The organism is Anaeromassilibacillus sp. 1001302B_160321_C8 (genome assembly GCF_015554745.1).
In the GTDB taxonomy this organism is placed as follows: Bacteria; Bacillota; Clostridia; order Oscillospirales; family Acutalibacteraceae; genus Anaeromassilibacillus; species Anaeromassilibacillus stercoravium.
The window spans coordinates 57,672-115,342 of record NZ_JADNJD010000009.1 but is presented as its reverse complement, the minus strand read 5'-3'; the positions used below and the strand labels follow the sequence as shown (position 1 = coordinate 115,342).

Genomic DNA, 57,671 nt, shown 5'->3' with positions numbered 1-57,671 from the left:
AATTCTTTGGAAATTGTGAAGGAAAGAACCGCAAAACTTATTTCAAATGATATGGCAAAAAAAGAAACAAACTTTGTCTCTTTTTCAGAAACGGATACAGATGGCAATTTTAAAGAAGCGTATGGTTATTTTGAGCCTGATTCGAATGTTTCCTCCGAGCAAATTAATGGAGAAATCTGTGTTTCAGGAAACCATGATTTTATGGTTATTGAGGAAATGACCGGAGGCATTAAATATCGGTGTAAAAAATGTGGACTAGAGGATATTGACACCCTCTTATCTGGAGACTTTAAGAAGAAATATAATGGTAGCTATATTGATAATGCTTCATTTAGATGGCATAGTGCTGACATGTCCGGATCTTCAATTTCTAAACTACATATATCGTTTGGTGATTGTCCAATAATCAACATTGAGTGGCATGGTGAGACTTTAACCTATAGGAATACCATTAATGGAAGCAGAGATGGCGGTAGAGCTTATCCGTCAGGTTTTTTTGATACAAAAACCATTGTTTTATCAAATCAGCAAATAATGGAATTGCGCGAATTATTAAATACAATCTCCTTCTTCCACTGGACAACAGAAAATCAGATATTTGATAGATTGGGTGCGTGTGGCTTCTGTTTGCACAATACTTTTAAATGCTCTTTTAGTAATGGTAGAGAATTTATTTGCTACAGTTGTGGAGGATTTGAAGAGTTTCATCAGCTATCATCGTTGCTAAAGAGTTTTTGTATCACAGAAAACAATGACAAGGTTAATGATGATAACACCATTTCTTGTTGCGGTAAGTATTACTCTACTAAAGATAATTTCTGCTCTGAATGTGGAAGAAAACTTTCTAAAACAAGTGATGTTGGCAGTACCGCTGACGACAATGAGATCACTTGTTCACCGGGCATTGACTTCTTGACTCAAGAAAAACTTAAATCTATCAAATTTGAAGGGTTTGGTTTTTGGGTTGAGTCAATACATCAGGTCGAAAAATTATTGACTTATATGACGAAAGCAGTTGAGATTGCTAGAGTTCAAGGATATACAATTGGGGCTGTTCGCGTTGATGGTGGAGTACACGAATTAGATACAGGATATGAGTCCTTTTCTGGAAAGATTTATTTGTCCTTTGAAGAAGCAAGAAACCAGTTGCCCGTTGATTTTGCTGAGGAAGAAGCGAAACTCGATGGTCAGTGGTTGAACACTATGAATTTTGAGCTCTTTACAGTTGACCTAGCTAAAGACGGAAATAACTATTCCATAATGTTTAGTCGTGGAGAACTTAAGGTACCCGAAGCCCTTTGGAAAACCTATGAGGCTGTTGACTGGAATAATATAATATAAATTCAAAGAGCATCAGGATTTGATTTTCCTGGTGCTCTTTGAATTTATATATTCGATTTAAATGCTAACCATTTGGCGGCGTAGCTATCGAGTGAGAACTTGGTACCATACTCATTCTCGACAAAGTGGTCCTTGACCTGATACCAGCCGCGCAGGTACTCGCGCATTTCTGGGTCTGGGGAAATGGGTTCCACCCACACTTGAGTCTGGGAGCTTACCTCAGACTGAGTCAAAGCATCTGATTGCGGAATGGTGCCTTCTGCAAACCGTGGTGCAATATCATGGATCTCACCTGCAGCATCAAACGGAATACGTTCTCCGGTCGCTGCAATGAACTCCTGCGCAGATGAGCTGATCAAGAGCCAACCGTATTTATCTGACCATACCGGTTTGCCGTTTGAAACACGGAGCTGGTCATAGGGCAGTGGGAGAGTGTTCTCTGTATCCTGGCTACCTCCCCTTCCGAGAAGATAGTCTGTGGTTACGCCGTAGAGGTCTGCCATCTTTGCGAGGTTATCGATCGTCGGCGATTTACGCCCGGCCTCCCAGGAACTGAGTGTAGGTTGAGAGACGCCCAGCATCTTTGCAGCTACGGTCAGCTTTAAGTTATTCTTTTTTCTGGCCTCCCTGAATTGCCTTGACATCTACTCACCACCTTTTTGAAATTCTGCTTCTTATTCTTCAGACTGAGATTTAATATACTTGCCGGTCTTCACACGAGCATCTGCAGGTTTTACTGCATCAGCCGGAATGAGCCATGTGTTACCGACCTTCTTGACACCGGGGATTCGTCCCTCGGAGCAAAGGATCGCAACACGCCGATGTGACAGATTCCATTTTTCGCCGGCTTCGATTGTTGAGATGTAATCCACTGCAAATACTCCTTTCATTGATCACTAATAAATATTATATTCATTTAGAGGAATAATATCAAGTCCTTTTCGTGAATTCACTATTTGGTTCACTCTGATTTGCGGTCTCAGCCTGGGTTAAATATAATGCTAATTATGTTTAAGCCACGATATCAATTGCTTTTGAACGGGCTCGGAGTTAAACATAATTAACAACGTTTTCCACAGAACTCAGTTAAACATAATATTTTTTGTTGTATCTGCCGCCTCCTATTCGTGTAATACAAGTAGGAGGCGATATTATTATGAATGAGTTCTATGAATACCTGCGCAGTATTGGTAAATCCGAAAACACCGCGAAGAACTACTGCGATAAGGTGCGTATATTTAATCGATGGTGTGAGGACAGCTTCGGCACAATACCACTCACACTATACCGGGCAAATGTGCTCGACTATATCTCTTATATGAGAACCATTAAGGGATACAACCCGAAATCGGTAAACAACCATCTCTCTTCCCTTCGAGCATATAATGAGTTCTTAATCAGCTCCGGATGTCAAACTGAGATGGCTGTGCTAAAGAATGACTTTATGAAGGTGCAGGTTCAGTATTATGATGAGTTAGAAGAAGCTGAGCAGGCTGCCATTCCGGATGACGTTCCTGTTGGAAAGTAGGTGGTGATATGCGACTTTATGTTACCGCAAAAACAGAAATGACCGATTTAGTCATTGACTATATTGAAGTCAAACTGCAAAGCGGAGAAACTGTTTCTTTGAACTGGGACGAAAGCAACTACGGCATCAACGACGGTCTTTTTACAGCAACCTATAAGGGTGTGTATTTTGATGAGGAGTATGCCAACGGTCGCATTAACGAGCTCAGAAACATGCAGATTACCGAAGTGGGCATTTACAGCGAGAGCGAGGAGCCAACAACAATCGCAATCGTTCACGTTACCGTTGAGGATAACGACTTTGAACGTTTGGATTTCATAGGCTTGCTCTACCAGGAGGGAGATTTTAAGTTTACCGTTCCTTTGGGCGATGAACACGAAATCAAATATCCGGATGAGCCTATTGACTGTACACGCCTTGGATTCTTCGATGAAGTATTAGGGCGGCGATGAAAAGCACAGACCCTACGGCACAGGCGTTTTGGAAACAAATTGCCCCGGACGGAAAAGAACCGCCGGTCGAAAGGGTAATTGCTTCTATCTCCCTGATGGTTCAAGAGAATAAGCTATGTAGTTGAGGTGCAATCGCACCTCACTTTTTATTTTTATCAAAACCAACCATTAGTAATGATAGGTTACCGCAGATAGGTGTTATAAAAAAGCGACACCTATATAGAAATTGAGTGTTTTTTGTTGTTGTCAAGTTGAAAAAGCTAATATTTTGTAGTATAATGTGTAATGAAAACCTGTATCACTATGAGTTTTATGCTTTAGAAAAGGAGAAATTGCGTATGCAAGTGAGTTATATGAAACTTCAAAAGCTTATGATTGAAAATCAAATGAAACGAAATGATTTGATGAGAGCTGCCGAGATTAGTGGAACAACAGCCACCAAGATAAATAAGAATGAACCGGTATCGCTTGAAGTACTTATGCGTATATGTAAGGTGTTTCATTGTGATATTGGTGACATATGTGAAGTTATTTTAGATGATTAGTAAGATAGTTCAAATAAATGGAGGTAACCGTAATGGCAAAGGCTGCTAAACCAAAGAAAGAAATATCAATGGAAGAAGCTCTGTGGAAAAGTGCTGATAAGCTAAGAGGTTCTGTTGAGCCTGCTGAATATAAGCACGTGGTATTGAGCTTATTTTTCCTGAAATTTGCAAGTGATAAATTTGAGGAATGTCGAACAAAAATTATTACGACGCACGGCGAGAAGTACGCAGATATGAAACCATTTTATGCTCAGGAAAATGTTTTCTATCTTCCCGAAGAAAGCCGCTGGTCTTATATTATGGAAAACGCAAAGCAAGATGATATTGCGTTGAAAATAGACACAGCACTTTACACTATTGAGAAAAATAATCCGGCTCTTAAAGGTGCATTGCCCGATAACTATTATTCTCGTCTTCATATAGACACAGCAAAGCTCGCTTCTTTGCTTGATGAAATCAACCGCATAAACACAGACGATAAAGAGAACGACATCATAGGTCGTGTATATGAATATTTCCTTAGCAAATTTGCACTTGCGGAAGGTAAAGGTAAGGGCGAGTTCTACACTCCGAAATGTATCGTAAACCTAATTGCCGAAATGCTTGAGCCGTATGACGGTATCCTTTATGACCCTTGTTGCGGTTCGGGAGGTATGTTTGTTCAGTCTATCAAGTTCGTGGAAGCTCATAGCGGAAACAAGAAAAAGATTTCTATTTATGGGCAGGAGTACACTAATACCACATTCAAACTTGCAAAAATGAATTTGGCTATCCGTGGCATTGCTGCAAATCTCGGAGAGATGGCTGCAAATACATTTACAAATGACCAGCACAAAGACCTTAAAGCCGATTATATTATGGCAAATCCTCCTTTCAATCAGAAAGAATGGCGAGGAAATGATGAACTCATTGACGACCCTCGTTGGAATGGATATGAAGTACCTCCTACAAGTAATGCAAACTACGGTTGGATTTTGAACATAGTGTCAAAGCTGTCACAGAACGGAGTAGCAGGTTTTCTGCTTGCAAATGGTGCTTTGTCTGATGACGGGACAGAGTTGAAAATCAGACAACAGCTCATTGAGAATAATCTCGTTGAAGCAATCATCATACTTCCGAGAAACCTTTTCTATACGACTGACATAAGCGTTACTCTTTGGATTTTGAACAAGAACAAAAAAGCTCGTGTTGTGGAACAGAACGGTCAGCTTAAACGCTATCGCAATCGTGAAAAGGAAATCCTCTTTATGGATTTGCGTCAAATGGGCAGTCCTTATGAAAAGAAGTATATTGAACTTACAGAGGAAGATAGAGCAAAAGTCACGACTGTATATCACGCTTGGCAACAAGAAGGATATGAAGAAACTTATCAGAATGTACCGGAGTTTTGCTATTCTGCTTCTTTTGAAGAAGTTAAGGAAAAGGGATTCACTCTTGTTCCGAGCAGATATATTGAGTTCGTCAACCGTGATGAAAACATTGATTTCGACACGAAAATGAAAACTTTACAGAGTGAACTCAAGGAACTGCTTGTTGCTGAAGAAAAATCAAAGGCTGATTTGCTTTCTGTATTTAAGGAGCTGGGTTATGAAATCGAATTATGATGTTTTGGGAAATCATATCCGACTGATTGATACTCGCAATAAAGATAGCATTACGGATAAAGTCTTAGGAATCAACATAGACAAATTCTTTATGCCGTCGGTGGCGAATGTTATCGGCACGGATTTAAGCAAATATAAATTGATAACAAAAGGCAAGTTTGCGTGTAATCCTATGCACGTAGGTCGTGATGAACGACTCCCTGTTGCATTATATACTGACGACCAGCCAGCTATTGTTTCTCCCGCATACTTTATGTTTGAGATAAAAGATGCAACAGTACTCAATGCTGAGTTCTTGATGATGTGGTTTCGCAGACCTGAATTTGACAGAATTTGTTGGTTACATACAGACGGAAGCGTTCGTGGCGGCATCACTTGGGACGATTTATGTCGAATGGAAATCCCCGTGCCCCCAATAGATAAGCAAATTGAGATAGTTAAAAGTTATCAATCCATTACCGATAGAATTGCTCTCAAGAAGCAGATAAATGATAATTTAGCGGCTTGATGTCATCATTTTTGCAAGCAATATATCTTTGAGGTTTGCAAGCTGTTCAATCTCTGTTCGGTTTTCACGAATAGTTAAGAAAACTTTGCCAATCAATGCGTTAAGTTCTGTTAAATCGTCATCGCAAGGAACAATGACAGGGAGTTTTCTGAGATTTTCCTGATTGATTTTTAACTGAACTGCTCCGGTTACGGCGTTTCGTACAACGGTTTTCTTCAAAATAAGGTAAACCATTTCCGTTGAATACCCGTTTTTCCCTTGAAAGATATGAGCGTGATTGTTTACCCAAAACTTTCCCCAAACATATTGCATAGTTGGATAACCATTATCATCCATAACCGTTCCATCTTCGCCAAGTAAGCCGTAAATGCCATCAAAGATGTAGTCATCAACATAGTCCATAAGCGATGCTGCACCAAAGTAAGGATAAATACGTTCCATTCCGCTACGGTCTAAGCTCGACATTGGTCTACGCATACTGTCGAACAAGTCAATCAGGCTATCTACGGTTGTTTCAATGCCATTAGAAACGATTTTATCCTGAAGAACCGCTTGTGCTGTTGCTTCTAAATTATCATTTACCGTTGAGATAAATAACTCCTACCAACGGCAGGAGTTAAACAAAAGGAACTGCCGTTGATTGTCGTTCTCTTAAATAATTAAAGGAGAAAGACAATGAAACAGAATTTAATCACAGATGTTGTTCAGGCTATGTTGCCTTACCTGAACAATGCACAATCAGAAAAACTACAAGAAGTGTTGGAACACACACTATTCGACTATGAGGTAACAAAAAATAAAAATGACGAGGTAGTCTCAGAGCAGAACCTAGTTGAGTCCTTCCTCTCTGCGAAGAAGATTGAAGGCTGCTCTGAGAAAACCTTAAAATACTACGAAGCAACAATACATTCAATGCTCGATGGTATTGGGAAAGAAATTAAGTATATTGTGACTGATGATATTCGCTGTTACCTCACGGAATATCAGGCTAAAAAGAATTCAAGCAAGGTTACAATAGACAATATCAGAAGGATACTATCAAGTTTCTTCTCTTGGCTTGAAGACGAGGACTATATACTGAAAAGTCCGGTTAGACGCATACATAAGGTTAAAACCGGAACAAACATAAAAGAAACTTATTCTGATGAAGCACTTGAACTTATGCGTGACAGTTGTACAGAACTAAGAGACTTGGCAATGATAGATATGCTTGCTTCAACGGGTATGCGTGTCGGAGAAATGGTGCTGCTGAACCGTGAAGATATAGATTTCAACGAAAGAGAATGTGTCGTGTTCGGTAAGGGCGATAAAGAAAGAATAGTTTACTTTGACGCAAGGACGAAAATCCATTTACAGAACTATCTGCACAGCCGAAAAGACGACAACCCGGCACTCTTTGTATCACTTCAATCTCCGTACAATCGAATGAATATCGGAGGAATTGAAGTAAGACTTAGACAGCTTGGGAAACGCTTGGGATTAAATAAAGTTCACCCTCATAAATTCAGGCGAACCCTTGCAACGATGGCAATAGACAAAGGAATGCCCATAGAGCAGCTTCAGCAACTCTTAGGGCATAGAAGAATAGATACGACCTTGCAATATGCAATGGTAAAACAGAGTAATGTTAAAATAGCACACAGAAAATACATTGGCTGAGGTGGTTAGAATGAGAACTGATTACAAGGTATTAGGAAATTACATTCGTCTTGTAGATGAACGAAATAGGGAGTTATCTGTTACAAATCTACTTGGTGTAAGTATTGGCAAGAAATTTATCCCGTCAATTGCTAACATCGTAGGTACAGATTTATCAAGTTATAAGATAGTCAGAACGGGACAATTTGCATACGGCCCCGTTACTTCACGAAATGGCGAAAAAGTATCCATCGCTTATTTAGATGGTGATGACTGTATTATTTCAAGTTCATATACCGTTTTTGAAGTATCAAATAAAGAAGAACTTGACCCCGAATATCTTATGCTTTGGTTCAGCAGACCTGAGTTTGATAGATATGCAAGGTATAAGTCACACGGCAGCGTAAGGGAGATATTTGATTGGAACGAACTTTGTATGGTAGAACTTCCTGTTCCTAATATTAGCGAGCAAAAGAATATCGTTAAAGCCTATAAAACCATCACAGACAGGATTGCTCTGAAACAGAAGATAAATGATAATTTAGTGGCGGTTGGCACAGCTTCTATCCAAAAGAATGTCGGCAGAGGTGCATTGATAAATCTGACCGAGGCAGAAATGGATAGACTGACTTTGCCTGATGATTTTGAAATTCAAACCGTATCTGAATTTTGTAGAGAAACAAAATCCGGCTCTACTCCATCTCGCACCAACAACGAATATTGGGAGAACGGAACTATTTCTTGGGTAAAATCAGGCGAAGTCCATAATAATATTACGCTTCAAACGGAAGAATACATCACTCCATTAGGGTTGAGTGAGAGTTCCACAAAGCTGCTTCCAAAGGACACAGTTTTAATGGCAATGTATGGCGTAACCGCTGGCGAAGTTGGTTATCTCGCAATTGAAGCAACGACCAACCAAGCTATTTGTGGTATGATTTGCAATTCGAAAGCTGATGCGGCATACTTGTACTTCTCACTAATTCAGAGCCAAGCGGCAATAAGCAGACTTTCTAATGGTGGAGCCCAAGATAACCTCAGTAAGAACTTCATTGATAACATAAAAATTGTTGTTCCTCCGTCTGAGTTTATTGAAAAACTGAATCTTGCTGCAATAGTTGAGCAAATGACCTTAAACACAAAGGAAATTGCTCTACTTGAAGAACTGCAAGCCACAGCTTTGGCTCAGTTATCAAGCCGCTAAATTATCATTTAGCAGATAGTCGCATTGGAAGCGACCTGAAAAAATAGATTTTATATATAATAACCATAACGAAAGAGAGGTTGAGAAAATGAGTTTATTTCTTTGCCCAGAATGTGGGACAAAAATATCAGATAAAGCTTTAACTTGTCCTCATTGTGGATATATGAGTGCAGACCATTCTCTCCCAATAAGCGTACAAGACACCTATGAAGTTGTTCCTGTGTTTAATTACGATGTCGAAGAATGGAATCCGAATAGAGGTCAGCTTAGTGTTATGGCTATTGAAGACAACAGAAACCTTGTTCAATACTTTGGCAACTGGCAGACTATTCAGCTAAAAATGCCGGCAATCGCACAAGTGATAAAAGGTATGGCAAAGAAAGATGAAATTCTTGTAGCCAAAATGGACTCATACATTAAGAAGTTGATAGACAAAGGAGTTTATCGCTTTACGATTGATAAGCAGGGAGAAATACTTCCGACTATTAGAGATACAGAGGGTATTGTTAAACAAGTTCGTCTTGAAGAAATGACTCTCACACCGGAATTAACAAACACTTTGAACAATCTTACGACACACGCAGCAATGGCGCAGATACTTGATGAAATCGAGTATGTGGGCGATGCTATTAGAGGATTACATATAGAACTTCAGAATGACCGAATTGCTTTGGCAGAAAGTTCAAGGGACAAACTGCTATTGGCTGCTAAAATTCAGGACACAAAACTGAGGGAGATAGCTATATTAAACGCTGTGTCTTCGGCAACAGAAGCAAAACGAGTTTTAATGAGGAACTTCACAGAGAACCTTCAGTACATTGAAGAACATACAGATAAGACAGATTTGCAGTTATTCTTGGAGGGAAAGAAAGGTAAAGATATTCCTCAGAAAGTATCCGACGCATTTCAGGCATTAGTATCAATCACGAATACTGTTCAGGCTGAATGTGAGGGATATGCCTTGTTGGGCGAATACGAATCAAGCAAGGAAAGTTTACTGCAATTCAAAGAGTTCATAACAAGCAATAAACTTGATAATAGAGATACGCTGTTGCTGCTTAATGAGAATACTCCACAGAAGAAATTAACTGTCGTAGACGAGTTTATGAAAATATCAGAAAGAATAACTTCTTTCGATGCAAGCAGAGCATTGACCGGACAAAATGTTTTGATGATAACGGAGGACAGCGAAGATGGGAAATAAAAAAGAACAGGATGTAATTGTTGAGGATAAGTCGGTTACAAAAGTATGTAAAAAATGTGGCGACCCTCTAAGAAGTAAAAGCAAACACAAGTATTGTGAAAACTGTCGTAGACAACGTGCAAAGACAAAACGTGAGATTTTAGGCACAGTTGGTGCTTTAGGACTAACTGTTGCTTCGCTTGTGCCGGGAATAAAGCATTTCACCAAGAAGTAATACGAATAAAGGAGCGAACACAATGACAAACTTTAACGAACACGCATTAGAAATGTCGATAATGGAACTATTCAAAGATGAGGGGTACACCTATTTGAGTGGCGACCAAATTCACAGAGAAAGGACAGAGGTTCTGCTTACGGACGACCTGAAGCAATATCTCTATAATCGCTATGCGAAAGACGGCATAACACCGAGTGAGGTGGATAGTGTCATTCTAATGCTGCGTAATATTTCCGGTACGATTTATGAAGCCAACAAAGCTGTATTCAAGTTGCTCTGCGATGGCTTTATTCTTAACCGTGAGGACAGAACTCAGAAAGACCTCTATATTGAACTTATTGACTTCGACGCTCCCGAAAACAATACTTTCAAGGTGGTTAATCAGTTTGAAATTGAAGGCATAAACAATCAGTTGCGTATTCCTGATGGCATTGTGTTCGTAAATGGCATTCCGGTTGTTGTGCTTGAATTTAAGAGTGCTGTAAAAGAAAACACAACGATTATGGACGCATATAAGCAGCTTACAATTCGTTACCGCAGAGATATTCCTGAGCTTTTCAAGTACAATGCTTTCATTGTTATCAGCGATGGAGCAAACAATAAGTATGGTTCTCTTTTTAGCCCATATGATTTCTTCTATGCGTGGAGAAAAATCAATGCTGACGATAAAGAATTGGACGGTATCAACTCCCTTGTAACAATGATTAAGGGACTTTTCAGAAAAGACCGTTTACTTGAAGTTATCAAAGACTTCATCTACTTCCCTGATAACTCAGACAAAGACCTTAAGATAGTATGTCGTTATCCACAATTCTTTGCAGCAAGCAAACTGTATGAGAATATCAAGGCTCATCTTCGTCCTGAAGGAGACGGTAAAGGTGGTACATACTTTGGTGCAACCGGATGTGGAAAGAGCTATACTATGCTGTTCCTTACTCGTATGTTGATGAAAAGCACATACTTTTCTTCCCCTACCATTTTGATAATTACAGATAGAACTGACCTTGACGACCAACTTTCTAAGCAGTTTGTCGGCTCTAAAAAATACATTGGCGATGAAACAGTTGTCAGCATTGACTCCCGTGAAAAACTTCGTCAGGAGCTTCAGGGCAGAACAAGCGGTGGTGTATATCTTACAACTATTCAGAAGTTCACAGAGGATTTACAGCTCCTTACAGACAGAACAAATGTAATTTGTATTTCTGATGAAGCACACAGGAGTCAAATCAATCTTGACCAAAAGGTAAAAATCACAGAGTCAGGTGTTGAGAGAACCTACGGTTTTGCAAAATATCTGCATGACTCACTTCCTAATGCTACTTATGTAGGATTTACTGGTACTCCGGTTGACGGAACGATTGAGGTTTTTGGTGGGGTTGTAGACGCATACACAATGACAGAAGCGGTGCGTGACGGAATTACTGTAAATCTCGTTTATGATGGTCGTGCTGCTAAGGTTATGCTTGACCAAGAAAAAGTAAAACAAATAGAAGAATATTATGCTCAATGTGAGCGTGAAGGTGCAAACGAACATCAGATTGAAGAAAGTCAAAAGGCAGTTGCTAATATGGAAATCATTATTGGCGACCCTGACAGACTCCGTGCTGTGGCGGAAGATTTTATAAAACACTACGAAAATCGTGTCGCCGAGGGTGCTACGGTTGCAGGCAAGGCAATGTTCGTATGCTCCAACCGTTACATAGCTTATGACCTATACAAGATTATTAAAGAACTCAGACCTGAATGGACAGAAAAGAAAATCTGTGATGACGGTGTTATTCTAAACGATAAAGACAAGAAAGTGTTGAAACCAATGGAAAAAATCAAGTTGGTTATGACACGCAATAAAGATGATGAACCGGAACTATTTGAAATGCTTGGGTCAAAAGATGACCGTAAGGAATTTGACCGTCAGTTCAAAAATCCTAAGTCCAATTTCAAGATTGCCATTGTTGTTGATATGTGGCTGACCGGATTTGATGTTCCTGAGCTTGACACAATTTATATCGACAAGCCTATTCAGCAGCATACACTTATTCAAACGATTTCTCGTGTTAATCGTGTATGTGAGGGCAAGGACAAAGGTTTGATTGTTGATTACATCGGTATTAAAAAGAATATGAATATGGCTCTCAAAAAATACACCAACTTTGAAAGTGAAGAATTTGAGGGCGTGGAACAATCTATTACCATTGTTAAAGACCAATTAGAAGTTCTTGGTCAGATGTTCCATAACTTTAACAGCGCTGATTTCTTCAACGGATCTCCTACGGGGCAACTCGCTTGCTTAAATCGTGCTGTTGAGTATGTTCAGCTTTCAGAAGAATTAGAAAGAAGATTTATGGCTGCTGTCAAGAGAATGAAGCAAGCGTTTAATCTTTGCAGTTCGAGTGAGAAGTTTTCCGATAAAGATAAAGATTATATCCATTTTTACTGTGCTGTACGTTCCATCCTTTTCAAACTTACAAAGGGTGATGCTCCTGATATTGAACAGATGAACGCTCGTGTTCGTCAAATGCTCGAGGGGGCTATTCAGTCTGACGGTATAGAGGAACTGTTTGAAACTGGAAAGCACATCTCTGTCGATATTTTTAGCGATGAATATATGGACAAGATAAATGCCATTCAGTTGCCGAACACAAAAATCAAAATCTTACAAAGGCTTCTCTCACAAGCAATTGATGAATTTAAGAAAGTCAACAAGATTATGGGTGTTGAGTTTGCTGACAGATTGAAAAGGGTTGTGGATGAATATAACAACCGTCGTCGTGATGAAGCATATGCAAACGAGGTTCTTGATGATGTTGCTGAACAGCTTGCACAATTACTTTCAGAACTCAAAGCAGAGAAAAACTCATTTAAGAAAATGGGAATCGACTACGAGGAGAAAGCTTTCTATGATATTTTGAAAGCGGTATCCAAGAAATATGAGTTCGAGTACCCTGACGATAAGATGATTGAGCTTTCAAAGAGAATTAAAACTATCGTTGATGACAAATCACGATATACTGATTGGTCTACCCGTGAAGATATAAAAGCAAATTTGCAAGTTGACCTTATTCTCTTGCTTGATGAGTTTGATTATCCTCCAGTAACGATTGATGATGTTTACAAGGAAGTTCTTGAACAGGCTGAGAATTTCAAAAAATATGCAAAGTGATTCATAGATTTAGGAGATAAGAAAATGGAATTAGGTTGGATTGACTTTTCAAAATCAGAACGAAGCAAAGTGTTGAGCGTTTTAGACCTGCTTTCTGAGAGCGGGACTTTAGATGAACTGGGCATTGCTGCTGTTAGAGATGGTTTTTCCAACCTTTTCTTTCCCGGTACCTCTACAATCCAAACAAGAGCAAAATATTTCTTTGCTGTTCCATACGCTTTGAAGCAATTAGAAAAAAGTAACGAAATAAATCCCAATAAAATACTTAAAACTTTGGATTCGATTGAGCGAAATTGTGCGGAAATTTTGTACCGCCAAAACCGGAATGAAAGCGGACTTATCGGCAAAAATTCGTTACAAGCCGGTAATTGGGTAAAACGAACACCGGCAAGTATTTATTGGGCTGGTCTTAAACGATATGGGATTTTTATCGGGGGAAATCTTTCTTTATCCGAATATATACGAGTATCTTGTGCTATGAAGGCACGGAAAACCACACTGAAAAAACTCGGCAACAGAAATGATAACGCTGAAGAAAACGAATGTGACGATAAAAATGCTGGTATCTTATTTAGTATGCAGTTTTGGAAAATGCCGCTGTATAGAGATAATTGGCTTGAAGACTTTTCAATGAAGTTGAGCAGTGGAGAAGCAACATTTTTGAAAGAGCAAATTATTTCATCTTGTAAAGGGACAATGCTTGCTTATGTTCTCGAAAATAACATTGCCGAATTTGTTGATTGCAACTCTTTTCAAGACATCAGCAATATTATTGAAAAGTTCCCGGATGATGTTCAGGAAATATATTGGCTCGCTTTTGCCTTTTCTGATTTCATATACGCAATACGCACCATTTACAACATAGTGGTATCGGATGGAAAAAACGAAGAAGCAAATCAGGAATTAGAACGATTGCAACCAATGTTTTCTGAATTAGCAAACATAGACATCGACTATATTCTTCAAACACTTGATGTGTTAAATAATCCGTTGCTTCGCAAGTTTTTGAAGCAATGCCAAGAATATATGATTGCTGGAAATGTGGAAGAATTGAAGAAGTGTATTACTTCACGAGAAGTACAGTTAAAAGGTACTAACAGGGCAAAAACGAAACATCCGGGCGAATTTAATATTGATGAGTGGTTAGGTGGAAAAGAACTGGATTATCGTTTTTATAATGCAAGGACAATAGTCAGAGATATTATGGAAAGTGAGGACAAGACCAATGCTTAATCCAAATAATGACAGATTAGATTACGGTCAGGTTCTTGCACCACCTGACGGTTACACACTTGATTTTGCAATAGGCACAACCTATTCATTAGATTTAGATGCTCTTGTAGGTACTTGTATTGCTCTTGGTCTTGCAGAAGAAACTGATAGTGAGTTAATGAAGAATCCTATTTGTTTGCTGGAGGGATTACGAGCAACCGGAGATAAAGTTGCACTCTTTTGTGAGGGTGGTCAGATTCATACACCAAATAACATAACATCGCTTTATATTTTGCTGGAAAAAATTGTATTTCAGATAAGCACTGCTAAGAGAAAAGGAATTGCAAAATATCCGTCATTCCATCCGAAATTTTGGCTTATAAGATATATTGACGAAAACAAGACCCCATTATATCGAGTTGTCATTTTGAGCAGAAACCTTACTTTTGACAGAAGTTGGGATGTAACCATTTCAATGGAAGGTAGAGTGAATGGTCGAAAGACACTTAAAACAACTCCTGTAAGTGATTTTCTGTCATATCTCATAAGCACGTTACCTTCTGATGAAAATGCAAAAGCAAAGTTAAAAAAGATTAGAGCAATTATTCGAGAGTTGCCTTATGTTCACTTTGAACTAAACTCAAAGGAATTTGACGACTTTGAGTTTTTACCAACGGGCATTAAAAGTGGCAATAGTGGATTTCATACAACTGCGGACAAAGCTTTTGCCCCACTATTTGAGGACAGTTTTCACGAGATATTGGTAATGTCCCCTTTCTTGTCCAACTCGGTAATTAAAGATTTTATTGATAGAAACAAGTATATCAATCATACGGATTATATGCTCTTTACAAGGGCAATGTCACTCGGAAAACTTAATCCTTCGGATTGTGCAGATTTTAGAATATTCACGATGAAAGATGCTGTGGTCGATGGGGAGTCAACTATTTCAGAAGAAGCGCAGCAGAGTCAAAAACAAGATATTCACGCAAAAATATATATGGTTCGTAAATACTCAGATACGTATTTGTATTTGGGGTCGCTTAATGCTTCTCATAATGCGATTAAAGGCAATGTGGAATTCACTATAATGCTCAAATCAAAGAATAGATATTTAAATATGAAGAAATTATCAGAATCACTTTTTAATGGTTCTGAAGATAACCCGTCAAATCCTTTTCAGGAAGTAAAGATGACAGACAACCTTCTTGTTGATGAAGAACAGGAAAAGCAAAATATTCTTGATAGCTATATTAAAGAAATCAACAGAATGAAACCATGGGCAAAAGTGGTTTGTAATGGGGATAATTATGATATAAACATCAATTTTGCAAAATTTGAAATCAGTGAATATGTGGTTACGATATCTCCGCTTCTCTCAAATAAAACAGAAGTAATAAGTGAAAATATACTATTCAAATCATTAGCATTAACACAACTCTCTGAGTTTTACAAGATAGCCGTTAGTGACGGAAAAAGTACTGTGCAGAGAATAATCATAGTTCCAACGGAGGGAATGCCGGAAGAAAGAGAAAAGGCTGTTGTTTCCAATATTGTGAAAGATAAAGAATGTTTTTATCGTTATATTGCATTTCTTCTTGGCGACAATTATGTGATGGGTGCGTTGGAAGCAGCAAATGAAGCAGAAATCTTGGGAGGAAAGAATACTCACAAAACAATTCAGACACCGGCTCTTTACGAGAAAATGCTTCAAACAGCAGCGACTGCACCTGACCGTTTCAAGGAAATTGATTATTTGATAAAGGCTATTTCCACAGACGGTGTGATTCCTGAACAGTTCGAGGAATTATATAATGTGTTCAAAAAGGCGGTGAAACTTTAATGGCTGATATTAATGTTATGAGTCAGATTGAAAAAATAGAAAACACAGTAATGTCAGGGTTAAAGGATTTCCAGAAAGCAACCGTAACTCGCATTGATCAGCTTTATAGAGCTGGCCAAATGCGAGTGTTAGTTTCCGATGAAGTTGGACTTGGGAAAACGTTGATTGCTCGTGGTACAATAGCAAAACTTGCAAAAATGCAAAAAGAAGCCGGAGATAATCTTGTGAAGGTTGTTTATATCTGTTCCAATGCTTCTATTGCAGAACAGAATCTAAATAAACTAAGAATAACAAGTGAATTAAGAACCGAGCATACTGGGTCATCACGACTGTCTATGCAGCACCTTAATATTTTCAAACAAGAGAATGACTCAGACTTATTAAGTCGATATATTCAGCTGATTCCACTTACTCCGGACACTTCGTTTAGAATGACGAATGGTGCAGGAACTTATTCTGAACGTGCATTGATGTTTGCAATCCTCAGAAGATTGCCGGAGTTGTCTCCATATACAAAAGCCTTAGAGTTTGCAATGAAAGATGGAGCAAGCAGTGGTTGGGATGGCTGGGCAAAATCTTGGTATGAAACAGAAGTTGTAGAATGTGACAAACTTTCCGGAGGAAAGTATCTGTCTTATATGCTTGATAAATTGTCTGTGGAACTAAGAGAAACGGTAGAAGAAAATGTTACATACTTAGACTTGATAATAGGTATGTGCAAAAATATTGAAAAGTATGGTTATAAAAAACAGAACAACACTTATGTCATTGGAAAATTAAGAGTCCTTTTTGCTAAAATCAGTTTAGATAAACTTGAACCCGACCTTGTCATTATGGACGAGTTTCAGCGTTTTAAGTATTTGATTAATTCTGACCCTGAATCTGAAACAGGAATGTTAGCAAATAAGTTCTTTAATTCAGATAAAGTTAGAATGTTATTACTGTCTGCTACACCGTATAAGATGTACTCTACCCTTGAAGAAATTGATGAAGCACAGGTAGACGAACATTATTCCGAATTCTTTGATGTTATGAACTTTCTTAACATTACAGAAAAAGAAAAAAACAAGTTTAAGTCGGTGTGGAGCAATTATTCTGTCCACTTAAAAGAATTGACAGATGGGGATACAACCATCCTTGCAGCCAAAAAGGCAGCAGAAGACGCTATGTATCAGCATATATGCCGAACGGAACGTGTTTCTGCAACGGAAAATGCAGATATTATTGATGATAAAGATGTTAATGTTCCACTAAGTGTAATGGAACAAGATATAAAATCCTATTTGCAGGCACAGAAACTTCTTGAAGAAGTTGGAGCTTCTTTTAATGTTCCGGTAGACTATATTAAATCGACTCCTTATCTTATGTCATTTATGCGAGATTACCAACTTAAAAGATACTTGGAGAAATATTTCAAAGAGCGACCTGAGGAAATAAATAAAATCAATAAAGATAGCTTTTGGCTAAAGAGAAGAACCATTGATAAGTATGACAAAATTCCTAATAACAACGCACGACTTGATAGGGTTATGGCTCATACATTCAAGGATAATGCTGAATTGTTACTATGGGTTCCTCCTTCAAAGCCTTATTATGCTCCACAAGGTGTTTTCAAAAATGTTCCTGCTTTTTCAAAGACACTTATCTTCTCGTCTTGGGAGATGGTTCCTCGAATGATAGCCGGATTGCTGTCTTATGAAGCAGAACGAAAAACTGTGGGTAAATTAGCAAAATCCAATGAAGCAAAAGAAGCTCATTACTTTTATACCGGAGAAAGGCGTTATCCATCAGCGAGACTCAATTTTTCAGTAAGTAATGGAACACCAAATGCAATGACTTTATTTTGCTTAATGTATCCATCGCAGTTTTTAACAAGATGTTATGACCCTATTGAATATCTTAATGCAGGTGCGAGTTTAAAAGAAATAGAAAAAGATATAAAGAGCAAGATTGCTGAGAAATTAGATAAATATACTGCTCCGACATCGGGAACGCAGGATAAACGATGGTATTATCTTGCACCTCTGTTATTGGACGGTGCGGGATATGTTACAACTTGGCTGAATAGTGGTGAAGCTCTTGCTTCGTTTGATGAAGAAGAAGAGAAATCCAAGCGACAAAAGGGATTTTTAACCCATCTTCAGACATTACGGGAGTTGTATTTGGAAACAAACTACGGAAAGATTTGTACGCTTGGGAAAAAACCTGATGATTTGTTAGATGTTCTTGCAGATATGGCAATAGCTTCTCCTGCAATAACTATAAACAGAACCTATCAATCTTACTGCAAACGAGGAACTACTTTTCCAAGTTATTTGCCAAGTCAGATTGCAAAAATCTTTATAAACCGTATGAATACAGCCGAGTCTACAGCCACAGTCGAGCTTGCTTGTGGTAAAAAAAGCGAGGACGCACATTGGGAAAATCTGCTTACCTATTGCAAGCAGGGAAACATTCAGGCTATGTTTGATGAATATGCTCATTTAATTACAAACGGTTTAGACGCAGACAATAATTTGGTTGATAACTTACACTATACAATAGCAAGTTCTATGGATGTGAGAACCACAATTTACACTATTGATACATTCAATGCGTTTAAGGCAAGAGCAAATGGAACAAAGGAAAAACCAACTGCTATTCGTTCTCACTTTGCAGTTGCCTTTACTAAAGGAGATGGAAAAGAAAAGGACGCAGACAGAAAAAAGAGCGTTAGAAATTCTTTCAATTCTCCATTTAGACCATTTGTTTTAGCATCTACTTCCATAGGGCAAGAAGGATTGGATTTCCACAATTATTGCCGAAGAATTGTGCATTGGAATCTGCCATCAAATCCGATTGACTTAGAACAGCGAGAAGGGCGTATCAATCGCTTTGAGTGTTTGGCTATTCGTCAGAACATCTCGAAACGATATGGAGATATTAATTTTAAGGAAAATGTTTGGAAAGAAATGTTCGATGTTGCAGCCAAAGAGGAAAATGGTGGAAAAGGTTCTGACTTAATTCCGTTTTGGGGATTAACTGAGCGTGAAGATATGGTAAAGATAGAGCGTATTGTACCAATGTATCCGTTTAGTCGTGATGGATTGGCGTACGAAAGACTTATTAAAATTCTTTCCTTGTATCGTTTAACTTTGGGACAAGCGCGACAAGAAGAACTGCTTGAATACATATTCCAAAATTGTGAAGATGTGGATGATATGAAAAAGTTGTTTATAAATCTGAGTCCATATTATAAAAATGCGGATAACGAAAGATAAGGTGAACGGAATGGTTGAATTATCAGGTGTTAATATAAAACATAAGAGTTTTGGTGTCGGCAAGGTCATTGAACAAACAGACACATATCTTAAAATCGAATTTCCGGTAGGAACAAAGCAGTTTCAGTTTCCTGAAGCTTTTGAAAAGTTCTTACAATGCGAAAATTCAAATATACAGAATATAGTGCTTGAAGAATTGGCGATAAAAAAGGAAAAAGAAGCGGAAATCAAAAGACAAAAGCAAGAAGAACAAGCTCGTTTAATAAAAACTCAAACGATTGTTAAACCATCTGGCACAAGACAGAAAACATATCCGAAAGAAAACATTGCTTTTAAGTGTAACTATTGTAATGGTGGCTTGGCTGAAAACGGAATCGGATATATATGTGCTTGTAGTGATGAAATGATAGATTATAACATTGAGGTCGCTCAGCATAATTGGTGCTGTGATGATGACTCTCCTTGTAAGCAGTATTATGACGGAATTATTACAAGAAAAGAATTGGATAGCATTTCAGAAGAAGATGGATTCGTTTGCTATGAAAGTCAAATGCTTAGAAACTGGACAGCGTTTGCCGGATTTGCATTGACAAAAGAAAATCATCAAAGACCTATGAAGTTGAATAAGGTTCAGGTAAACAGTTTAGCTATTCTTACGACAAGAGAACCTCACGATTCTGAAAAAGATAGATTTGTATTTGGGGTATTCCTTGTTGATGAAGCCTATGAAGGCGACAATCGTGATGAGGGTTATGTAACAACCTCATCAAAATACAAATTAAGTCTTACAAAAGATGAAGCAAAAAAGGTGTTGTTTTGGAATTACTATCATAATGAAAATGCTCCTGAAAAGGCAGCTTGGGGTCAAGGATTGCACAGATACATAACCGATGAACAAGCAGCAAGCATTTTGAAAGATATTGTATCTGTTAAAAAAGGAAAAAAAGATGAAGCTCTTGCTCAGGAATTTTTGGAACGTTTCTGTGAAATAAACAGTATAGATATTTCTGACCTTCCGATTATGGAGGGTGCATTGCAGAGAAAGTAAGGTGTGTGCTGAATGAAGGATATTGATAAATTTAGAGGTTGCCTAATAGGTGGTGCTGCTGGAGATGCATTGGGATATGCTGTTGAATTTCTTGATGAAGAAACCATCTTTAGTCGTTATGGAGAAAATGGAATAACTGAATACGACCTTGTTAATGGAGTTGCAGAGATTTCAGACGATACACAAATGACTTTGTTTACTGCTAATGGGTTATTACTTGGTACAACAAGAGGAATGACACGTGGAATAATGGGGTCATATCCGAGTTATATTGCCTTCTGTTATAAGGATTGGCTTCGTACTCAGTGTGAAAAGTATCCCTTAAATGAAGAATACCCTTACTCTTGGTTAATCAATATTCCTGAATTATATAATCGCAGAGCGCCCGGAAACACTTGTCTTACCGCTATTGAAAACGGTGCAAACGGAACAATAGACGAGCCAATAAACCGAAGTAAAGGTTGTGGTGGCGTTATGAGGGTTGCACCTATTGGTTTGTATTTTGAAACCAAAAGGCGAACCATTGATGAAATTGATATGATTGGTGCTGAAACAGCAGCTATAACACACGGTCACGAATTAGGCTATATACCAGCAGCCGGATTGGTACATATCGTTCAGTCGCTTTCTCATAATGAAGATATTTCTTTGTTGGATGCTGTGTTAGATATGAAAGAAGCACTTCGTAGACAATTTACTAACAGAAAACACTTATCGGAACAAATTGATTTAATAGATAAAGCTATTGCATTATCAAAAGAGGACATTGATGATTTGGAAGCAATCAGAGAACTTGGGCAAGGTTGGGTTGCTGAAGAAACGCTTGCGATTGCTATTTATTGTTCCTTAAAATACTCCGATGATTTTGATAAAGCAATTATCGCTTCTGTTAACCATAGTGGTGATAGTGATTCTACAGGCGCTGTAACTGGAAATATATTAGGTGCATACCTTGGGCTGAAAAGTATCCCCAAAAAATACTTAGATAATCTTGAATTGAAAGATGTTATTTTGGAGATTGCCGATGACCTTTACAATGATTGCAAGATTTCAGAGTACGGGTCATATCACGATGAGATATGGGAACAAAAATATATTTACAAAACATATAAGCGAACAAAATGAGATGTGTTTTTGCAAAAAAGATGCTATATCATAACAGCCAAGGAAAATTGAACAAACAAGTAACCGTTTAGAAAGGTTGCTATTGGAAATTATATTTTCAAGAGGTAGACTATGGAAACAAAACCAAGAATTTTATATTTGTTGAGGATATTGGAACAGTACACTGATGAAGAACACCCTCTTACGACCAAACAGCTCATTGATAAATTGCAAGACGAATATGGTATTTCGGCTCATAGAACTACTCTTACAAAAGACATTGTTGCTTTGCAGGAGTATGGAGTTGACATTGTAACAGTTCATTCTACCCAATGCAAATATTTTATTGGTAGTAGAAAATTTGAGTTGCCGGAATTAAAATTGCTTATTGATGCCGTTGAGTCGTCACGATTTATCACGGCGAAGAAAAGTGAAAGTTTGATAAGAAAAATCCACACTCTGACAAGTCAGGGACAAGTGTCCAAACTTAGACGAAACAATTATGTTGTAGATAGAATTAAGCCAGACAATGAGCAGATTTATTACATAGTAGATACCATCAACGATGCAATTAACGAAGGAAAGCAGATTTCATTCCAATATTATGATTATTCCGGGCTTAAGAAAAAGGTTTTGAAAAATAAAGGGGAAATTTACAAACTTAGTCCTTATAAATTGATTTGGAGTGGCGATTACTATTATGTGATTGGTTATTCTGAAAAGAAAGGTAAAGTTATCAATTTTAGAGTTGACCGTATTGCCGTTGCGCCAACTATATTGTCCGAAAATGCAATTCCTGTGCCGAAAGATTTTGACCTTGAAAATTTTACAAAAGAAGTGTTCTTTATGTTTTCCGGGGATGAGGTTGAAGTTGACCTTCAATGTGATAATAGCTTAATGAAAACAATGATAGACCGTTTTGGTGAAAATGTAAAAACACTTGCTTATGATATGACTTCTTTCCGATTGATAACGGAAGTATCAGTAAGTCCAACATTCTTTGGATGGGTATTTGGTTTTGATGGAAAGGTTAAAATACTCGGTCCAAAAAATGTAAAAGAACAGTATTACAAAATGATAAGTGAGGCTATGAATAGTCTGAATAATGCCAGATAATTCCTTCATTTTATCAAAGGAACTGAAGAAAGAATTATGTTCTGAAAAGTGAGGTGCGATTGAATGGACGAAAAAGAAATCAGAAAAAGACTTGCCGGTCGTGCCGCAGAGTATATGATATTTAGGGACGATGAAGAAGAAAACGCCGAGACGACGGCAGAAGTATCTTCACCGAGTAATGTTATTGTATTCCCGGATTTTGAAAAGCTGAAAAGCGAAGTAGAAAAAATGCGTACAGAGCTGTCAATGCTTTTGCTGGAGCGTGACGAGCTTCAATTCGTTATCTGTAAGAATATTGAGACAGAATATATGCTGAAACTCGGCAGTATTGAGTATAAGGCGTATGAAGCTCAATGTGCCGCTCTGCGACTGAAAAGAAAAATTGAATTGATTCAGGCAAAGAAAAACAGACAGGAAAAGGTCATTATTTCTGCCATTGAGGAAACTCTCGATAATGAATTTGCCGAGTATCAAAAACAACTCAATGAGCAGATTGATAAGATGAATGACGCCCTTAAACGAAGCAAGGCGGAAATTCTGTCAGACGAAGATAACAAGGAACTCAAGAAGCTCTATCGTAAAATAGTAAAGGCATTACACCCTGATATTAACCCTGATGTTTCCGAAGCACAGGTTCAATTATTTGATAATGCGGTTTCAGCTTATAAAAACGGTGATTTGGGGACATTGAGGATTATCTGCGAAATGGTTGGAAACAATCCGTTGCCTGAAAAATATAAGGACGCTATGACACAGCTTGTCGAAGAACGAGAGCGTTTACAGGGATTGCTGAAATCTATAAAAGAGAGTATTGATAATATCAAATCAGAATATCCGTACACGATGAAGGATATTCTTGATGATACAGAGAAAACCGAGCAGAAAAAGCAAGAACTTGAAAGTATTCTTGAACAGTATAACGAGCTTATCTCCATTTATAATGCGAAAATCGAAGAAATGTTGAGGTGAAATTATGGGCGATTTGGTTAAATCCGGCGGTAGCGGACTTGTAGGGCTGTTACACGGCAAAGGCGGAGAGATTTCCATACCAAAACCCTTTGAAAAAGACATATTTCTTTTTGATACCTATGTAGCCGGAACAACCCATATCGAAGGTATCGAAGAATTAGAGCCACATCTGAATAACGATGACAGACTTGAATTTTTCAGAGAACCCGATAACCGATATGATAAGCAAGCAATTGTCATTAAGACTGTTGACGGAGTTAAAATCGGTTATGTGCCGAAGCAGGATAATGTAATATTTGCTCGCCTGATGGACGCCGGGAAGCTTCTTTTCGGTAAGATTACCTCAAAGGAAAAGAAAGGCTCTTGGGTCAAGATTTATATTAAGGTTTTCCTGCACGAATAAGGAGATATGTAATGGATAGAATTCTGATAAATGACTTGCTTAAGATACCGGATTGCGATATTGGCAAAACCAGACTCAAGTTGAATGTTTTTAATGGAAATACAGACCCTTTAGAGGAATACAAAAGAGACCCTGATAAAATAAACATTGAGTGGTTTTTGTGGCACAATCAAAGAAGATATTTCCATACGGGACAGATTGCGATTTGTCTGCTTTACCTCTATGATGATAAATGGTTGCTGACAACAATTAAGAGAATTACAAAAGAGATAGATGTCGTAGATGATGTCGGGTTTGAAGCTGAGGAAATTGAAGAATATCGAAAGTATTATGGCAGATTAGTTTTGAAGTATCACAATACGAAGCGTGGTATGGGAAGAACTTATGAGTCAATGATGGAGGAACTGGAAGTAATAGAAATTCTTTCTACTGCTTATGATGGTGACGAATTTCCGGGTTATGAGAACATAAGATTGAGTTTTTCACAACTGGAAACGATTATTCGGAATAAACGCAGCGGTTGGCTTGATGCTTTGAGAAATCAAAAAGCAGTTTATCTTATAACTGATACCAGCAACGGAAAAATGTATGTTGGTTCGGCAACTGCTCAGTATGGAATGTTGCTTCAAAGGTGGACTAACTATATAGACAATGGACACGGTGGGAATATCGAGTTGAAACATTTAGTTGACACTAAGGGATTTGACTATGTCAAAGAAAATTTCCAGTATTCGGTTTTAGAAAACTATAATGCACGAATGGATGACAACTATATATTAGGTCGTGAAAAGTGGTGGAAAGATACTCTTTGCACAAGACAATTCGGATATAATAAGAACTGATAAAAATTAGACCGTCAGATCTCATTCGAGACTTGACGGTCTATATTTTTTTACTGTATTTAAGAAAATCGTTTTGGTGTTCCTGTTTGCGAAGTTGATAGCCTTGTGCAATCAGCGTATCTACTTTCAGAGCAATCAGGTTTATGTCGGAACTCATTGCACGTGCAATCTGCTGAATGTCATAGCCGTTTTCAATGTATTCCAAAATAGTGTCGTCCGGAAGCGAAGCCTGAGAAGCAAAGATGTTTGCTTCATACTCCATACGGTTCTCCCGCATTTCAAAGATATTGAACTCTTTGAACCCGCCGACAGCAACCGCTTCTTTCCTGTGGAGAACATCGTGTCCGATTTCGTGCCATAGCACTATCTGTTCCACGACCGGGTGCATACCGTTTTTAAGAAAAACAAAGCGGTTCTTCAGAATAACCTTGTATGCTCCACGCTGCTTGTCAAAATTCCGGTAGATGATATTGATACCAAGCTCTTTTGCGACCTTATATGGGTCACGAGTGCCGCAGCGGTCAATGAGCTTGTTGACGATTTTCACAATCTCAGCCGTAGTGTAATACCCCAATCCGGCTCACCTCCCATATTATAGTATATCGGATATTTACCCTATAATAAATTATAAACTATTATGTGTCCCATATATTGGACTTAGTTTACTTTGAGGATTACTCGTCTTTGCGGTATTTCTTCGGGGTGTATTTTTTATTGTTCTTCTTTGCAATAAGATATGCTTCCTGAATAGCGTCAACCATTTCACGCATATCCTCGTCAGCCATTTCGCCGCCGGCAAACAGACCGGTAACTTCTGCAAGCAACTCCTGAGCCTGTCTTGCCCCTCTGCGTCCGTATTTATCCTCTACATCGGCGATGAAAGCGTCATCCTCAGACAGCAGATAATTCACATTTACATTTAATGCTTCTGCCAGCTTCTTGTATCTTTCCGTTCCTCTCGGACGGGATTTATCATTTTCATAAGAACAAATTACACGTCGGGTTACGCCTATTTTTTCAGCCAATTCATCCTGATTAAGACCGAGTTTAGTCCTCTCAGCTTTGACTTTTTCACCGAATGTCATCTTTGATTTCACTCCTTAAAAGAATATTTACAGTTTAACTTCTCATTTACTCTTGACAAGTACACTTAAACTGCGTATAATAAGAAACAGGAAGTTGAACTACTCATAGTTTACACTAAACTTCCCAAAATGTCAAGGGGGGTTCAAAAAATGTTACGAAGCATACTTCATTGTGATATGAACAACTTCTATGCCAGCGTCGAATGTATGCTCGACCCCGCATTAAAGAAATATCCGATTGCTGTCTGCGGCTCTGTTGAGGAACGACACGGTATCGTGCTTGCTAAGAACTACAAAGCAAAGGCTTTTGATGTGAAAACCGGGGACGCAGTATGGCAGGCTAAACAGAAGTGCAAGGACTTGGTTGTAGTACCGCCCCATTATGAGGAGTATATCAAATACTCAAAGCTTGCGAGAAGCGTTTATGAGCGATATACCGACCAAGTTGAATCGTATGGTATGGACGAATGTTGGCTGGATATTAGCGGGACAGAGAGCCTTTTCGGTTCGCCGGAAAAGGTGGCAAATGAAATTCGTGAAACGATGAAGTTTGAACTCGGCTTGACGATTTCTGTGGGTGTTTCCTTTAATAAGATATTTGCGAAGCTCGGCTCGGATATGAAGAAACCGGATGCAGTAACCGTAATACCAAAGGACACATTCAAAGAAAAGATTTGGGGACTTCCTGCCGCTGACCTGCTCGGTGTAGGACGGGCAACCCAGCGAGTGCTTGACAGCTATTGTATTCGTACCATCGGGGATTTAGCGAATACCGACCCTGATTTCTTACGCAGAAGATTAGGAAAGAACGGAGTAGTTTTATGGAACTATGCCAACGGCAACGACCTTTCCCTTGTTGCCAAGAAAGACTTCGTTTCCCCTATAAAAAGCGTAGGACACGGTATAACAACAGTAGCAGACTTAGAGAAACCGGAGCAGGTGTGGCCCGTGTTTCTCGAATTAACCCAAGACATCGGACACAAGCTCCGTGTTCACGGACTAAGTGCAGAAGGTGTCGCAATACATATTAGAGACAACACACTCAATACAAGGCAATGGCAGACGAAGATTGCACTTCCTACACAGTCTCCGATGATTATTGCAAAGAGCGCTTTTCAGTTGTTTGAAAAGAGATATGGGTGGAACAACCCTATGCCAAGACACTTGATGAACTGCGATACAAAGAGGAACAAATCGCAAAAGACAAGAGCGATGGCATTAAGGCAGAAGCTCGTTACACAACGGTCAATGACATATATGAGCTTTGGAAGGATTTGAAGCGAGGACTGAAAAACAACACCTTTGAAAACTACAAGTATATGTATGAGACCTTTGTCCGTCATCAGATAGGCTCAAAGACTGTATCTTCTCTGAGAAAAACAGATATAAAGAGGTTCTATAATTACCTTGCAGACGAACGCCATCTAAAGCCAGCGACCATTGATAATATTCATACGGTTCTCCATCAGATTTTGGATATGGCGGTCGATGATGACTACATCAGGAATAACCCGTCAAACAATGTGCTTAAAGAGTTGAAACAGTCCCATTGTTTTCAGACCGAGAAGCGTAGAGCCTTAACAAAGCCGGAGCAGGAGTTGTTTCTTGACTATCTGAAAAACTCTCCTACATCAAAGTATTGGTATCCGGTGTTTGCGGTTATGATTGGTACGGGACTTCGTGTTGGAGAGGTTACAGGGTTAAGATGGTGCGATATTGATTTGGAAGAAGGTATCATTGATGTGAACCACACGCTGGTTTACTATGACCACCGTACTGAGGGCAGTAAGCGTGGCTGTTACTTCAATGTTAATACGACCAAAACCCCGGCAGGAAGAAGAAAAGTGCCTATGCTCGGTTTCGTCAAAGAAGCATTCTTAATGGAAAAGGAAAGGCAGGAACTGCTCGACCTTCACTGCGAAGCGACTGTCGATGGATATACCGATTTTATCTTCATCAACCGTTTTGGTCAGCCGCAACATCAGGCAACCCTGAACAAAGCAATCCGCCGCATTATCCGTGACTGCAACGACGAGCAGTTATTGAAAGATGAAAACGCAGAAGTATTGCTCCCGCATTTTAGCTGTCATTCTTTAAGGCACACTTTCACAACAAGAATGTGCGAAGCAGGGGTAAATGTTAAGGTCATTCAGGACACGCTCGGTCATAAAGATATTTCAACTACGCTTAACATCTATACCGATGTAACGAAGGAACTGAGGAAGTCCGAATTTGAAGGTCTTGACTCCTACTTCAAAAATGAGTATAATAAAGTGTCAGTTTGACAGATTAAATTGATACGGACTTCATAGTTGGTGGATTAGAGCATTTACATCATTTACATCAATTTTTACACAAAGCCCCCACGAAACTAATCGAAAATAAAGTAAAGTAGGATTTTGAAAAAATCTGATTTGCGACTTATTTTGAACTATGTTGGGTTATAGCAAGAATTGAAACGATGTCCTAAATCGTCCCCACGATGAAGCCGCGCGACTAAAACGAAAATTTAGGAGTTTCTACAGCGCGGATTTGCCTTTCCAGGCGATCCGCGCGTAATTTTATGATAAAGGAGAGGACATCCATGAGAAGCGATCTGATGAAAGAAGGTTCCACCCGCGCGCCGCACCGTTCCCTTTTGCGTGCGCTGGGCTTGACCGATGATGAAATGAAGCGGCCCTTTGTGGCGGTTGTCAGTGCTGCGAGCGATTACATTCCGGGCCACAGGCATCTAAAGGATATTTCGGAGGCTGTGAAGGCGGGCATCCGCAACGCGGGCGGCGTCCCGTTTGAGTTTGAGACCATCGGTGTGTGCGACGGCCTCTCCATGAACCACAAGGGCATGAAATACTCCCTTTGCTCCCGCGAGCTGATTGCGGATTCCATCGAAGTGATGCTGACCGCGCACCCGCTGGATGCGGCGGTCTTTATCCCGAACTGCGATAAGATCGTGCCCGGAATGATGCTGGCGGCCTGCCGCATGAATTTGCCCAGCATCTTTGTCAGCGGCGGCCCGATGCTCCCCGGCGAGCACAACGGGACGAAGTTTGGCCTCTCGGAAATGTTTGAGGCGGTGGGCAGCTATGCCTCCGGGAAGATCGACGCGGACGAGCTTTTGGCATTGGAAAAATCCGCGTGCCCGACCTGCGGCTCCTGCTCCGGCATGTATACGGCCAACTCCATGAACTGCCTGACAGAGGCCATCGGCATGGCACTGCCCGGCAACGGCAGCATCCCGGCGGTCTATTCCGCGCGCATCGCGCTGGCAAAGCGGGCCGGTATGCAGGTGATGAAGCTGTTGGAACAGGATCTGCGCCCGCGCGACATCCTGACCCCGGAGGCGTTTGAAAACGCCCTGCGCGGGGAGATGGCGCTGGGCTGCTCCACCAACTCGGTGCTGCACCTCACGGCCATTGCACATGAGGCGGGCGTGCCGCTGGACATCGACAAGATCGACGAGCTGGGCCGTACGACCCCGCAGATCTGCAAACTCAACCCTGCCAGCCAGGTGTTTATCACGGATCTGAACCAGGTGGGCGGCATCCCGGCGGTGATGAAGGAGCTCTCCCGCAAGGGACTGATCCATCTGGATGCGCAGACCGTCTGCGGCACGGTGCGCGACCGTGTGGAGGCGGCGCCGGATGCGGACGGCGAGATCATCCGCAAGATCGAGAACCCGTTCCGCCCGGACGGGGGCATCGCGGTGCTCAAGGGCAACATCTGCCCGGAGGGCGCTGTGGTCAAGCAGGGCGCGGTTGCGCCCGAAATGATGCAGCATGTGGGCCCGGCCCGCTGCTTCGACTGCGAGGAGGACGCCTCCGAAGCCATCCTGGGCGGTAAGATCAAAGAGGGCGACGTGGTGGTCATCCGCTATGAGGGGCCGAAGGGCGGCCCGGGCATGCGCGAAATGCTGACCCCGACCTCGGCGCTGACCGGCATGGGCCTGGGTTCGAGCGTGGCGCTCATCACGGACGGACGCTTCTCCGGTGCGACGCGCGGCGCGGCCATCGGCCATGTATCGCCGGAGGCGGCTGCGGGCGGCAACATCGCCTTGATTCAAGACGGCGACATCATCGATGTGGACATCACGGGCCGCCAGCTCAATGTCCGCGTGAGCGACGAAGAGCTCGCCAAGCGCCGCGAAGCGTGGAAGGCGCCCGAGCAGCATCTGACCGGCTATATCAAGCGCTATGCAAGCCTCGTGACATCCGGTTCCAAGGGCGCGGTGTTTGTAGACTAAAGGCATCGGCTTTTGCGGGTTTGCCGGAGCTGTTTTCTGAAAGAGGCATTGTTTTTTATTTCGGATTGACGGCAGGGCCTTTCCACGGGAAGCGGTGGAAAGGCCCTTTTTTACCCCATGGCGTTGCCGCCGGGCGAGGAGTGGAATCCCTGGAACGGCAGCGGGAGGCGTTTCCGGAAAAAGAAGAGAATCATTCTAATTGTAGTACGGTTTACATTCGTGTGGGGGATGTTGTGCTACAATACAGATACCGACAAAAACGATTAAGGAGGAATATCCGATGGGAATGACCATGACACAGAAGATCCTGGCGGCACACGCGGGTTTGGACCACGTGGTGGCGGGACAGCTGATTGAAGCAAATCTGGACGTGGTGCTGGCCAACGACATCACAGCGCCGGTGGCAATCAACGAATTTGAAAAGTGCGGTGCGGACGCGGTGTTCGACAACACGCGCATTGCGCTGGTGCTGGACCACTTCACGCCGAACAAGGACATCAAGGCGGCGGAACAGTGCTTGCAGACGCGGAATTTTGCGAATAAATACGACATTAAGAATTTCTTTGATGTGGGGCAGATGGGCATTGAGCATGCGCTTTTGCCGGAAAAGGGCATTGTCGGCCCCGGCGACTGCGTGATCGGCGCGGACTCCCACACCTGCACCTATGGCGCGCTGGGCGCATTCTCCACCGGCGTGGGTTCCACGGACATGGCTGCCGGTATGATCACCGGCAAGGCTTGGTTCAAGGTGCCTTCCGCGATCAAGGTGGTGCTGGAGGGCAAGCCCGGCCGCTGGGTGAGCGGCAAGGATGTCATCCTGCATCTGATCGGCGAGATCGGCGTGGACGGCGCGCTGTATAAATCCCTGGAGTTTACAGGCAAGGGTGTGGAATACCTGAGCATGGACGACCGCCTGTGCATTGCAAACATGGCGATTGAGGCCGGCGCGAAGAACGGCATTTTCCCGGTGGACGGCGTGACGTTGGAATACTGCGAGGGCCGCTTCCAGAGGCAGCCGGTCATCTTCAGCGCGGATGCCGACGCGGAGTACGATTCGACGGTCACCATCGACCTCTCCACGCTGCGCCCGACGGTTGCGTTCCCGCATCTGCCGGAGAACACCAAGACGATCGACGAGGTCGCCCAGATGGAGCCCATCGCGATCCAGCAGAGCGTGATCGGTTCCTGCACGAACGGGCGCATCGAAGACCTGCGCGCCGCTGCAAAGATCCTCGCGGGCCGCAAGGTGGCGAAGGGCGTGCGCTGCATCGTGATCCCGGGGACGCAGGACATCTATTTGCAGGCGATCAAGGAGGGCATCGCGGAGGTCTTCATCAAGGCGGGCGCTGTTTTCAGCACGCCGACCTGCGGGCCGTGCCTGGGCGGACATATGGGCGTTTTGGCCAAGGGGGAACGCGCCATTTCCACCACGAACCGCAACTTTGTAGGCCGTATGGGACATGTGGAGTCTGAAGTCTACCTGGCGAGCCCCGCGGTTGCGGCGGCCAGCGCAGTAGCAGGCTATATCGCGGACCCGGACAAGATTTGAGGAGGTAGGCAACATGAATGCACATGGAATCGTACATAAATATGGGGATAACGTCGATACGGACGTGATCATCCCTGCGCGCTATTTGAATACGGCTTCCCACGCGGAGCTGGCCTCCCACTGCATGGAGGACATCGACAAGGACTTTGTCAAGAACGTGAAGCCCGGCGACATCATCGTGGCGAATAAAAACTTCGGCTGCGGCTCTTCCAGAGAGCATGCGCCGATTGCGATCAAGGCCAGCGGCGTTTCCTGCGTGATCGCATCCACGTTCGCCCGCATTTTTTACCGCAATGCGATCAACATCGGCCTGCCGATCCTGGAGTGCGACGCTGCCGCGCAGGAGATCCAGGCAGGGGACGAGGTCGAGGTGGACTTCGATACGGGCGTGATCACGGATGTGACCACGGGGAAGACCTATAAGGCGCAGCCGTTCCCGCCGTTTATCCAGAACATCATCCAAAAGGGCGGGCTGCTCAAGAGCATCACGGAAAAATAAAGATTGGAAATTAAAGGCGAGGGTTCCGGCGGAGTTGGGACCCTCGTCTTTTTTATGAGAAGGCGGCCTGTTGGGAATCTTTGGGATGGTTTTCTTTTGCGTGAATGGCGCAGAAGAGGTTCCATAACAATAAATATTTCATAAAAAATATATAAAATTATAGTTTTAAATAGAATTTTATAGTAATATATGATTATAAAAGCTTGCGGAAGCCAGCGATGATGTTTTTTCTGAACGGTGCGCTGGGGAGCGGCGTCCGGTCAAAAAATTCCCCGCGCCGATAAAAGCCCTGCGTTTGTTTTTAAGAATCATTTCTTTCAAGATGCACCATTTTTCTACAAAAAGATCCGCATTGGATTTTTAATGCGCATGTGGTAAAATAGAAAAAACATGCTTCCACATGGGGAAGCCTCGTTGTGCAAAATTGGGGAAGACTTTTGAAAGGCAAAGAAAGAGGGATCGATATGAAACATTTCTATCCGCTGTGCGCGGCCGAAAGGTTGCAGGATCACAAAATCCTGGAGTACAACCGCCCGCAGGAAGTAAACATCTGCGTGTGCATGACGATCCGGGCTGGGGTGGATTTCGGCCTGCTGAAGCACTGCATCCAGTTGGAGTATGCGCGGCAGGAATCCCTGCGCATCCGCTTCACAAAGCGGGACGAAAACGGAAAAGTTTTTCAGTACTTCGCTTCTTATGACCCGCGCGACATCCGTTTGGTGGACTTCCGGGGAAAATCCCAGGAGGAGATCAACGCAACCCTGGAGGAATGGTCCAGCCAGCCCTTTGAGCAGGTGGATTCGCCGATGAACGAGTTTATCATGGTGGCCATGCCCGACGGGTACAATGGCATCTATCTGCGCATTGACCACCGGCTGACCGACTCCACCGGCATGATCTTGATGATTAACGACATTATGGGGCTTTACTGCCACTTTGCCTACGGCGCGCCCATGCCGGAGGACCCGCCGCCATACCACCTAGCTTTGGAAAAGGACCTCGCAAAGGAGGAGAACGCATCCCGGACTGCCAAAGACCGCGCGTTCTGGGAGGAACAGGTGGCGGTCGGCGAGCCGGTCTATACGGATGTGACCGGCTGCTGGAAGCTGGATGCGTGCCGGAAAAAGTACAACAACCCGAACCTGCGCGCGGCGGACCGGGAGATGAACGACCTGCGCGTAGGGCGCGCGATTTATCATCTGGAGCCGGAGCCAACTAAGCGCCTGATGGACTATTGCATGGAGAACGAAGTCTCCATGACAAACCTGCTGCTGATGGGCCTGCGGACCTACCTTTCCAAGATGAACGACGGGGAAAAGGACGTCACGGTCCGGAATTATGTGTCCAGAAGGTCCACGCTGCTGAACAAGACCTCCGGCGGCACGCGCACCCACTGCTTCCCGTGCCGGACCATCCTGGAGCCGGAGACCGAATTCCTAGACGGCGTGCGCATGATTCAGGATTTGCAGAACACCATTTACCGGCATGTCGATTTTGACCCGCTGGAGGTCACGCGGATGTTCCAGGAGCGGTACCATCCGCCCAAGAATACCACGTATGACTCCGTAGCGTTGACGTATCAGCCGCTCCCGATGCGCTTGCAGAACGAGCAGCTGCACGGCATCCCGTTTAAGTCGGATTGGCTGACGAACGGGACGGCAATTCAAAAGGTGTATCTGACCGTGATGCACAGTGCCACCGACCTGGGCTTGCAGTTTTACTTCAAGTACCAGCTGGCGGAGCTTTCCCCGCACGATATGGAGTTGATGTATTATTATCTCATGAAGATCCTGTTTATGGGTGTAGAAAACCCGGACATGACCGTAGGGGAGATCCTGCGGACGGTATAATGGAACAGGTTGACGTTTGGCCGCGCATCCTTTGGTGCGCGGCCAAGGTGCTTTAAGGGATTCTTGGAGGCCGCGCCCGGGATACGTGTGAATAGGCTTGCAAGCCCTCCCCTATGTTCCGGGGGCTGGGGTTCCGGTGAGGCGTTCAGCCTGCGGGGAATTTATAAAATATTCATGACTTTTGCGGGGGAGTATCCTATAATATACTATAAATCCGCAAGAATGTTCGCCGGAAATATTTGGCCCTTTGACCGGCTTGGAATGGGAACGCAAGGAAGTGGGCAAACCGCGGATGGCTGTGATTGAAGGAGGGTGTTACTTATGGCATCGGGAAAAATCCTGGTGGTGGACGACGATCAAAATATCTGTGAATTGTTGCGCCTCTATATTGAAAAAGAGGGGTTCGAAGTAGTCATTGCAAACGACGGGCGGAAGGCCCTGGAAATGTTCGAGCAGGAAAACCCAGACCTGATTATGCTGGACATCATGCTGCCGGAACTGGACGGCTGGCAGGTGTGCCGTGAGATCCGGAAAAAATCGCAATGCCCGATCATCATGCTGACGGCAAAGGGCGAGGTCTTTGATAAGGTCCTGGGCTTGGAGCTCGGCGCGGACGACTATGTGGTCAAGCCGTTTGAGGCAAAAGAAGTGATCGCGCGCATCAAAGCGGTGCTGCGCCGCTTTGGGAAGAACGATGAGAACCAGGTGAAAGAAGTTAAATATGATAAGCTCAGCATCAATTTGACCAACTATGAGTTGAAGGTCAACGGCAAGGTGGTGGACACGCCGCCGAAGGAGATGGAGCTGATTTACCATTTGGCGAGCAATCCCAACCGCGTCTTTACGCGCGACCAGCTGTTGGACGAGGTGTGGGGGTTCGACTATTACGGCGACAGCCGTACGGTGGACGTCCATGTCAAGCGCCTGCGCGAAAAGCTGGAGGGCGTCTCCGACCAGTGGGCGTTGAAAACTGTCTGGGGCGTTGGTTACAAATTTGAAGTAAAGGACAAGAATTAAGGGTGGATGCCCTGGAAAGACTTGGAGCGATAAGACATGCAGAAAACGCTGTTTAAAAAATATCTGCGGGTTACAGCAGCGATTATCCTCATCAGCTTTTTCCTGCTGGGGCTGGTGATGCTGGTGTTTATCAAATCCTACTGGCAGGATGAAAAGCAGGACCTGCTCAGACGAAATGCAGAGAGCATCGCAGGGATTGCCGCTGCAAGTGCAACGCCTGTGCAGGGGGACAATTATATCCTGCTGGATACGGAACGCATGCAGTCCTTCATGAATGCGTTCTCCGAAAATATGGACGCAGATATCTATGTGACAAACCGCGCAGGGGAGTGGGTCCTGAGCGCCTTCGGCAGCGGCGGAACGGTCAACCCGGCGCCCTTTACCCGCAGGACGATGGACAAGGCCCTGTTGGGCACATACAGCGGGCAGGGAACCGTCGATGGCATCTATGACTCACCATACTATGTGGTGGGCGTCCCGATCCGCATCTCGAATTTGGATGGGACACGCTCGACCATCGGGGCGGTGTTTACCGCGTGCAGCGCCCGCTCGTTCAACGAATACCGCAACGAGCTGATGAAAATGTTTGCGCTAGCAGCGGTCGCGGCGTTTTTGGTGGCCTTTTGCATCAGCTGGATGTTTTCCTATAAGCTTGTGCGCCCCCTGCGCGACATGGCGTTGGCGGCCCGGAGCTTTGGCGAGGGGAATTTCAGCATACGGGTCCCGGTCACCAGCAACGACGAGGTGGGGCAGCTCGCGCTCGCGTTTAACAATATGGCCTCTTCCCTGGCCAGCAGCGAGAGCGTGCGCCGGAATTTCATTGCCAATGTTTCCCACGAATTGAAAACGCCGATGACAACGATCGCCGGATTTATCGACGGCATTTTGGATGGGACTATCCCGGCGGAAAAGCAGTCGCATTACTTGCAGATCGTTTCCCAGGAGGTTAAGCGTTTGTCGCGTTTGGTGCGCACGATGTTGGATCTTTCGCGCATCGACAGCGGCGAGCTGCGGCTGCACATGGCGCGCTTTGACCTGACCAATACCATTTTTGTGGCGCTGCTTTCCTTTGAAAAGAGCATCGAGCAAAAGAAGATCCAGGTGCTCGGCCTGGAGGATACGGAAAGCCTCTATGTGGATGGCGACCCGGATATGATCCATCAGGTCGTGTATAATTTGATTGAAAACGCCGTAAAGTTTACCAATGAGGGCGGCTATATCCAGTTGGCCATCCGGGATCTGCCGGACAGGACTTCCGTCGCGATCAAAAACAGCGGCGCGGGGATTGCGGCGGATGAGATCGCATTGATTTTTGACCGTTTCTACAAGACGGATAAGTCCCGCAGCCAGGATAAAAACGGCATGGGATTGGGACTCTATATTGTACGGACGATCATCAAGCTGCACGGCGGAGAGATCACCGTGCAGAGTGTGGAGAACGAATATTGCCAGTTTGAGTTTTGGCTTCCCAAGCACGAAGAGCCCAAGCTGAAGGCCGGAAAGAAGGAAAAGGACCCGGCAAAGGACAAAAAGGAGGAAAAACGATGACGGATACCGATTGGAAAGAGGAGGCCGGGATGGGCGCGGAGCCGCCTGTGCCGGAATCCCCTGTGATACCGCCGGTTGCCGAGGGAACAGAGCCGGGGGCCGGGGAACTGCCACAGCAGGGAGCGCCGGCAGAACCGGTTCAGGAATCCCCTGCGGGCCAGCTGGACGGGCCGGAAGAGGCTTCTTCCGATCTGCTGCCGGACAGTGGCGCGCCAGTTGGTGCGGCGGAACCGGCTGGGGAGACAAACGGGCCGGCCAGTGCCCCATCGCAACCTGGAGAATCCGGGGAGCAAGTATATGAGGAGCCGGTTGCAGATGCGCCGGTTGGAGAACAGATGGAAGAACCCATACCGCAAGATGCATTTGCAGAAGGGGCAACATCGGAAGCGCCAAATGGAGCGGTACCGGAGGCGGCCCCCGGAACGCCGGCGGAGGCAGGGGCACAGCCAAGCCCCCAGGATGGGCAGGGGCAACCCGGGACTATCCACCTGGAAAAGGACCGGGATATCTCCAGTGGGGCGCCCATCCCGGACACAATGCCGGTTGGGCGGGAAGGCGCTCCCCAGCAGGAATATGGCGCGCCCCCGTATGCGAACCCCTATCAGCACTATGGACAGTATCAGAATCCTTACATGGGTTCGTCCTACGGCCAGCCGCCGCAAGGTGGGCCGTATCAAAATCCGCAGGCGCCGTATGCACCGCCGTATCCGCAGCAGCAAGTATACTGGAACTACCAGCAGCAGCCGGGCCAGCCGCCGATGGGCGGTGCGATGCCTCCGCAGCCTCCCCAGGGGGGGCAGCCGGGGCAGGACCCGCAGGAGCCGCGCCGCAAGATGAGCGGCGGATTGAAAGCGTTCCTGTGGATCCTCGGCATTTTGGCGGGCCTGTTCCTGGTGGCGTTCTGTGTTGTGAGCATCAACACGGCCGTGCTGCAAATGGGACAGGGCGGCAGCACCACGGAGGGCCAGAGCCCTTCGGCCAGCGAACCTGCGCCCGATGGCGGGACGTCCCCGGAAGAGGGGCAGAGCACCCCGCCGCAAAACGATGCGACCGACCCGGACAACGCCGGGATGGTGATCGAACCCCGGCCGGAAGGGGACGGGATGAGCGCCAAGGAGGTCTACCGCCAGGTTGTCGAGAGCGTGGTCGGCGTGGAGACGTCCGCGGACGATGGGACCGGCCTGCTGAGCCAGGGTTCTGGAATTGTTGCGACGAAGAGCGGGTATATCATCACCAATGCGCACGTGGTGGAGTACTCCAAGGATTACAATGTAACGGTGACCCTGCACGAAGATGAGACCGCGTATGCTGCAGTGGTCGTGGGGTACGACAAGACCTCCGACCTCGCGATTTTAAAAATCGAAGCGGATAATCTAAAGCCCGCTGTGTTTGGCGATGTGGACCAGATGGAGATCGGCGACGAAGTGCTGGCGATCGGCAATCCGGGCGGCCTGGATTTCGCCAGCACCCTGACGGGCGGCTATATTTCCGCATTGAACCGTACGCTGAAATCCAACAGCGACAACGGGATGACCTACATCCAGACGGATGCGGCGATCAATCCCGGCAATTCCGGCGGGCCGCTGGTCAACATGTACGGCCAGGTGATCGGCATCAACTCTAACAAAATCATCTCCACCGGCTACGAGGGGATGGGATTTGCCATCCCGGTCAGCCATGCAAAATCCATCATCGACGACTTGATCGCACGGGGATATGTCAGCGGGCGCGCCCGCTTGGGGATTACGGCCAGCAATGTGGCCGGGATGCAGGCACAGCTGGCAGGGCTGCCCAACGGCGTGCGAATCATCAGCATTGATCCGGAAAGCAGCTTCGCGCAGGCCGGCGCTGTGGTGGGCGACATCATCACCCAAGCGGATGGCGACACTATTGAAAGCATGGACGACCTCTATACGGTGCTGGGACGCCATAAGCCTGGGGATGTGATTGCGGTTACCCTGTATCAGCCGTCTCAAAACGGGGGCAATGGGCAGAGCCGCGAAGTACAGATTACACTTTTGGAGGACCGCGGGGAAACCCAGCAGACGGTCAGCCAACCAGCAACGCCGTAATGAGGCGAAAGCCATAGGCCCGGCGTGGATTGCCAACATAGAGAATAATAAAGGACGCTTTTCAACGGCTTTGTCTGCCGTTGGGAAGCGTCCTTTTTACTTGTTTTTTCGGGAGCTGCTCCGCCATTCTTTTTGAAAGGGATTGCCTTTCAGGCCCGGTGGTTGGAAAGGCTGGTATAACGGCTTTCTTGGGGGGCCGATTCAAGAACCAGGGAGAAGCCGGGCCAATGCACGGGGATTAGAGGCTTACAGGCGTAGGCCCTTCACATCTTTGATGCGGGAGAGAATGACGTGGCTGTTTAAGCGGATAACGCCGGGCAGACGGTCGAGCTCTGTCCGGATGAAGGTCTCCAGTGCTTCCTGCGAGGAGGCGACAGCATGGACATGCAGGCTGCTGCTGCCGGTCATGCGGTAAATTTGGGTCACGGTGTCGTTGGCGGAAAGCCGGCCGATGATTTCTTCCAACGAGGCGGGTTCCGCCTCAATTTCAAAATAGCAGGAGATAGCCCCACTGATCTTTTGCGGGTTGATAATCGTCGTGTATTCCTCAATGATGCCGCTTCTTTCCAGGGCGTCGATGCGCGATTTGACCGCTACCCTGGAAAGCCCCACCTTTTCCCCGATCTCTGAGTAGGAATAGCGTGCGTTTTCAATCAGCAGAGACAAAATCTTTTGGTCCAATGCGTCAAGTCCATCCAGAAACATGCGGTTCATCCCTCCATCACATGATAAAACGATTATAGCATACTTTCTTAACAAAACAAATAGGAATATAGAATTGACATAACGTTTTTATTTTGCTAATATAACTTACGAAAAGTTAATTTAAACTTACATAACGAAATAAGAGGGATGGAAATATGCAAAGAGACCTGACAAGCGGAAAGATCACAGGGAATTTACTGAAATTTGCATTCCCGTTGATGATCGGGAATCTTTTGCAGCAATGTTATAATGTGGCGGATACGTGGGTCGTGGGGCAGTTCCTTGGCTCGGACGCACTGGCCGCCGTGGGTTCTTCCTATACGCTGATGACCTTTTTAACCTCGATCTTGCTCGGGCTCTGCATGGGGAGCGGCGCGGCTTTTTCCATGCAGTATGGGAAAAAAGATTACGAGCGTTTAAAGTGCTGTATGTTTGAGTCCTTTGTCCTGATTGCCGGGATTACATTGTTTGTGAATTTGGTGGTGTTTCTCGGCTTGGACGGGATCGTCTGGCTGTTACAGACCCCGGCGGAGATTATCGGGCTGATGGAGGAATACCTGTGGGTGATTTTCTGGGGGCTTGTGGCCATATTCCTCTATAACTATTTTGCCAATCTTCTGCGGGCGGTTGGAAACTCCGTGGTGCCGCTGGTGTTTTTAGGGACCTCCGCCGTGCTGAATGTGGTCCTGGATCTGGTCTGTGTGCTGGTTTTCCATTGGGGCGTGGCGGGCGCTGCGATTGCCACCGTCTTTTCCCAGTATGTTTCCGGGATTGGCATTTGGATTTATACATGGGTGCGTTTCCCGGAGCTGCGGCCGGAGAAACGCCACATGTGCTGGGACAGAGGGATTTTAAAGCAGATTACCAATCTCTCCCTCCTGACCTGCGTACAGCAATCCATTATGAATTTCGGCATCCTGATGGTCCAGGGATTGATTAACAGCTTTGGGACCGTTGTCATGGCGGCGTTTGCGGCTGCGGTGAAGATTGATTCCTTCGCCTACATGCCGGTGCAGGATTTTGGAAATGCATTTTCCACCTTTGTGGCCCAGAACTACGGCGCAGAGAAGCCGGAGCGGATTCGGAAAGGCGTGAAGAGCGCAGTCCTCTCCGCATTTGTGTTCTGCGTCATTGTGAGCACGCTTGTGTGCGTGTTTGCCCGACCGCTCATGGAGCTCTTTATCCACCCCACAGAAACGGAGATTATCCGCGTGGGGGTGGAATACCTGCGGATCGAGGCGTCGTTCTATATCGGGATCGGCCTGCTGTTCCTGCTGTATGGGTTCTACCGCGCGATGAACCGGCCGGGGATGTCCGTGGTGCTGACGGTCATTTCCCTGGGGACGCGGGTAGCGCTGGCGTACCTCTTATCTGCGGTTCCATGGATTGGCGTGACGGGCATTTGGGTCTCTGTGCCCATCGGATGGCTGTTGGCCGATTTGGTGGGGGTTTTCGTTTATAAAAAGATGAGGAATTCCATGTTTGGAAAAGTATAGGGATTTATAAAAGAAAAAAGGGCTGTTGCACAAGCGAAAAGCCGTGCAACAGCCCTTTTTTCCTTTTGCGTCATTCTTCCAGACAATGCTCAATCATGCTGACAACGACATTGTTGAAGCTGGTGTGGTTCTCTTTCGCAATCTGTTCCACTTTCTCAATCAACTCGACAGAAAGATAGAGAGACTTATACCCGGCTTTTACTTTTTGTTTCGTTTTCTTTGGAACAAACGGCATGGACTCTCCCCCTTTCTATGGTTCTATTGTATGATAAATACGTATGATAAAACATATGAGAAATTTCTATTACATTTTTCTATGATATTTTATGAAATGATGGGGGAGGTGATGGAATGCGCTTTTGCGACCATTCCTTTTGTATTTACCAAGAAAAGGGCAGATGCATTTTAAAAAAGATTTCGCTTGATGAGATGGGACTGTGCCGGGAGTGTATCCTGTTAGATTTGCCGGAGAGCGAAAAGGAAAGCATCAAAGAACGGATGCGCATGGAGTTTGAAGAACGGGATCAATGGCCTGAGAAATACCATTAAAAAAACGCCTGCATGTTTGAATGTGTCTTGCTTCAAACATGCAGGCGAAATTTTTATCAATCGTTATCGCTCCCTGCCGAGGAAAAATAGGGCGATTGTGCCGGGGCCGGAGTGGGCGCCGATGACCGGGCCGACGTAGTTGATGACCACCGGTTTCCGGACGCCGAGACGCCGCTGGACCTCCCCAGCTACAAATTGGGCATCCTCCAGAGAATCGCCGTGGCTGATGAAAACCGTCTGCTCTTCCGGGGCGATTGCAAGCTGCTCCATGCGGTCCACCAGGGCGGTTAGAGAGGGGCGGCGGCCACGCGCTTTGCTGACATTGATCAGATGGCCCGCGTTATCCATATGCATGACCGGCTTGATGCTCAGCATCGTACCGACCAGGGCGGTTGCGGCCGAAACGCGCCCACCGCGCTTGAGAAATTGCAGGTCTTCCACAGTGAACCAATGGCAGAGGTGAAATTTTTCGGTTTCCAACCAATCGCGCACCTCTTCAATGCCCTTTCCTTTAGCGCGTTCCTGTGCGGCAAGATAGACCAGCAGGCCCTGGCCCAGAGAGGCGCAGAGGGAATCGACCGCGTAGATTTTCCGCTCCGGATATTTTTGCGACAGCTCTTGAACGGCGACCGCAGCGGCATTGTACGTGTTGCTGAGTCCGGAGGAAAAGGCGATGCACAGGACGTCTTTGCCCGCTGCCAAAAGGGGTTCCATCGCGGAGGTAAACGCCTCGACGTTGACCGCGGAGGTGGTGCAGGGCTGCCCCGCGCGAAGCGCCTCATAAAAGGTGTGCAGGGGGATTTCCCGCTCATCCAGATAATTATAATACTCCTTCCCCTGCATCACAAAGGCGAGCGGAAGAACGGTCAGGTCCATTTCCTGCGCCATCGGTGCGGGAAGGTCGCAGGAAGAGTCTGTGACAATGGAAAATGTGTTCATTGGGAAGCCTCCTTTCCTGGATTGGATCATCGTTGTGATTAGTTTACCACAGAAATTGCAGCACAGAAATGTTCCTTAGAAATAAAAAGTGATTTTATCTTAAAAATTATATGAAATAGTTTTGAAAATAATATGTGATTTTAAAAGGGTATGTTCGGGTGGTTGTATATCGTGAGAAAGACAGGGTGGATGGTTTGTGCCGTCCGCCCTTTTCAAATTTTTTCCGGTTTTTTTCAAAAAATTTGCTTCATCAGGCAAATTCTCCAGGTTTTTTCCGCGGTAGGTGAAAGGAGGTTTGCCTTGGAACGAAAGACAAAAACCCGGAAAACCCGTGCGCGCCGGGTGAAAAAAGGCTATGAGACGTTGGCGTTCGGTGGGATTGAGGATGCCGTGCGCTTGCTCTTTTGTGAAGACCTCAAGCCGGAGGATTTGGAAGGGCTGGACTTATACAACGTGGCGGAGATCCGGAGACCGAGGGGCGGCGGCATGGAAATCAAATTTTTCGACCGCATCAAGGCGCTTCAATGCCTGGAACGCATGGAGACGGAGGCAGGGCAACCCAGCCTGTTCGAAGCTTTGGAAGCGGGCGCACGGGCGCTGAACAAGGGGGAACCGGATGAAACTTGAACCATTTTCCCCAAAACAGTTGCGGGCGATGTGCTGGTGGTGCCCTGGCAGCCCGGATGCGGGGCGGGACGCGGTGATCTGCGACGGCGCTGTGCGAAGCGGAAAGACCCTCTGCTTAGGAATCGGCTTCGCGGCCTGGGCAAGCCGTTCCTTTCACGGGCAGGCGTTCGCCTTTTGCGGCCGCACCATCCGCTCCCTCAAGCGCAATTTGCTGAACACCCTGCTGCCCGCCTTGCGTCAGGCGGGGTTCGGCTGTGCGGTGTATCAGAGCGAAAACTGGATGGAGCTGTCCTATGCCGGACACAAAAACCGGTTCTATTTCTTTGGCGGGAAGGACGAAGGCTCCGCAGCGCTGATCCAGGGGATGACCCTGGCAGGGGTCTTGCTGGACGAAGTGGCGTTGATGCCGCGCTCGTTTGTGGAGCAGGCGCTCGCACGCTGTTCGGTGGATGGATCGAAATTTTGGTTTAATTGCAATCCGGAACATCCGCAGCACTGGTTTTACCAGGAGTGGATTCTACAGTCCCAACAGAAAAACGCCCTCTACCTGCACTTTACCATGCAGGACAATCCCGCGCTCAGCCCGGAAGTGATTGCGCGGTATGAGCAGCTCTATTCCGGCGCATTTTACGAGCGCTTTATCCGGGGCCGTTGGGTGGCAGCGCAGGGGTTGGTCTATCCATTCCTGACGCGGGCCATGCTTTGCGAGGCACCGGCAAATCTGGAGGAATTCCGGGTGTCCTGCGATTATGGGACCGTCAATCCCGCTTCCTTCGGCTTATGGGGAAAACGCAATGGCGTGTGGTACCGGATCGACGAGTATTACTATGATTCCCGCAGGGAGGGAGCACAGAGGACGGACGAAGAACACTATGCGGGGCTGGTGGAACTCTGCGGCGGCCGCCGGATCGAGTGCGTGGTGGTTGACCCCTCTGCGGCAAGCTTTATGGAGACGATCCGGCGGCATGGGGCCTACCGGGTTCTGCCGGCGGAAAACGACGTATTGGACGGCATCCGGCGCGTGAGCGTGGCGCTCAAGCAGGGCGAGATCAAAATCTGTGCGAACTGCGCGGACGCCGTCCGGGAGTTTGGGCTCTATCGCTGGGCGGATGTGGCGGGAAAGGACGCGCCGCTCAAGGAAAACGACCATGCGATGGACGACATCCGGTATTTTGTAGCGTCCTTGCAGAGGGAGACGGATGATTTCTGCGCGGTCAGTGTGGCGCGCCGGGAGGAGTGAAAAGCATGAATTGGAGAAAAAAGGGCGGCCGGAAGACGGAAAAACCGGAGGTCCTGGCGGTGCAGACGGCGTGGGAAGATCCCTTTGCGCGCTTTACCAGCTGCGCCCCAGCCGGTATCGGGGAGCGGAGGCTGTACACCGCCCTGCGGGAGAATATCCCGATCATCGATGCGGCCATCGACAAGATCCTCCGTTTGGTGGGAAGCTTTGTGATTGTGTGCGCGGATGAAAACAAATCGTATCAAATTAATCGATTTCTACAAAACGTAAAAGTCAATGCGTTGGAATGTGGCGTCCAAAGCTTTTTGAATGCCTACCTTTCCCAGCTGTTGACCTATGGAAATGCCGTGGGGGAGATTGTGCTGGCCGCTTCGGGTGAGATCGGCGCGCTCTACAATGCGTCGCTCGACGATGTGGAACTGTGCGAGTGCGCGCCCCTTTGCCTCACCGTCTTCCGGCGGGAGGCCGGCCAGAGCGTGCCGGTGCGCTATCCGGAACTGGTGGTCGCCTCGGCGCTGAACCCGCCGCCCGGCAGCGCAAAAGGGGTTTCGCTGCTGCACGGGCTTCCGTTTGTCAGCGGCATCCTGATGCAGATCTACCGGACCATCGGCACCAATTGGGAACGGCTGGGGGATGTGCGCTTTGCCGTGACCTACAAGCCCTCGAACGATGCGTCCGACCGCGCGTTTGCAAAGGACCGGGCCAAGCAGATCGCCCAGGAGTGGAGCCGCGCCATGCGCAAGGACTGCGTCAGCGATTTTATTGCGGTGGGGGACGTGAGCATCAAGGCCATCGGCGCCGACAATCAAATTTTGGACAGCAATGTTCCGGTGCGGCAGATGCTGGAGGAAATCGTGGCAAAGATGGGCATCCCGCCGTTCCTGCTGGGGCTGTCGTGGTCCTCCACGGAACGGATGTCCAGCCAGCAGGCGGACATTCTGACCAGCGAATTGGAGGCATACCGGCGGCTGCTAAACCCGGTGATTGAGAAAATCTGCAAGCTGTGGATGCAGCTGCACGGGATGGAGCCGAAGTTCACCATCGAGTGGGATACCATCACGCTCCAGGATGCGGTGGATCTTGCAAACGCACGCCTGATGAATGCGCAGGCGGCGCAAATTGAGGAGGGTTTGAAAGAAAAGGAGGTGGCCATTTGAAGGAAACCGGTTGTGTGCTTTTGAAAAGCGGCGCGCTGACGGCGGAGGACTTGGAGAAAATCAACCGCTACACACGGCGTGCCTTCCAGGAGGAGGAGCTGTACACGTTTTCCGTTGTGCTCTGCGACAACGAGGTCGACCGGGATATGGAGCGGTTTACTATCCCCGCACTGGAGCGGCTGGGGGAGCTCTTTTTGGGCAAGACCGGGATTTTCGACCATGCTCCACAGGCGCAGAACCAGGCGGCGCGCATCTACGACTGCCGGGTGGAGTGCCTTCCGGAGCGCGTGACCCGCGCAGGGGAGGCGTATCACCGCCTGGTGGCGCGTGCATATCTGCCGCGCTGCCCCAAAAATGAAGAATTCATTTTGGAGCTGGAGAGCGGGATCAAAAAGGAGGTCAGCGTCGGCTGTTCGGTGGCTGAGGCGACGTGCTCCATCTGCGGGGCCGACCGCCGGAAGGAGGAATGCGGCCACGTGAAGGGGCGCTGCTACGACGGCGTTTTATGCTGCACGATCTTGGATCATCCGACGGACGCATATGAATGGTCGTTTGTGGCGATCCCGGCACAGCGGGAGGCGGGCGTCATCAAGAGCTTTACAGAAAAGGGGGAACGGACCATGGAGGAAGTTTGGAAAAGCCTCTCGGGAGAGGGGGATCTGGTACTGCATGCGGAGGAGCGGCAGCAGCTCGCCAAAGAAGTTGCCATTTTGCGCGAGCAGGCAGCGTGCGGCAGGCAGTACCGGGAAGCGCTTGAGAAGAGCGTGGTGCGGCTTTGTGGGATTGTGTCGCCGGAGGTGCCCCACGAGGCCATGGAGCGTGCGGCGCAGGCGATGCAGTTGGACGATCTGCAGGCCTTTGAGAAGGCGTTCCGCAAGCGTGCGGCGCAGGCGCTTCCGCTGACGCCGCAGTTGGCCCCAGCGGAACAGCGCGCTTCCACGGAAAACCGAGAATTTCAGATTTAAGGAGGAAGGATCATGGATATTTCTTTGAACGGATATGGGGAACAGGTGGCGACATTCGCCGTTTCCGGAGAGGTCAAGGTGGGGATGCCGGTGAAGATCAGCGCGAACGGCACCGTTGCACCGTGTGTGGCAAAGGATAAATTTTGCGGCGTTGTACTTTCCCTGCGCGGCGGGTATGCGGCCGTACAGATGGCGGGCTATGCAAAGCTCCCCTATACCGGCACAAAGCCGACGGTGGGATACCAGACGGTCAACGCGGATGGAACCGGCAAGGTACAGGTAGAGGCCACCGGACGGTTGCTGTTGATTACGGATGTGGATGAACCGTCCGGCACCTGCGGCCTGGTATTGGCGTAAGCCGGAAAAAGGGAGGAATGAAGAATGGCTTTTTATGAAACGCTCAAGCTCGAAAAGGGAATGTACAGCGCGCCGGGAAAAAGTTTTACCCAGGCGTTGGAGGAATTGGACCCCTCGGAAAACTACCGCGGGACGCCGCTGGAAGGTCTGGACGCATACCAGCGCCAGCTCAAACGCTTTGACATCCGCGTGAGCGGGCCGGGCTCTGACCTGGTGGAGAAATTTTTCCAGACGAGCGACTCCACGGCCCTGTTCCCGGAATATGTATCGCGCGCTGTGCGCCAGGGCATGGAGCAGGCGGACCTGCTGCCGAACCTGGTGGCGACCGTAACCAACATCGCCGGCATGGACTACCGGACCCTTTCCTCGGAACCGTCGGACGACGACAAATCCCTGAAGCCGGTGGCCGAAGGCGCGGTGCTTCCCCAGACCACCGTGACCACAAAGGACCATTTGGTCCACCTGTATAAGCGCGGAAGGATGCTGGTGGCCTCCTACGAAGCGCTTCGCTTCCAGAAGCTGGATCTGTTTACGGTTACGCTCCGCCAGATCGGCGCTTACATCGCGCGCGCACAGCTCCAGGATGCGATGAACGTGCTGGTGAACGGCGATGATGGCGACAGCACGGCGACGAACATCGGAACCGCCGGGGGTGCAGTGGACTATGCCGGGCTGGTATCCCTGTGGGCGGGCCTTGCGCCGTATCAGCTCAACACCATGCTGGCCTCGACCACGACCATGCAGCAGATTTTGGCGCTCAGCCAGATGTGCGACGCACAGGCGGGGCTGAATTTCCAGGGAACCGGCAAGATGATTACGCCCTTGGGCGCAACCCTGCTGCATGCGCCCTCTCTGACCGCGAAGGGCGTCATCGGCCTGGACAAGACCTGTGCATTGGAAATGGTGCAGGCGGGCGGGGTGACGACCGACTACGATAAGCTGATCGACCGCCAGCTGGAACGCGCCTCCATCAGCGTGATTGCGGGCTTTTCCAGAATTTTTGACGGAGCGGTTAAAACCCTCTGCTACCAGGAACAGGAATGATGGAGACACAAGCAGTTTTCGAGCAGTTTGCCCTGCTGACGGGTCTCGGGGAACAGGAGGCCGGGAAATACCGGCCCCTGTGCGAGAATGCGCGGGCGCAGGTGATGGGGATCGCAAAGCCGGACATCGGGACAGCGGGCGAACTGGTGCTGTGCAGCGCGGCGGCTGCACTGGCCTTTTACCGTTGGGCGCTGCTCCGCGCGGCGGCGGGCGCGGAGAATGGGTTTGCAGTCGGAGACGTGCGGGTGACCAAACATGCGGCGGATGTGGACACGGCCCGGACGCTGTGGCGGGAGTCCGAGGCCGCCGCCGCGCCCTATCTCAACGACACCCAGTTTGTATTTGAACGGATATAGGGGGCGGGATTGTGACAAGAAAAGAATTGGTCCGCCATATCCTGAAGACCTACGGGCAGAAGGCCACGGCAAACGGGAAAGAGGCTTGGGCCGTGATCCGCCCCCTGCGCAAACAAAGCGATGAAGCGCCGCAGTGTTACCTCTATACCGGGACGCCCGATCAGAAGCTTTTGACCGGCGACCTTGTACAGGTGGGGACGGAATGGTATCGCGTGACCCGCGCGGATGTGGAGTGGTTGGAAGGCGAAAGCCTGTATGTGTGGGCCGTCCTGCGCAGGGAAGAGGAGACGGCCTTCTGCACAGAGGAGGAAGCATGAACCAGGACGATTATTTGGATTGGGCGGACCGGCTCTCGGAGGAATTGGAGCGCGATGTGCGGCGCTATCCGCAGGAGCTAAAGGAGGAAGAGCCATGAGCTTGGAAGCGCGCGCCATGCGGTTTGGCAAATTTGTCTGGAGACGGAATCCGGAAACCTTGCAGGTGGAGTACCAGCGAAATGTCAAACGGCTGACGCTCCCGCAGGTGGGGGAAGCCCTGCAGGACCTGGGTTGCCAGAGGCGCGCCGTGACCGGCAATGGGAGCTTCCTGGGGAAAGACGCCGCCGCGGACTTTGAGCGGCTGGCGGCGGTTTTTCGGGAGGGCAAAAGCCAGATCTTGTGCATCCCCGGCGCAGCGCCGTTCCGGGCCGTTTTTGCCTCCCTCCAAATGCTGGGGGAGGCGCGGCCCAACGCGGTGCGCTATAGCTTCCTGTTTTTGGAGGACGAAGAGTCGGCGGAGGACGACGGAATCCTCCGCGATGAATATGCCGTCTGCGGAAAAGGGGATACGCTGTGGCATGTGGCAAACCGGTATGCCACGACGGTCGATGTGCTGCGGCAGTGTAACCCGCAGATTCAATGGCCCAACCGGTTGGCGGAGGGAACGAAGGTGAAGCTGCCATGAGGTGTGTGGGATGGACCGCCAAGGGGGAGCGGGTTCAGCTGCCAGCGCCGGTGCGCCTACGGCTGCGCAGCGACGAGGATGCGCCCGCGGACAGCTTGGAGGCACGCTTCCCCGCCTGGGACGCTGTAGGGAACCTCTGCTGGATTCAATTGATGGACCGGGCAGGACGGGTGCTCTTTGCGGGAATTGTGGACGAACAGGTACTTTCGGAGGACGGGGACGGGATCACGGCGGAACTCTCCGCGCGAAGCCGCGCCGCCCTGTTGCTGGACAATGAAGCGCGGCCGCAGATCTATTACATGCCGTCGCTAAAACTGCTGTTTGAACGGCACGCCGCCCCGTATGGCTTTACCGGATACCTCGGGCGGGATGAGGTGTTTGGCGGGGCATTCACGGTGGAAAAGGGAATGAGCGAGTGGCAGGCGCTGGAGGCCTTTTGCAAAACGTATCTGGGGGTGCGGCTCGTAGCGCGGGGGGATGTGCTGGACGCGTCCGGCTTGGTACAGCAGGAGCCGGTGGATGTTTCCCGCTCGCATTGGCCCCTCTCCACATGCAAAATTGTTTGGAAAGACGCCGCCCGCATTTCGGAATTACGCATGCGCACCGGGGATGCAGCGGATTACGACGCCATTTTGCAAGATGAGGAGGCTGTGGCCCGCGGGGTTGTGCGCAGGCGCTATTTGAGCGGTTCCGACGTGGAGCGGGCAAAGGATGTGTTGCGAAGGGCCCGCCAGAAGGCGTTCGCCGTGCAGGTGTGCGGCCCAGGAATGCTGTGCCCACCGCTGGGAAGCCCGGCGAAGGCGGACTATGGGGAAAATCTCTATGTTTCGGCATGGGAGTATCAGTTGGACAGCCGCGGGGAGATCAGCCGCGTGACACTGCGCAGAAAGGAGGAAGGCTGATGTGGCTTTCGAAAAAGATGGCGGGGGATCTCCGCCGGGAACCAACCGCGGAAGTGGCCCGGATGACGGGAAGTTCGACCGCGCAGGGGAGCGGCGAGTACAGGGATTTTGCCCTCGCCGCTCCCTGGGGGATCGCCTATATGCCCCCGGATGCGGCGCGGGCCGTGCTGGTCAACAGTACGGAGGGGATGGTCTGCGCAGGGGCTGTGGTGGAGGAAACGGCGTTGGAGCCGGGGGAACTGCTGTTGTTCTCCCAGGGGGGCGCGCGAATCTATTTGAAAAACAGCGGCGAGGTGGTTATCAATGGACAAGTCTTTGCCGCGGAGGAGGGAGAATAATGGATACAGCGCTTGCCGGCGGCGATTTTTCCCTGGGAGCCAACGGGCTACCGCGTGGAATTTCCGGCGAAGAGGAGCTTTTGCAGCGCGCGGCGATCCGCCTGCGCGTGCCTTTGGGACGGTTTGCCTTTCAGCCTACATTAGGAAGCCGCCTGTATACCCTGCGGCCCGAAACGGAGGACAAGGACGCAAACGCCCTGGCCATGGCGCAGGAAGCGCTGCGGGAATTGCCGCAGGTGTGGGTGGAGAGTGCTGTTTGCAGCGCTGCGGAACCGCTCATCGCGCGGATACAGCTCGCCTGGGAAGGCGGCGGGGCAGAGATCGAGGTGACATGTGATGGAGACATATGAAGAAATTTTGGGCCGTATGCAGGGGACCTTTGAAGAGCTCGCCGGATATCCGGCGGACGATGCATCCGACATCGGCATCCGCCTGCGGGTGCTGGCCGGGGAGGTCTATTCCCTGACGGCGGCGATGGACTGGCTGGAACAACAGTTCTTTGCGCAGACCGCGCAGGGCGAACAGCTGGATCTGCGCGCACAGGAGCACGGGATTCAGCGACGGCCAGCGCAGGCGGCTACGGGAGAACTCACCTTTTCCCGCGCCAAGCCGCTTTGGTACCGCGCGGTGATCGACAAAGGGACCGTGTGCGCTCTGCCGGGTGAGGATGGCGCGCGCTATGTCACGACGGAGGAAGCTGTCCTGGCCGTGGGGAGCACGTCGGTGACGGTGCCCGCGGAGGCGGAACAGCCGGGACGGGATGGGAATGCGGCGGCTGGGACGGTCACAACGCTGATCACCGTCCCGCCAGGCATCGAACAGGTGACGAACCAGAAACCCTTTACAGGCGGCGCTGATGCGGAAGGGGACGAGTCCCTTCGCGCCCGCTTGACGCAAAGCTATGCAGCCCTTCCGAATGGAACAAACGCGGCTTTCTATCGGAATCAGGCCCTCAAGGACGAGGGTGTCTTTTCCGCAAATGTGGTTCCTAAGGAACAGGGGCTGGGAACGGTTGGCGTTTACCTGGGGGCGAGCGGCGCCGCGGCGGACAGTGAAACGGTCCAGCGTGTGCAGGCGATGTTTGACGAGCTGCGCGAGATCAACGTCCTGGTGACGGTCGCGGCGGCGCAAACGGTCTCCTGCCCGGTGACAGTGCAGATCGTACCCTGCGCGGGGATGTCGTTCGAAGCGGCCTCCGATGGCGTGGAAGAGGCGGTACAGGCATATTTTGCCGGCCTGGGCGTGGGCGAGCCCGTCCGGGCGGCCGCCCTGACCGCAAAGGTTTTTGCCACCGGCGTTGTGGAGAATTGTACCCTGGTGGGAAGCGCTGCGGCCGACCGGGTGATCAAAGCAAATCAGCTTGCGGTTTTGCAGGATGTGACGGTGCAGGAGGCGAGCGCATGACGTCTTACGATACGATGGCTTCCGCCCTCCACGAAACGGGGTTGTACGCCCTGTCGGGGGAAACTTTGGTGGATGCGGAATTGGCGGCCTACGCTGCGGCGTTGGATGTCCTGTACGAGCGATTGGAGGTCTTGCAAAAGGACAGCTTCCTCTGTACAGCGGGGGAGGAGGGGATTTCCCGCTGGGAGGCGCTCTTCGGCTTGCAGATACAGGGTTCCCTGGAAGAACGGCGAAAGGCGCTGTTGCAGTGCGGCGCTGTCCATAACAATTCGAATACCTGCGGCGATTTTTTAAAATTGTTGCAATCGGTTGGAATCGAAGCCGCGATTTTGGAGGACCCGGCGGGGCAGCGGCTGTGCTTCAACTGCACCGGCTTGGAGAGCACAGAAGCGCGCGCAAATGCGGTCGCCTACCTGGAGCGCTTTTTGCCCGCGCATTTGAACGTCATACTGGATTTCCGGGACCTTTCCTGGAATACTATTGACCATGCGGAAAAGACCTTTGACGAATGGGACGCCGGGAACCGCACTTGGGATCAGCTCGATCTGGCGGAGGATGAGCTGTTTGAACGATAAGGAGGACTTATGCCGACAGAACAAAAGACAAGCTTGGGGCTAAACCGGTGGCAGGGGACGGACAAACCGGCGCGCGCCGATTTTGTGGCGGACAATGAAACGCTGGATTCCCTGCTGGCCGAGCATTTTGGAGACACGCAGGCGCATCTGTCCGCCGAAGACCGCCTGCTGCTGGGGAATGCGGCGACGGTGGGAACCTACAATGGAAACGGGGCCGAGAGCCGGTCGATCACCCTCCCGTTTGCGCCAACGGCTGTGCTGGTTTTCCAGATGGACGCGCCGCCAATCGAATCCCATACGGGGTACTATCGGGTGAACTTCGCCATTGTGACGGAAGAGGGCGGTACACAGGGGGCTTCCTTGTCCGGCACTACGCTTACGGTGCAGCAGGCGCAGGGAACGCCCGCCGCGGACAGCATGGCGAACAGCCTAAACCAGGCGGGCGGCGGATACGGATATCTGCTGTTCCGTTAGCCGCCGATTTGACAAGCTTTTGCCAGATATTGTAAAATAAGACAACAGAGAAAGGGGGAGGCGCCTTTGGAAAATACCGAGAAGGAAAAGAGGCCGGAACGCGCGCTGTTGGCAGCGGTGGACACGGGGGAATACGACGCGGAGGCGTCCCTGGCGGAGTTGTATGAATTGGTGCGCAGCGCGGGTGCGGAACCCTGCGGCGCGATGACCCAAAAAAGGCCCTCCCCCGACACGGCTACCTGTGTGGGTTCCGGAATGATGGAAGAGATCGCGTCGTACTGTAAAAACTACGACATCGATTTGCTGGTGTTTGACTGCGAACTCTCTCCCACACAGATCCGCAATATTGAATCCATCAGCGATGTGCGGACGATTGACCGCACGATGCTGATTCTCGATATTTTTGCATCGCGGGCAAGAAGCAGCGAGGGCAAGTTGCAGGTCGAGCTCGCGCAGTTGAAATATATGCTGCCGCGCCTTGGCGGAAAGGGCACGTCACTCTCCCGTCTGGGCGGTGGAATCGGCACGCGCGGGCCCGGTGAGACAAAGCTGGAGACCGACCGCCGCCATATCCGCCGCCGCATTTCCAAGCTCAAGGAGCAACTGGAAGAGGTGGAGAAGCGCCGCGGCCAGATCCAGCGTCGCCGTCAAAAGAACGGCGTGATTACGGTGGCGCTTGTGGGATATACGAATGCGGGAAAAAGCACCCTGATGAACGCCCTGACGCAGGCGGGTGTGCTGGCAAAGGACATGCTGTTCGCCACGCTCGACCCGACGGCCCGCGCCTTGAAGCTGCCCTGCGGAAAGACCGTCATGCTCATCGACACGGTCGGGCTGGTGCGGCGGTTGCCCCACCATTTGGTGGAGGCGTTTCACTCCACACTGGAACAGGCGGCGACGGCGGACATCATCTTGAATGTGTGCGACGCGTCCAGCAGCGAAGCGCAGGTGCACTTGGACGTCACCCGCACGCTGTTGGCTGAATTGGGCTGCGGCGGGCGGCCCATTATCCCGGTGCTGAATAAGTGCGATTTGGTCCCATCGCTGCACGATCTGCCGATGATCGGCAATGCGGTACGCATCAGCGCCAAGACGGGGCGCGGCTTGGACGCCCTGTTGGAGTCCATTGAGGAAAACCTTCCGGTCAAGACAACGCGGGTGGAGCTGCTGCTTCCCTTTGCACAGGGCGGTTTGGCGGCAAAGCTGCGGAAGGATGGAACCATCTTGCAGGAGGAATATACCGCGGACGGTTTAAAATTGACCGCGCAAGTAGATCCGGTTTTACTCCATTTGGTGCAGGACTACGTGATCTTTCCGCACGAATAGCTCTCAGAATACGATAGAAAAAATCCCCTTTGCGGTCCGAAGATTGGACGGCAAAGGGGATTTTTGTGTGGCGCTTGCCAAGCAAAAAACGGGAAAGCTTTTCGGGCTTCCCGTTTCACGGCATTTTTAGAGGATTATTCTTTGACAAGGACCTTTTCGATGCTGCCCACAAACATTTCGTGGTAGTCCTTTTCCGGATAGCAGGTTGCGTCGATGGACGGATCGATAAATCCGGCCGGGTCGATCGGCTGCTTATGCAGCTTGCGGCAGATCAGGACTATCTTGGCCTCTGCGAAATAGGGCGCGGCTTCGTCGAACACCGGGGTCAGGCCGGTCTCCTTGCATTTGTCATAGTCGCGTCCGGAATGGCTCCCACAGAAGGACAGCGCCTTGCGGTACGATTCGTCGAAGAAGCAGAGGGAATAATAGCCTTCTTTTTCGATGAATTCCAGTGTGTAGCGCTGCGGGCGGACAAAGATAAAGGACACATAGTGCTTCCAGAGTTCCCCCAGTCCGCCCCAGCTGGCGGTCATGGTGTTGCATTTCTGCTCATTGCCTGCGGTAATCAGCATCCATTCTTTGTCGATCAGCGTAAAGGGATTGAATTGCAGGTCTTTGATTTCTACCGTTTTAAAACCGTTCATAAAAAACGCCTCCGTATCGTGTTTAGAATATCCTTATTATACCATAGAAGGCAAGAGGTAGGCCGGCGAATTGTGGAGAGAAAAATCCCATTGGTGAAGGACAAAACGCACAGATTGTACCATTGCTTTTCCATGGGATAGTGTTATAATAAATCGGAAAGAAAGCATTTGGAAAGGGGAGAACGTTCAACGGCAGGGGCCTTGCAAAGGCCAAATCCGAGACTGTGCACTTTCACAAGAGAATGGGAACTTGGTAAGTAGAATTTATGGAATACGGACAACGTGAATATTTATACATAAAACGCTTGATTTTTTGCATAAACAGTGTATAATAAAACACAACGAAGAAATGGGGGCTATCAAAATGGCAAAGCAAGCGATTGATAATACCAATATTAAGAAGGTCGTTCTGGCGTATTCCGGCGGCCTGGATACTTCGATCATTATTCCGTGGCTGAAGGAAAACTACAACAACTGCGAGGTCATCGCCGTTTCCGCCGACGTTGGCCAGGGAAGCGAACTGGAGGGCCTGGAGGAAAAGGCCAAAAAGACCGGCGCTTCCAAATTGTATATTGCAGACCTGAAGAAACAGTTCGTCGAAGACTACATCTTCCCGACCGTCAAGGCGGGTGCGGTGTATGAAAATAAATACCTGCTGGGCACGTCCTTTGCGCGCCCGATCATCGCAAAGCGCCTGGTGGAGATTGCGCTGGCCGAGGGCGCGGACGCCATCTGCCACGGCTGCACCGGCAAAGGCAACGACCAGGTGCGTTTTGAGCTGGCGATCAAGGCATTTGCGCCGGACATGAAGATCATCGCGCCGTGGAGAATTTGGGACCTGAAGTCCCGCGAGGACGAGATCGAATATGCGGAGGCGCACAACATCCCGCTGAAGATCACCCGCGAGACCAACTATTCCAAGGATAAGAACCTGTGGCACCTTTCCCACGAGGGCCTCGATCTGGAGGACCCGGCGAACGAGCCGCAGTACAATAAAGAGGGCTTCCTGGAGCTGGGCGTTTCCCCGGAGCAGGCGCCCGACAAGCCGACCTACATCACCCTGACCTTTGAAAAGGGCATCCCGGTCGCGTTGGACGGCCAGAAGCTCTGTGCGGTCGATCTCGTTGCCAAGCTCAACGAGGTGGGCGGCGCGAATGGCATCGGCATTGCGGATATTGTAGAAAACCGTCTTGTGGGCATGAAGTCCCGCGGTGTGTATGAGACCCCCGGCGGCACGATCCTGTATCACGCCCACAACAAGCTGGAAGAGATCTGCTTGGACAAGGCGACCTACCACTATAAGCAGAACGTCGCCAACAAGTTTGCCGAGCTGGTTTACGACGGCGAATGGTTCACCCCGCTGCGCGAGGCGCTCTCCGCCTTTGTGGACAGCACCCAGCAGACCGTCACCGGTGAAGTGAAGCTCAAGCTCTATAAGGGCAATATCATCGACGCTGGCGTGACCTCCCCGTACAGCCTGTACAATTCGGACATGGCGACCTTTGACGAGGACGAGGTTTACGACCAGGCGGATTCCGCAGGGTTCATCAATTTGTTTGGGCTGCCGATCAAAGTGCGCGCCATGGCAAAGAAGAACTGGCCTGTGGAGAAATAAGCGACGAAGTTTAACAGCAATAACCGCGCGAGATTCAGAAAAGAGAGGCCGGAGTTTCTGCCCCGCAGGGATGCCAGAAATTCTGGCCTCATACATTATACGATTCCGAGTTCCCCGCCCGGATGCAGGGGAACGGTTCGGCAGCACGGCGGATTTTGGCGGGGAAAGAGCCCTGTCGGGGACCGGGCGTGCAATCATAGAAGGGAACGCGGCGCGACGCGCCCATCAATCATTGGGGAGTGCATCATATGAAACTTTGGACAGGACGGTTCCACAAGGAGCTCGATAAAAAGACAAACGACTTTAATTCCTCCATCCGGTTTGACAGCCGTATGGCGAAGGAGGATATTGAAGGGAGCATCGCCCATGCAACCATGCTGGGGGCGTGCGGGGTGATCGACCAAAAGGAGGCCGAGCGCATCTGCGCGGGGTTAGAAGGCATCCTGGCGGATCTGGAATCCGGCGCGCTGGAGATCGACCCGGAGGCCGAGGACATCCACACCTTTGTGGAAGCGGAGCTCACAGCCCGCCTGGGGGACGCCGGAAAGCGCCTGCACACAGCCCGCAGCCGGAACGACCAGGTGGCGTTGGACGACCGCCTGTACCTGCGCAAGCAGTGCGGCATGCTCTATGGGCAGATCAAGGAATTGATCGAGGTGCTCTGCAAGAAAGCTTTGGACTATAAGGGCGCGGTGATGCCGGGCTATACCCATTTGCAGCGCGCACAGCCCATCACCTTTGGCCACCACCTGATGGCCTATGCGGAGATGTTCCAGCGCGATTTGGCGCGGCTCAAGGACGCGGCGCAGCGCATGAATGTCTGCCCGCTGGGTTCCGGCGCATTGGCCGGGACAACCTATCCGCTCGACCGGGCCATGAGCGCGCGGCTGCTCGGCTTTGACGACTACACCCACAACAGCCTCGACGGGGTCTCCGACCGCGACTTCTGCATGGAGAC

At 48.1% G+C, this 57,671-nt stretch carries 58 protein-coding genes (2 of these 58 cut by a window edge); 49 read left to right on the top strand and 9 right to left on the bottom strand.

Annotated features, from left to right (window positions below):
• Nucleotides 1-1,341: the 3' portion of a hypothetical protein gene (locus I2E77_RS08120; protein WP_195450998.1), read on the top strand. 546 nt of this gene lie to the left of the window's left edge; 1,341 of the gene's 1,887 nt are visible here — the last part of the coding sequence; the start codon falls outside the window, past its left edge; it ends in the stop codon at nt 1,339-1,341.
• A gap of 44 nt (nt 1,342-1,385) precedes the next feature.
• On the opposite strand, the gene I2E77_RS08115 is transcribed toward I2E77_RS08120, so the two are convergent.
• Both I2E77_RS08115 and I2E77_RS08110 read right to left on the bottom strand, forming a co-directional pair.
• A complete protein-coding gene (locus I2E77_RS08115) occupies nt 1,386-1,985 on the bottom strand; it encodes a helix-turn-helix domain-containing protein (RefSeq protein WP_195450997.1) in 600 nt (199 codons plus the stop codon).
• A 30-nt stretch (nt 1,986-2,015) separates the two neighbouring features.
• A complete protein-coding gene (locus I2E77_RS08110; RefSeq protein ID WP_195450996.1) occupies nt 2,016-2,213 on the bottom strand; it encodes a DNA-binding protein in 198 nt (65 codons plus the stop codon).
• Between the two features lie 284 nt (nt 2,214-2,497).
• On the opposite strand from I2E77_RS08110, the gene I2E77_RS08105 reads away from it, so the two are divergent.
• The 5 genes from I2E77_RS08105 to I2E77_RS08085 all read left to right on the top strand — a co-directional run bounded on the left by I2E77_RS08105 (nt 2,498) and on the right by I2E77_RS08085 (nt 5,978).
• Nucleotides 2,498-2,869: a phage integrase N-terminal SAM-like domain-containing protein gene (locus tag I2E77_RS08105; protein ID WP_195450995.1), complete on the top strand. Its 372-nt coding sequence runs from the start codon at nt 2,498-2,500 to the stop codon at nt 2,867-2,869.
• An 8-nt stretch (nt 2,870-2,877) separates the two neighbouring features.
• Nucleotides 2,878-3,321: a hypothetical protein gene (locus tag I2E77_RS08100; RefSeq protein WP_195450994.1), complete on the top strand. Its 444-nt coding sequence runs from the start codon at nt 2,878-2,880 to the stop codon at nt 3,319-3,321.
• A gap of 338 nt (nt 3,322-3,659) precedes the next feature.
• A complete protein-coding gene (locus I2E77_RS08095; protein ID WP_164801376.1) occupies nt 3,660-3,866 on the top strand; it encodes a helix-turn-helix domain-containing protein in 207 nt (68 codons plus the stop codon).
• A gap of 32 nt (nt 3,867-3,898) precedes the next feature.
• On the top strand, nt 3,899-5,470 hold the full coding sequence (locus tag I2E77_RS08090) for a type I restriction-modification system subunit M (protein ID WP_195450993.1): 1,572 nt from the start codon (nt 3,899-3,901) through the stop codon (nt 5,468-5,470).
• Nucleotides 5,454-5,978 (top strand): restriction endonuclease subunit S, encoded by a 525-nt coding sequence (locus I2E77_RS08085; RefSeq protein WP_195450992.1) that lies wholly within the window; start codon nt 5,454-5,456, stop codon nt 5,976-5,978. Before I2E77_RS08090 ends, I2E77_RS08085 begins: the two co-directional genes overlap by 17 nt.
• Here I2E77_RS08085 and I2E77_RS08080 read toward each other — a convergent pair.
• Entirely contained in the window at nt 5,967-6,467 is a 501-nt protein-coding gene (locus tag I2E77_RS08080; RefSeq protein ID WP_279323487.1) for a restriction endonuclease subunit S, read from the bottom strand. The two genes, I2E77_RS08085 and I2E77_RS08080, sit on opposite strands and share 12 nt — an antisense overlap.
• A gap of 186 nt (nt 6,468-6,653) precedes the next feature.
• Here I2E77_RS08080 and xerA point away from each other — a divergent pair, with 186 nt between their 5' ends.
• From xerA to I2E77_RS13930, 14 genes are all read left to right on the top strand, one after another.
• Nucleotides 6,654-7,637: a site-specific tyrosine recombinase/integron integrase gene (xerA, locus tag I2E77_RS08075; RefSeq protein ID WP_195450990.1), complete on the top strand. Its 984-nt coding sequence runs from the start codon at nt 6,654-6,656 to the stop codon at nt 7,635-7,637.
• Between the two features lie 10 nt (nt 7,638-7,647).
• Nucleotides 7,648-8,820, top strand: a complete 1,173-nt coding sequence (locus I2E77_RS08070; RefSeq protein ID WP_195450989.1) for a restriction endonuclease subunit S — start codon at nt 7,648-7,650, stop codon at nt 8,818-8,820.
• A gap of 88 nt (nt 8,821-8,908) precedes the next feature.
• Entirely contained in the window at nt 8,909-10,024 is a 1,116-nt protein-coding gene (locus I2E77_RS08065; RefSeq protein ID WP_195450988.1) for a zinc ribbon domain-containing protein, read from the top strand.
• Entirely contained in the window at nt 10,014-10,238 is a 225-nt protein-coding gene (locus I2E77_RS08060; protein ID WP_195450987.1) for a hypothetical protein, read from the top strand. The genes I2E77_RS08065 and I2E77_RS08060 overlap by 11 nt, the downstream gene beginning before the upstream one ends.
• A gap of 22 nt (nt 10,239-10,260) precedes the next feature.
• Nucleotides 10,261-13,401, top strand: a complete 3,141-nt coding sequence (locus I2E77_RS08055; protein ID WP_195450986.1) for a type I restriction endonuclease subunit R — start codon at nt 10,261-10,263, stop codon at nt 13,399-13,401.
• Between the two features lie 24 nt (nt 13,402-13,425).
• On the top strand, nt 13,426-14,634 hold the full coding sequence (locus I2E77_RS08050) for a DUF6361 family protein (protein WP_195450985.1): 1,209 nt from the start codon (nt 13,426-13,428) through the stop codon (nt 14,632-14,634).
• Nucleotides 14,627-16,456 (top strand): phospholipase D family protein, encoded by a 1,830-nt coding sequence (locus I2E77_RS08045; protein WP_195450984.1) that lies wholly within the window; start codon nt 14,627-14,629, stop codon nt 16,454-16,456. The genes I2E77_RS08050 and I2E77_RS08045 overlap by 8 nt, the downstream gene beginning before the upstream one ends.
• Nucleotides 16,456-19,716 carry a DEAD/DEAH box helicase family protein gene (locus I2E77_RS08040; protein ID WP_195450983.1) on the top strand — a complete coding sequence of 1,087 codons (3,261 nt, stop codon included), beginning with the start codon at nt 16,456-16,458 and terminating at the stop codon, nt 19,714-19,716. The genes I2E77_RS08045 and I2E77_RS08040 overlap by 1 nt, the downstream gene beginning before the upstream one ends.
• 10 nt (nt 19,717-19,726) lie before the next feature.
• Entirely contained in the window at nt 19,727-20,764 is a 1,038-nt protein-coding gene (locus tag I2E77_RS13935) for a hypothetical protein (protein ID WP_243252567.1), read from the top strand.
• 12 nt (nt 20,765-20,776) lie between these two features.
• Nucleotides 20,777-21,889, top strand: coding sequence for an ADP-ribosylglycohydrolase family protein (locus tag I2E77_RS08030; RefSeq protein ID WP_195450982.1), 1,113 nt, complete (start codon nt 20,777-20,779; stop codon nt 21,887-21,889).
• Between the two features lie 111 nt (nt 21,890-22,000).
• Nucleotides 22,001-22,984: a helix-turn-helix transcriptional regulator gene (locus I2E77_RS08025; protein ID WP_195450981.1), complete on the top strand. Its 984-nt coding sequence runs from the start codon at nt 22,001-22,003 to the stop codon at nt 22,982-22,984.
• Between the two features lie 63 nt (nt 22,985-23,047).
• The gene (locus I2E77_RS08020) at nt 23,048-23,953 is read left to right on the top strand and encodes a coiled-coil domain-containing protein (protein WP_195450980.1); all 906 of its coding nucleotides are present in this window, start codon (nt 23,048-23,050) and stop codon (nt 23,951-23,953) included.
• 4 nt (nt 23,954-23,957) lie between these two features.
• Nucleotides 23,958-24,356, top strand: a complete 399-nt coding sequence (locus I2E77_RS08015) for an HIRAN domain-containing protein (protein ID WP_195450979.1) — start codon at nt 23,958-23,960, stop codon at nt 24,354-24,356.
• An 11-nt stretch (nt 24,357-24,367) separates the two neighbouring features.
• Entirely contained in the window at nt 24,368-25,198 is an 831-nt protein-coding gene (locus tag I2E77_RS13930; protein WP_233105241.1) for a GIY-YIG nuclease family protein, read from the top strand.
• 40 nt (nt 25,199-25,238) lie between these two features.
• Here I2E77_RS13930 and I2E77_RS08005 read toward each other — a convergent pair whose 3' ends face one another.
• The gene (locus I2E77_RS08005) at nt 25,239-25,772 is read right to left on the bottom strand and encodes an ImmA/IrrE family metallo-endopeptidase (protein WP_195450978.1); all 534 of its coding nucleotides are present in this window, start codon (nt 25,770-25,772) and stop codon (nt 25,239-25,241) included.
• A gap of 100 nt (nt 25,773-25,872) precedes the next feature.
• Complete coding sequence (locus I2E77_RS08000) at nt 25,873-26,283, bottom strand: helix-turn-helix domain-containing protein (protein ID WP_015573052.1); 411 nt, start codon at nt 26,281-26,283, stop codon at nt 25,873-25,875.
• 150 nt (nt 26,284-26,433) lie between these two features.
• On the opposite strand from I2E77_RS08000, the gene I2E77_RS07995 reads away from it, so the two are divergent.
• The 9 genes from I2E77_RS07995 to I2E77_RS07955 all read left to right on the top strand — a co-directional run bounded on the left by I2E77_RS07995 (nt 26,434) and on the right by I2E77_RS07955 (nt 39,058).
• Entirely contained in the window at nt 26,434-27,561 is a 1,128-nt protein-coding gene (locus tag I2E77_RS07995) for a DNA polymerase Y family protein (protein ID WP_243252566.1), read from the top strand.
• Nucleotides 27,558-28,568 carry a tyrosine-type recombinase/integrase gene (locus tag I2E77_RS07990; protein WP_442858921.1) on the top strand — a complete coding sequence of 337 codons (1,011 nt, stop codon included), beginning with the start codon at nt 27,558-27,560 and terminating at the stop codon, nt 28,566-28,568. The genes I2E77_RS07995 and I2E77_RS07990 overlap by 4 nt, the downstream gene beginning before the upstream one ends.
• 299 nt (nt 28,569-28,867) lie before the next feature.
• The gene (gene ilvD / locus I2E77_RS07985) at nt 28,868-30,523 is read left to right on the top strand and encodes a dihydroxy-acid dehydratase (RefSeq protein WP_087231561.1); all 1,656 of its coding nucleotides are present in this window, start codon (nt 28,868-28,870) and stop codon (nt 30,521-30,523) included.
• Nucleotides 30,524-30,803: 280 nt separating this feature from the next.
• The gene (leuC, locus tag I2E77_RS07980; protein ID WP_195450977.1) at nt 30,804-32,072 is read left to right on the top strand and encodes a 3-isopropylmalate dehydratase large subunit; all 1,269 of its coding nucleotides are present in this window, start codon (nt 30,804-30,806) and stop codon (nt 32,070-32,072) included.
• 13 nt (nt 32,073-32,085) lie between these two features.
• Nucleotides 32,086-32,571, top strand: a complete 486-nt coding sequence (leuD, locus tag I2E77_RS07975) for a 3-isopropylmalate dehydratase small subunit (RefSeq protein WP_087231567.1) — start codon at nt 32,086-32,088, stop codon at nt 32,569-32,571.
• Between the two features lie 464 nt (nt 32,572-33,035).
• Entirely contained in the window at nt 33,036-34,421 is a 1,386-nt protein-coding gene (locus I2E77_RS07970) for a condensation domain-containing protein (protein ID WP_191521327.1), read from the top strand.
• 321 nt (nt 34,422-34,742) lie between these two features.
• Nucleotides 34,743-35,438, top strand: coding sequence for a response regulator transcription factor (locus tag I2E77_RS07965; RefSeq protein ID WP_087231573.1), 696 nt, complete (start codon nt 34,743-34,745; stop codon nt 35,436-35,438).
• Between the two features lie 36 nt (nt 35,439-35,474).
• Nucleotides 35,475-36,986, top strand: a complete 1,512-nt coding sequence (locus I2E77_RS07960; RefSeq protein ID WP_087231576.1) for a HAMP domain-containing sensor histidine kinase — start codon at nt 35,475-35,477, stop codon at nt 36,984-36,986.
• Entirely contained in the window at nt 36,983-39,058 is a 2,076-nt protein-coding gene (locus I2E77_RS07955) for a trypsin-like peptidase domain-containing protein (RefSeq protein ID WP_195450976.1), read from the top strand. The genes I2E77_RS07960 and I2E77_RS07955 overlap by 4 nt, the downstream gene beginning before the upstream one ends.
• A 246-nt stretch (nt 39,059-39,304) precedes the next feature.
• On the opposite strand, the gene I2E77_RS07950 is transcribed toward I2E77_RS07955, so the two are convergent.
• The gene (locus I2E77_RS07950) at nt 39,305-39,763 is read right to left on the bottom strand and encodes an Lrp/AsnC family transcriptional regulator (protein WP_087231584.1); all 459 of its coding nucleotides are present in this window, start codon (nt 39,761-39,763) and stop codon (nt 39,305-39,307) included.
• Between the two features lie 155 nt (nt 39,764-39,918).
• Between I2E77_RS07950 and I2E77_RS07945 the strand changes: the two genes are divergently transcribed.
• Nucleotides 39,919-41,259: an MATE family efflux transporter gene (locus I2E77_RS07945; RefSeq protein ID WP_195450975.1), complete on the top strand. Its 1,341-nt coding sequence runs from the start codon at nt 39,919-39,921 to the stop codon at nt 41,257-41,259.
• A 70-nt stretch (nt 41,260-41,329) separates the two neighbouring features.
• Here I2E77_RS07945 and I2E77_RS07940 read toward each other — a convergent pair whose 3' ends face one another.
• Nucleotides 41,330-41,494, bottom strand: coding sequence for a hypothetical protein (locus tag I2E77_RS07940; protein WP_172749585.1), 165 nt, complete (start codon nt 41,492-41,494; stop codon nt 41,330-41,332).
• A 116-nt stretch (nt 41,495-41,610) separates the two neighbouring features.
• Between I2E77_RS07940 and I2E77_RS07935 the strand changes: the two genes are divergently transcribed.
• Complete coding sequence (locus tag I2E77_RS07935; RefSeq protein ID WP_191521330.1) at nt 41,611-41,808, top strand: hypothetical protein; 198 nt, start codon at nt 41,611-41,613, stop codon at nt 41,806-41,808.
• Between the two features lie 63 nt (nt 41,809-41,871).
• Here the strand turns inward: I2E77_RS07935 and I2E77_RS07930 are convergent, their stop codons facing one another.
• Entirely contained in the window at nt 41,872-42,747 is an 876-nt protein-coding gene (locus I2E77_RS07930; protein WP_087231592.1) for a DegV family protein, read from the bottom strand.
• A gap of 300 nt (nt 42,748-43,047) precedes the next feature.
• On the opposite strand from I2E77_RS07930, the gene I2E77_RS07925 reads away from it, so the two are divergent.
• From I2E77_RS07925 to hflX, 16 genes are all read left to right on the top strand, one after another.
• Entirely contained in the window at nt 43,048-43,374 is a 327-nt protein-coding gene (locus tag I2E77_RS07925; RefSeq protein WP_140400330.1) for a hypothetical protein, read from the top strand.
• Nucleotides 43,364-44,614 (top strand): PBSX family phage terminase large subunit, encoded by a 1,251-nt coding sequence (locus tag I2E77_RS07920; protein ID WP_195450974.1) that lies wholly within the window; start codon nt 43,364-43,366, stop codon nt 44,612-44,614. The genes I2E77_RS07925 and I2E77_RS07920 overlap by 11 nt, the downstream gene beginning before the upstream one ends.
• A 5-nt stretch (nt 44,615-44,619) precedes the next feature.
• Complete coding sequence (locus I2E77_RS07915) at nt 44,620-45,771, top strand: serine/threonine protein phosphatase (protein ID WP_195450973.1); 1,152 nt, start codon at nt 44,620-44,622, stop codon at nt 45,769-45,771.
• Complete coding sequence (locus I2E77_RS07910) at nt 45,768-46,736, top strand: hypothetical protein (RefSeq protein WP_195450972.1); 969 nt, start codon at nt 45,768-45,770, stop codon at nt 46,734-46,736. Before I2E77_RS07915 ends, I2E77_RS07910 begins: the two co-directional genes overlap by 4 nt.
• Nucleotides 46,737-46,748: 12 nt before the next feature.
• Complete coding sequence (locus tag I2E77_RS07905) at nt 46,749-47,093, top strand: hypothetical protein (RefSeq protein ID WP_191395675.1); 345 nt, start codon at nt 46,749-46,751, stop codon at nt 47,091-47,093.
• Nucleotides 47,094-47,117: 24 nt separating this feature from the next.
• Nucleotides 47,118-48,137 carry a phage major capsid protein gene (locus I2E77_RS07900; RefSeq protein ID WP_191405777.1) on the top strand — a complete coding sequence of 340 codons (1,020 nt, stop codon included), beginning with the start codon at nt 47,118-47,120 and terminating at the stop codon, nt 48,135-48,137.
• Entirely contained in the window at nt 48,137-48,493 is a 357-nt protein-coding gene (locus I2E77_RS07895) for a hypothetical protein (protein WP_087231612.1), read from the top strand. The genes I2E77_RS07900 and I2E77_RS07895 overlap by 1 nt, the downstream gene beginning before the upstream one ends.
• Before the next feature lie 11 nt (nt 48,494-48,504).
• Entirely contained in the window at nt 48,505-48,810 is a 306-nt protein-coding gene (locus tag I2E77_RS07890) for a hypothetical protein (protein ID WP_087231615.1), read from the top strand.
• 94 nt (nt 48,811-48,904) lie between these two features.
• Nucleotides 48,905-49,435 carry a LysM peptidoglycan-binding domain-containing protein gene (locus I2E77_RS07885; RefSeq protein ID WP_195450971.1) on the top strand — a complete coding sequence of 177 codons (531 nt, stop codon included), beginning with the start codon at nt 48,905-48,907 and terminating at the stop codon, nt 49,433-49,435.
• Entirely contained in the window at nt 49,432-50,337 is a 906-nt protein-coding gene (locus I2E77_RS07880; RefSeq protein WP_195450970.1) for a hypothetical protein, read from the top strand. The genes I2E77_RS07885 and I2E77_RS07880 overlap by 4 nt, the downstream gene beginning before the upstream one ends.
• Nucleotides 50,337-50,675: a hypothetical protein gene (locus I2E77_RS07875; protein ID WP_237966998.1), complete on the top strand. Its 339-nt coding sequence runs from the start codon at nt 50,337-50,339 to the stop codon at nt 50,673-50,675. Before I2E77_RS07880 ends, I2E77_RS07875 begins: the two co-directional genes overlap by 1 nt.
• Complete coding sequence (locus I2E77_RS07870) at nt 50,675-51,025, top strand: histidine kinase (RefSeq protein WP_191441112.1); 351 nt, start codon at nt 50,675-50,677, stop codon at nt 51,023-51,025. The genes I2E77_RS07875 and I2E77_RS07870 overlap by 1 nt, the downstream gene beginning before the upstream one ends.
• A complete protein-coding gene (locus tag I2E77_RS07865; protein ID WP_195450969.1) occupies nt 51,012-52,079 on the top strand; it encodes a baseplate J/gp47 family protein in 1,068 nt (355 codons plus the stop codon). The genes I2E77_RS07870 and I2E77_RS07865 overlap by 14 nt, the downstream gene beginning before the upstream one ends.
• Nucleotides 52,076-52,654, top strand: coding sequence for a hypothetical protein (locus I2E77_RS07860; RefSeq protein WP_195450968.1), 579 nt, complete (start codon nt 52,076-52,078; stop codon nt 52,652-52,654). Before I2E77_RS07865 ends, I2E77_RS07860 begins: the two co-directional genes overlap by 4 nt.
• A gap of 9 nt (nt 52,655-52,663) precedes the next feature.
• Nucleotides 52,664-53,128: a hypothetical protein gene (locus I2E77_RS07855; RefSeq protein WP_087231635.1), complete on the top strand. Its 465-nt coding sequence runs from the start codon at nt 52,664-52,666 to the stop codon at nt 53,126-53,128.
• A gap of 66 nt (nt 53,129-53,194) precedes the next feature.
• Nucleotides 53,195-54,454 carry a GTPase HflX gene (gene hflX, locus I2E77_RS07850; protein WP_087231638.1) on the top strand — a complete coding sequence of 420 codons (1,260 nt, stop codon included), beginning with the start codon at nt 53,195-53,197 and terminating at the stop codon, nt 54,452-54,454.
• A 134-nt stretch (nt 54,455-54,588) separates the two neighbouring features.
• On the opposite strand, the gene I2E77_RS07845 is transcribed toward hflX, so the two are convergent.
• Nucleotides 54,589-55,098 carry a flavin reductase family protein gene (locus I2E77_RS07845; protein ID WP_191395665.1) on the bottom strand — a complete coding sequence of 170 codons (510 nt, stop codon included), beginning with the start codon at nt 55,096-55,098 and terminating at the stop codon, nt 54,589-54,591.
• Nucleotides 55,099-55,462: 364 nt separating this feature from the next.
• Here I2E77_RS07845 and I2E77_RS07840 point away from each other — a divergent pair, with 364 nt between their 5' ends.
• Entirely contained in the window at nt 55,463-56,713 is a 1,251-nt protein-coding gene (locus tag I2E77_RS07840) for an argininosuccinate synthase (protein ID WP_087231643.1), read from the top strand.
• Nucleotides 56,714-56,961: 248 nt separating this feature from the next.
• Nucleotides 56,962-57,671 carry the 5' portion of an argininosuccinate lyase gene (gene argH / locus I2E77_RS07835; protein ID WP_195450967.1) on the top strand. Its footprint extends 700 nt past the window's final position, so the window shows 710 of its 1,410 coding nt (coding positions 1-710); its start codon is at nt 56,962-56,964; its stop codon lies beyond the right edge, outside the window.

Bases quoted from the DNA above. Each gene is read 5' to 3' on its own strand.
- I2E77_RS08060 (WP_195450987.1), top strand. From the start codon at position 10,014: ATGGGAAATAAAAAAGAACAGGATGTAATTGTTGAGGATAAGTCGGTT.
- I2E77_RS08050 (WP_195450985.1), top strand. From the start codon at position 13,426: ATGGAATTAGGTTGGATTGACTTTTCAAAATCAGAACGAAGCAAAGTG.
- I2E77_RS07915 (WP_195450973.1), top strand. From the start codon at position 44,620: ATGAATTGGAGAAAAAAGGGCGGCCGGAAGACGGAAAAACCGGAGGTC.
- I2E77_RS07970 (WP_191521327.1), top strand. From the start codon at position 33,036: ATGAAACATTTCTATCCGCTGTGCGCGGCCGAAAGGTTGCAGGATCAC.
- I2E77_RS07920 (WP_195450974.1), top strand. From the start codon at position 43,364: ATGAAACTTGAACCATTTTCCCCAAAACAGTTGCGGGCGATGTGCTGG.
- ilvD (WP_087231561.1), top strand. From the start codon at position 28,868: ATGAGAAGCGATCTGATGAAAGAAGGTTCCACCCGCGCGCCGCACCGT.
- I2E77_RS08030 (WP_195450982.1), top strand. From the start codon at position 20,777: ATGAAGGATATTGATAAATTTAGAGGTTGCCTAATAGGTGGTGCTGCT.
- leuC (WP_195450977.1), top strand. From the start codon at position 30,804: ATGGGAATGACCATGACACAGAAGATCCTGGCGGCACACGCGGGTTTG.
- I2E77_RS07895 (WP_087231612.1), top strand. From the start codon at position 48,137: ATGGAGACACAAGCAGTTTTCGAGCAGTTTGCCCTGCTGACGGGTCTC.
- I2E77_RS07955 (WP_195450976.1), top strand. From the start codon at position 36,983: ATGACGGATACCGATTGGAAAGAGGAGGCCGGGATGGGCGCGGAGCCG.
- I2E77_RS07875 (WP_237966998.1), top strand. From the start codon at position 50,337: ATGTGGCTTTCGAAAAAGATGGCGGGGGATCTCCGCCGGGAACCAACC.
- I2E77_RS07960 (WP_087231576.1), top strand. From the start codon at position 35,475: ATGCAGAAAACGCTGTTTAAAAAATATCTGCGGGTTACAGCAGCGATT.
- I2E77_RS07865 (WP_195450969.1), top strand. From the start codon at position 51,012: ATGGAGACATATGAAGAAATTTTGGGCCGTATGCAGGGGACCTTTGAA.
- I2E77_RS07940 (WP_172749585.1), bottom strand. From the start codon at position 41,494: ATGCCGTTTGTTCCAAAGAAAACGAAACAAAAAGTAAAAGCCGGGTAT.
- I2E77_RS07930 (WP_087231592.1), bottom strand. From the start codon at position 42,747: ATGAACACATTTTCCATTGTCACAGACTCTTCCTGCGACCTTCCCGCA.
- I2E77_RS07905 (WP_191395675.1), top strand. From the start codon at position 46,749: ATGGATATTTCTTTGAACGGATATGGGGAACAGGTGGCGACATTCGCC.
- I2E77_RS08085 (WP_195450992.1), top strand. From the start codon at position 5,454: ATGAAATCGAATTATGATGTTTTGGGAAATCATATCCGACTGATTGAT.
- I2E77_RS08070 (WP_195450989.1), top strand. From the start codon at position 7,648: ATGAGAACTGATTACAAGGTATTAGGAAATTACATTCGTCTTGTAGAT.
- I2E77_RS08105 (WP_195450995.1), top strand. From the start codon at position 2,498: ATGAATGAGTTCTATGAATACCTGCGCAGTATTGGTAAATCCGAAAAC.
- leuD (WP_087231567.1), top strand. From the start codon at position 32,086: ATGAATGCACATGGAATCGTACATAAATATGGGGATAACGTCGATACG.
- I2E77_RS08045 (WP_195450984.1), top strand. From the start codon at position 14,627: ATGCTTAATCCAAATAATGACAGATTAGATTACGGTCAGGTTCTTGCA.
- I2E77_RS07935 (WP_191521330.1), top strand. From the start codon at position 41,611: ATGCGCTTTTGCGACCATTCCTTTTGTATTTACCAAGAAAAGGGCAGA.
- I2E77_RS08100 (WP_195450994.1), top strand. From the start codon at position 2,878: ATGCGACTTTATGTTACCGCAAAAACAGAAATGACCGATTTAGTCATT.
- I2E77_RS08065 (WP_195450988.1), top strand. From the start codon at position 8,909: ATGAGTTTATTTCTTTGCCCAGAATGTGGGACAAAAATATCAGATAAA.
- I2E77_RS07945 (WP_195450975.1), top strand. From the start codon at position 39,919: ATGCAAAGAGACCTGACAAGCGGAAAGATCACAGGGAATTTACTGAAA.
- I2E77_RS08020 (WP_195450980.1), top strand. From the start codon at position 23,048: ATGGACGAAAAAGAAATCAGAAAAAGACTTGCCGGTCGTGCCGCAGAG.
- I2E77_RS07900 (WP_191405777.1), top strand. From the start codon at position 47,118: ATGGCTTTTTATGAAACGCTCAAGCTCGAAAAGGGAATGTACAGCGCG.
- I2E77_RS07870 (WP_191441112.1), top strand. From the start codon at position 50,675: ATGGATACAGCGCTTGCCGGCGGCGATTTTTCCCTGGGAGCCAACGGG.
- I2E77_RS07950 (WP_087231584.1), bottom strand. From the start codon at position 39,763: ATGTTTCTGGATGGACTTGACGCATTGGACCAAAAGATTTTGTCTCTG.
- I2E77_RS13935 (WP_243252567.1), top strand. From the start codon at position 19,727: ATGGTTGAATTATCAGGTGTTAATATAAAACATAAGAGTTTTGGTGTC.
- I2E77_RS07995 (WP_243252566.1), top strand. From the start codon at position 26,434: ATGTTACGAAGCATACTTCATTGTGATATGAACAACTTCTATGCCAGC.
- xerA (WP_195450990.1), top strand. From the start codon at position 6,654: ATGAAACAGAATTTAATCACAGATGTTGTTCAGGCTATGTTGCCTTAC.
- I2E77_RS08015 (WP_195450979.1), top strand. From the start codon at position 23,958: ATGGGCGATTTGGTTAAATCCGGCGGTAGCGGACTTGTAGGGCTGTTA.
- I2E77_RS07965 (WP_087231573.1), top strand. From the start codon at position 34,743: ATGGCATCGGGAAAAATCCTGGTGGTGGACGACGATCAAAATATCTGT.
- I2E77_RS08040 (WP_195450983.1), top strand. From the start codon at position 16,456: ATGGCTGATATTAATGTTATGAGTCAGATTGAAAAAATAGAAAACACA.
- I2E77_RS07860 (WP_195450968.1), top strand. From the start codon at position 52,076: ATGACGTCTTACGATACGATGGCTTCCGCCCTCCACGAAACGGGGTTG.
- I2E77_RS07885 (WP_195450971.1), top strand. From the start codon at position 48,905: ATGAGCTTGGAAGCGCGCGCCATGCGGTTTGGCAAATTTGTCTGGAGA.
- I2E77_RS08055 (WP_195450986.1), top strand. From the start codon at position 10,261: ATGACAAACTTTAACGAACACGCATTAGAAATGTCGATAATGGAACTA.
- I2E77_RS07855 (WP_087231635.1), top strand. From the start codon at position 52,664: ATGCCGACAGAACAAAAGACAAGCTTGGGGCTAAACCGGTGGCAGGGG.
- I2E77_RS07880 (WP_195450970.1), top strand. From the start codon at position 49,432: ATGAGGTGTGTGGGATGGACCGCCAAGGGGGAGCGGGTTCAGCTGCCA.
- I2E77_RS07840 (WP_087231643.1), top strand. From the start codon at position 55,463: ATGGCAAAGCAAGCGATTGATAATACCAATATTAAGAAGGTCGTTCTG.
- I2E77_RS08115 (WP_195450997.1), bottom strand. From the start codon at position 1,985: ATGTCAAGGCAATTCAGGGAGGCCAGAAAAAAGAATAACTTAAAGCTG.
- I2E77_RS08000 (WP_015573052.1), bottom strand. From the start codon at position 26,283: ATGACATTCGGTGAAAAAGTCAAAGCTGAGAGGACTAAACTCGGTCTT.
- I2E77_RS08025 (WP_195450981.1), top strand. From the start codon at position 22,001: ATGGAAACAAAACCAAGAATTTTATATTTGTTGAGGATATTGGAACAG.
- I2E77_RS08090 (WP_195450993.1), top strand. From the start codon at position 3,899: ATGGCAAAGGCTGCTAAACCAAAGAAAGAAATATCAATGGAAGAAGCT.
- I2E77_RS13930 (WP_233105241.1), top strand. From the start codon at position 24,368: ATGGATAGAATTCTGATAAATGACTTGCTTAAGATACCGGATTGCGAT.
- I2E77_RS08095 (WP_164801376.1), top strand. From the start codon at position 3,660: ATGCAAGTGAGTTATATGAAACTTCAAAAGCTTATGATTGAAAATCAA.
- I2E77_RS07845 (WP_191395665.1), bottom strand. From the start codon at position 55,098: ATGAACGGTTTTAAAACGGTAGAAATCAAAGACCTGCAATTCAATCCC.